This is a genomic window from Psychrobacter sp. AOP7-A1-24 (genome assembly GCF_052376235.1).
Taxonomy (GTDB): domain Bacteria; phylum Pseudomonadota; class Gammaproteobacteria; order Pseudomonadales; family Moraxellaceae; genus Psychrobacter.
The window spans coordinates 1-57,671 of the sequence record NZ_JBQSVM010000020.1; the positions used below are offsets into that span (position 1 = coordinate 1).

Consider the following 57,671-nt stretch of genomic DNA (forward strand, 5'->3'; position numbering starts at 1 on the left):
TTGTCTTAAAAACTGCCGTTAGGTATGAAAAATTATGTCTATGTTGACTATTTTAGGAACAGCTGATAACCAACGTTGTCATTGACCGTTGCACAGTCATAACCAATATCTAAAAGCGCGTCTTGTAGCTGACGAGAGTTGCCTTCAGAGGCTTGCAAACCAACCAGTACACGACCTTCGGCGGCACCATGGTTGCGGTAATGAAATAAAGTAATATTGAAATCATCGCCCAGTTTTTCTAAGAATGTTAGCAATGCACCTGGACGTTCTGGGAATACTACTTGTAGCAATTGTTCGTTTTCGACATGGGCATGACCACCAATTAGGTGGCGGATATGTGATTTGGCGATATCATCATCAGTCAGATCGTGAGCGGTATAGCCATCTTTTGACAATTGGTTGCTGATCGTCTGGCGCTCTTTTTCGCCTTCTTTTAAAGCAATGCCGACAAATATTGAGGCAGGTTCCATCGAGTCTGGTGATTTTTTGCTGTCAGCACGGTAATTAAATTCTGTGATATTACGACCGTGTAGACTGCGACAGAAGTTTAAGAACGCACCCGTTTGTTCAGGGATAGTCACCCCAAAGATGGCTTCTTTTTTCTCACCAATTTCGGTACGCTCAGCGATATAACGCAGGCGGTCAAAATTCATATTGGCACCGCAAATGATACCGACACAATTTTTGTCTTGGATATTATGGGCTTCGATATACTTTTTCATACCTGCGACAGATAGTGCGCCAGCAGGCTCAACGATGCTGCGGTTTTCTTCAAAGATGTCTTTGACAGCCGCACATACTTCGTCATTGGTACAGGTAATCACTTCAGGTTCAACGATAGGACCTGAGTTATCGCTTTTTTGCGTACGAATGACGTCAAAAGGCAATTCGCCAATTTGCGCCACTGCCACACCATCGACGAACAATCCTACTTGCTCAAGCTTGACGCGCTCACCTGTTTCAAGCGCCGCTTTTAAACAAGCTGACTGTTCGGCTTCCACCGCAATCACTTTTACATGTGGTGCCACTTCGCCTAAGAATGCGGCAACCCCTGAAACTAGGCCGCCACCACCAACGGCAACGAATACATAGTCCATGTTGCGCCACTGCTGAGTCAGCTCAAGACCAATGGTGCCTTGTCCTGCGATGACCAATTCATCATCATAAGGTGGAATAAAGGTCAGTCCTTCGCGTTCAGCGCGTTCAATCGCATAACGGTTCGCTTGATCGAAGCTATCACCATGTAGATCTACATTACCACCAAGTGCTCTTACCGCATCCACTTTGATGTCGGGAGTAGTGGTTGGCATAACGATGATATTATTTAGTGATAATTTACGCGCAGAGTACGCCACGCCTTGCGCATGGTTACCTGCTGAGGCACAAATGACGCCGCGCGCTTTTTTTTCATCACTCAACTGACTGATACGGTTATAGGCGCCGCGCAATTTGAAAGATTTGACTGGTTGTAAGTCTTCACGCTTAAAACGAATGTCATTGGCAAAACGTTGGGTCAGCTTGGGTGCCGTTTCAAGTGGTGTTTGAATAGCAACGTCATAGACGGTGGCTTGTAAGATGGCTCGTACCCAGTGTGACAACATAGTAATCCCTAAACAGAATGAATATAAAAAGTGTAGATGAATATAAAAACGAAATAGATTAGCCTATGCCGATTTTTAGTATCTTGCAAGACTCAATTACAGTTTTCTTAGGATTTTGAGTTCAAATGTAGATGAAGTACAGGTATTTGACGAAGTTAAGACTGATCCGAGCATGATAGAACTCATAAATTAGCGTCATGATGCGCTAACATCCATTAATATCATCGGTTATAATAGCCACGCATTTTACCTCTTTTAGCCTTTTACTTCTTTTAAGACCATACGTTTATTTTCCAAGGATTTATGATGAGTGATCAGCAAGCACAAAAGCAAGCCGCGGCCAAAGCTGCGCTAAGTTATATCGAAGACGATATGATACTTGGGGTAGGGACAGGTAGTACGGTCAACTGTTTGATTGAATTGTTGCCACAATTGAAGCTTGCTGGCGCCGTCGCTAGTTCACAGGTGACGGAAGACAAACTTCGTGCGCTTGGTATCGAAATAGTCGATTTGAACTTTGCTGGTACATTGGATGTTTATATTGATGGTGCAGATGAAGTTAATGAGCACTTGCAACTTATCAAAGGCGGCGGCGGTGCATTGACTCGCGAAAAGATTGTGGCAGCAGCTTCAAAAAAGTTCGTCTGTATGGTCGATGATAGTAAAAGCGTTGATATACTAGGTCGCGTGTTTCCAGTACCGATTGAAGTATTGCCACAAGCACGCTCGTATGTGGCTCGCCAATTAGCCAAATTAGGAGGTGAGCCAGTTTATCGTGAAGACTTTGTCACCGATTATGGCAATGTCATCTTAGACACCTATGATTTGGATGTAAGTAATCCAATCGCGCTTGAAAAAGAGCTGAACAATATCGTGGGCGTGGTCTGCAATGGTATCTTTGCGGCAAACCAAGCTGATGTATTGCTAAAAGCAGGGGCTAATGGGGTGACGACGTTAACGCGTTAATTCAACCTCAAGTCATTTGTACAAATAAGAAAGCCGTCCAGATTTGGACGGCTTTCTTATTTAGGAGTTTATTGGCAAATTATCTTACCATTTATTTTACTAGCTTTTTATAGAATAGCCTAAGACAATACAAGCTATGCAGGCAGCTTAATTTTGTCTTTGAGTAAAAACTCCATCAATGCTTTTTGTGCGTGTAAGCGGTTTTCGGCTTCATCCCAAACGACAGAACGTGGGTCGTTGAGCATATCATGAGAGATTTCCTCACCACGGTGAGCTGGCAAGCAGTGCATAAACACCACTTCAGGGTCGGCCTTGTCTAATAGAGACGGCGTCACTTGATAAGGGGCAAAACGACGTGCACGCGTATTTTGCTCAGACTCCTGACCCATACTCGCCCACACATCGGTGACAATTAGGTTAGAGTCTTTTGCGGCATCTTGTACGTTTTCTACCAGACTCACGCAGTGTGAGAAACGCTCCATAAGTTTCGGATCAGGCTCAAACCCGTAAGGTGCTGCCACGCGTAATTCAAAACCAAACTGATTGGCAGCTTGCATAAATGATGAGCACATGTTGTTGCCATCACCAACCCATGTGACGATTTTGTTTTCAATACTACCGCGATGCTCGTAATAGGTTTGCATATCAGCGAGCAATTGGCATGGATGATAGTCATCAGTCAATGCATTGATAATAGGCACACTTGAATATTCAGCAAAGGTTTCAACTTTTTCGTGTCCAAAGGTACGAATCATAATGATATCGACCATGCTAGAAATCACACGTGCTGAGTCTTCTAGTGGCTCACCGCGACCTAGCTGAGTATCATTTGGCGATAAAAATATGGCGCTGCCACCAAATTGACCCATACCCGTCTCAAATGAGATACGTGTACGCGTTGAAGATTTTTCAAATATCATGCCAAGCGTACGACCAACAAAAGGCTGATATATCTCGCCTGCGTGTTGCATCTTACGCAATTCGCTTGCGCGTTTGATCAAGTTTTCTAGTTCTTGTTTGGTTAAATCAGATAAGGTTAAAAAATGGCGCAAACTCATAGTAATCCTAGCAGTCGATCGCAGTCAGTGAAACGTTATCAATCTTCAATAGCATCGCGTCAGTGCGTATACTGGGGTGACAACAAACTTTTAGTATAGCGTATTTACTTTCAATGTAAACGTTCATTTTTATCAAGAGTAAATGGCTTGCCAAATAGACCAAAATCATATTAGCAAGCCATGATACCTTGTATGTTAATGACTGTGCCGCTAATGATTATGCCTGTGTACGGTTTGGACGTATGCTGAGGCGACATAATAGCTCATAGCTAATTGTCCCAGCATGACCTGCCACTTCATCGACACGCGGCGCATCACCCCAGAGCATGACCTTACTATCTATAGCAAGACTTTCAGGTGCGCCACTGATATCAATGACAATCATATCCATAGCCACGCGCCCAATCACAGGGCAACGATAGCCTTGATTATCGTTAGCATCTATAACAGTGACATAAGCATCATCAGTGACCACACGTGGGTAGCCATCACCATATCCAACGCTTACCAATGCGGTTCTGGTATCTTGCTTTACACGCCAGCGACTACCATAGCCAATCGCATCATTTGCGTTAACGGTTTGTAAGGCGATAATCTGAGCACTAAACTCCATCGCTGGCTGCAAGTCTAATTCTTGTGCGCTTTTATCAACGACAGGCGAGCTACCATATAAGATAATGCCTGGACGTACCCAATCATAATGGTACTCTGGGAAATTAACAATACCAGCAGAGTTGCATAATGAGCCTTGAATATCTGGGCTAACGGTGTCTTTTAAAGTTGCCAGTACACTTGAGAAACGCTCAATCTGCATTGCATTTAATGGATGATCGTGGTCATCAGCATTGGCAAAATGTGTGGTTAGTATCAGCTGGTAGCCCGCTTCATGTAGGCGTTTTGCTGCTGATAGCACACCCTCAGCATTGAAACCCAAACGGTTCATGCCTGTATTGTATTTCAGCCAAGCCACTTTAGTTGCACTGCCAGCTGGCGGGATATTTTGTAGTGCCCATTCTAGCTGTGGCCCGTGATGAATCACACAGCTAATCTCATGATCAATCGCTTGTTGCCACTCACCAGCGCTAAACGCACCTTCTACTAAGCCGATAGTTTTATCCCAACCTAACTGTCTGGCTTCTAACGCTTCAGTCAAAGTAGCGACACCGATACCATCTGCCTGCTGTAGTGCTGGCAAAACTGCCGCCACACCATGCCCGTAAGCGTTAGACTTGACCATAGCCAACACTTTAGACTGGGGTGCACGTTGTTTTACTTGATTTAGGTTATGAGTAAGAGCTTTTGGTTTTATAGTGATTGTGCGCATAATCGCCTTCTGTATGAGTAGAATTATGAAGTTATAAAGCCAGTACAGCATCGATTGAATTGATGCGATACTGGCTGTTGTATTAAAAACTGTTAATTGAAAATTACTTGCTGACTTATCATTAAACCTGATTTTGTATCGAACTTAAACGTTATAAAGTTGGTTACTCGTCATTTTCAAAACTCACGCCTTGGTAGTACTCTGGCGTTAGGTTAATGAAGCGGGTAAATTGACCTTCAAAGCCCAAACGAATAGTACCGATAGGGCCGTTACGCTGTTTGCCAATGATGACCTCAGCCACACCTTTGTGGTCTGAGTTTTCATTATAAACCTCGTCGCGATAGATGAAGGTAATCAAATCGGCATCCTGCTCAATCGCACCAGACTCACGTAGATCCGACATAATAGGACGCTTATTAGGACGGTTTTCCAGACTACGGTTAAGCTGTGATAGGGCAATCACTGGGCACTCAAGCTCACGTGCTAGTGCTTTTAGACTACGAGAAATCTCAGAAATCTCGCCAACACGGTTACCATCTAGACTTGGTACTTTCATCAACTGAAGATAATCGACGATGATAGCACCTAATTTGCCGTCATGGTTTTTAGCGATACGGCGACAGCGTGAGCGCATCTCAGATGGTGGTAGGGCAGTACTATCGTCAATATATAAATGCTTTGATTGTAAATGCTGAATGGCGTTCATCATTTTCGCCCATTCATCTTCGTTCATTTGCCCAGAGCGTAGGTGCGTCTGATTAATCGCACCCCATGAGGATAACAAACGCATCACGATAGACTCAGCAGGCATTTCCATCGAAAACACGACGACTGGCAAATCTTCATTAAACAAAATACCTTCTGCTAAGTTCATCGCAAAAGTGGTTTTACCCATCGAAGGACGCGCAGCAACAATAATCAAATCACCCGCTTGTAGGCCTTGTGTTTTGTTATTCAACTCGGCAAATGGTGTCTGTAAACCAATCATGCCATCGGGATTGGATTTGAGCTCTTGAATTTTATCGATAACATTGGTCAAGACAGAAGTTATACCGACAGGGCCACGCTGTTCCGCGCGTTTGTTATGTTGCTCATTGATACTAAATATTTTGCCCTCGACATTGTCTAGAATGTCACTAACGCTTTGGTCTTTTGGATTATAGGCAAGTGTCAACATATCATTACCAGTGGTAATCAGTTGGCGTAGGGTTGATAGCTCGCGTACGCGTTGGGCATAGGCAGTCAGGTTAAACAAGGTCGCAGGACTTTGGCTCAAAATATCCGCCAAATAACTGTCACCACCTGCGCCTTTAAGTAGCTTTTGCGCTTCTAGCCAGTCGTGTACCATGACCGTATCATAAGGCTCATTCACTGCCGCCAAATGGGCAATGGCATCAAAAATGTATTGATGTCGCCCAGCATAAAAGTCATCTTTAGTGACAATGTCGGCAATCTTGTCGTACGCCTCTTCGATACTCATCAAAGACGCGAGCAATGCCTTTTCAATATCAATATTGTGCGGCGGTGTCTGATTGAGTAGGTCGTCGGTTTTGTCGTTTTCTGCCATGAGTGCCTAATGAGTTAAAATGGGTATGAAAAAGGATGTCGATGATAGAGCAATACAAACATAGCGCGCCTCTACGATAGAAGTACTAAAACGTGGTCTCAGGTTTGTCTGTAAATGCTACAATCAGATGCGAAAGTTTAACACATAATGTGGTTTTTTAGACTTGTTAAAGAACTAAATCTGAAGTGTTTGTTTTTCATGAACTAAGAGACACCATAAAAAATATAAGCATAAAAACTTAAAATACGAATTATAAATACAATAAAATCAATTATTTAGATAAATAGGGCTATTGTTATGATAGAGAAAAAACGACCGCTATTAATCACCACAGGTGAGCCTGCGGGTATTGGAATGGATATAGTGCTAGGATTAGCAGTAGAGGGCAAGTTGCAAGATTTTGCTCGGCCAATTTGGGTGACTGCTGATGCTAAAGCGCTGCAAACTCGCGTAGATGAATTGGTCACGGCGGGCGTGCTTAAAAGTATACCTAGTTGGCATACTATCAATACAGATATAAATGCCGATAATTTCGATGTTAACTTAGTAGAGCAGATATCACAGCAAGATATAGGCGCTGATAGTGCTTTTATCCTATTGGATATTCCTTGTGCCGCACCCGTTGTCTGCGGGCAAATCAATATCGCTAACTCAGCGATGGTGGCTCAGCAGTTAGACGTTGCTCATAAACTGGCGATAAATAACACAGTCGCTGCCATCGTCACAGGTCCACTACAGAAATCAGCGTTGATAGATGCTGGTATTAAGCTATTAGATGGCACCATGTTTAGTGGTCATACTGAGTTTTTTATGCAGCAAAGCGGTTGTGAGAAAGTCGTTATGATGCTTGCCAATCAAGCAATGAAAGTAGCGCTTGTCACTACACATTTGCCATTGAAAGACATCCCAGCTGCGATTACTGCGGATAACGTGCGTCAAACGGTACAAATCGTCATTGATGATATGCGAGAGAAGTTTGGTCTCACGCAGCCTCGTATTTTAGTCTGTGGTCTTAATCCCCATGCAGGCGAGGGCGGGCACTTGGGAAGCGAGGAGATTGATATTATCAATCCAGTGTTGCGAGAGTTCATCGATGCAGGTGTCAATATATCTGAGGCGATGCCAGCCGATACATTATTTACGACCAGACATTTAGCCAATTGTGATGCGGTTATTGCCATGTATCATGACCAAGGGTTACCAGTATTGAAATCACATGGGTTTGGCGATACGGTCAATCTAACCTTGGGATTGCCCTATATTCGTACTTCTGTCGATCATGGTACAGCGTTAGATTTGGCAGGAAGCGGCGGGGCGAGTGCGACCAGCTTATACCAAGCATTAAATATGGCTAATGAAATGGCTGATAAATCACTGAGCCATTAGCCATGTGTAATTGATCACGATACTATTTTTAAAAACACAGCTGCTGAAAACACAGCCTAATTATGAGCTGTGGTATAATTTGTAATTATAAAGTCAGCATATTGCTGCCATTACATTATCATCGCCCATTTATCTTTTATACATTAAGACTCTTTTATGTCCAATTCTACATTTGATGCTCAAACTATTTCTAACAGCTTACGTGCTGCCAAACATCAGCCGCGTAAGCGCTTTGGTCAAAATTTCTTGCATGATACTAGCGTCATTCGTGAAATCGTCGAAAGTATCCGTCTAGAGCGCGATGACAATTTGATTGAGATTGGGCCGGGTATGGGCGCATTGACCGAGCCTTTGTTAGCAGAGGTTGATACGATGACCGTGGTGGAGCTGGATCGTGATTTGGCAGACAGCTTACGTATTCGTATTGGTGCCAACAGTCATCCAAACTTTGAAATTATCAAAGACAACGCGATGCATGTAGATTATCGTGAGCTTTATAGTGAAGAGCGCGGTAAGCTGCGAGTAGTGGGTAACCTGCCATATAACATCTCGACGCCTATCTTGTTTCATCTGCTTAGCTATGCCGATGTGATACAAGATATGCATTTTATGTTGCAAAAGGAAGTGGTCGAGCGTATCACGGCTGATGTGGGTAGCAAAACTTATGGTCGTTTATCAGTCATTATGCAGTACCACTGTGATACAGATTATTTGCTGACCGTTCCTCGTGGTGCTTTCAATCCACCACCAAAGGTGACTAGTGCCGTCTTCCGTCTGACGCCGCATATCCACAAACCAATCGTGGCAAATGATGAAGAGCATTTTGCCATTGTCGTACGTGAGACTTTTAACCATCGTCGCAAGACATTACGCGCTATCTTCAAAAAATCAACGTTACTGCCGACATTGAGCGAAGATGATTTTGTGGCTTGTGGTATCGATCCGCAGGCGCGACCTGAGACTTTAAGCGTCACAGACTTTGTGAACCTAAGCAATCATTCACAACAGCTAGACGTATAATATATCTTCGAGGAATAAAAGCATACTACTAACCGTCAATCATAATGGCGGTTTTTTATGCTTTATTTTTTGATTAGTGCTTAAGTGTTTATTTCTTATTGAACTGTCTTTAACTATCATATTTAGACCATTGAGGTGTTATGAGTTTTCGCCATCAGTATGTTATCGGTGACTTGCAAGGTTGCTATGCTGCATATCTACAACTACTAAAGATACTGGATTTTGATCCTGCCCAAGACAAGATATGGTTTGCTGGTGATCTGGTAGCACGCGGCGAGGATTCATTGAACACGCTGCGTCATGTCAAAGCGTTATGTGAGCAAGGCGCTGCGGCAACGGTATTGGGCAATCATGATCTTAATTTGATAGCAGTCTGGCGCGGTGCAGCCAAACTCAAAAATAAAGATAAAACCGCACCAATTTTTGCTGCGGATGACTGTGATGAGTTGCTTGAATGGTTACGACATCAGCCTATATTGGCTTATCCTGATGAACATACGGTGCTGGTACATGCGGGTATTCCACCGCACTGGAGTATTGAAGCCGCCGCAGAGTACGCACAGCAGCTAGAATCTCAGTTGCAAAGCAATCTAGAGCAGCTCGACCAATTGCTGCCGAATCTATATAGCAAAGAAGCGGATAAATGGCATGCAGGTATCGAAGGATTCACTAAATTGAGGGCGATTGCTAATTACTTTACGCGTATGCGCTTGTGTAAGCAGGATGGGGCGCTTGAGTTTAGCTTTTCAGCAGGCTTAGATGAGCCTATGCCAACCGACTTTTTACCTTGGTTTGAGTGGCAAGTACCGCGCACTCGTAAGGTATTATTTGGTCATTGGGCTGCGCTAAAAGGCGAGATTGATTTGCCACATGCGCGTTCACTCGACGGTGGCTGCGTGTGGGGCAATTATCTATTGTCTTATAGATTGGGTGACGGCAAGGTAATAACTTCAAGCGAGCAGTGCCCGAGTTCATAGTGAGGGTTGTAAGCGTCGTGATATACAAAGGTTGAACAAATAGTCTGTTATAAGTGGTTCCATTATACCAGTCTGTTTTGGTGGTTCCCTTGGGGTATGCTTAAAACAGAAAGAGGGCAATGAACTTCATCGCCCTCTTTTTTAATATTGATTACTGCATACAATAGAGTTCTACATAATATGGAACGTCGCTTCTGTTTGCATATTATCGTTAAGCGCTTGCACTATAGTGAAGTCCACTGCTGTTGATGGCTCAGAGGCGCCACTAGATACTGACGTAGTAGCAGTCTCATTAGCTATATTTGCATCCACTTTATCAGCGCCTTCAAACACTAATTCATCATTATTTACATCAAGTAAGTCAACAATGCTAGGCAGCTCGGTCAGTTTTGAGTCTGTAAGAGAGCCTATATCGTTGAAGGCTGGAATAGTATTTTCATTACTATATAGAGCGGTCTCATCATCTACTGAACTCAAACTAATAGAGTCTTCACTGATGCTATAGCTATCATCCTGCGATATACCATCACTCTCAAAGTTATGGAGTGTCAACTCACTAGGCTCTGGAGATGTTGCATCTGAGGTAATATTGATCCCATAGTGACTCGCTTGCTTAGTATCTAAATCAATGACTTTGATATAAAAATCTTCTGCAAGCTCTGACTCATCCAAGCCAAGTTCGGTACGGTCAGATTGATACGTATAATCACCATTTGGCTTTACAGTTAGCTGACCATTCTCAGTGTTCACTGTCAATGATTCCGCTGACGGGCTGCCTGCTTGGATCGTAATCGTCTGCCCAGCTATCTGAATATCATAGTTGTTAGGGACGTTGACATTGTCATCTGCAAAGATATTGCCTGTAATGTCTTGATAACCAGTAAACTCAGTATATTCAACATCTTTAAACTCAGTAACATTAAAATCAATTAATGATCCTGATGAATATACATACAAGTCTAGAGTATATTTACCTGGTGACAGAGTATTTTTGCTCAGCTCAATCAAAGAGTTATTCGAGCCTACTGATGAAATTGAACCGCTGGATGAAGAAGACATCCCTGGTCCTTGAAACGTATAGTTATAGCTGCCTCGAATGATATTAGAACCATTAGTTAGCTCCAGCTGAGGCATCCCATTTTGACCAGTGACTTCAAACTCTATAACTTCATTTATATAAGAGGATGCCTGCTTTTCTACTACCGTCTGCTGCTCACTGACAACGCTAGTTTCAAAGACTTCTTGCAACTCAATATTAGATTCTTGAGTAAGCGAATCGACAGTAATCGTAGCAGTTTGGGTAATCACGCCACCCTGACCGTCATCAATGGTATAAGTGAAGCTGTCTTCACCATTGAAGTCGGCGTTTGGTGTGTAGGTGTAGCTGCCATCTGCATTAACAATAACACTGCCATTTGTAGTTTCTTCATCTAAAGCATAAGTGAGGGTATCACTATCCACATCAGTGGCTTCAGCTAGCATACCTGTATCGATGATATTCTCCGCAACACCAATAACACTATCTTCTGAGACTGGCGCATCATTTACGGCAGCGATAGTGATTGTTGCGGTTTGAGTGATCACGCCACCCTGACCATCAGTCACAGTATAGGTAAAGCTGTCTTCGCCATTGAAGTCGGCGTTTGGTGCGTAGCTATAGCTGCCATCAGCGTTAACGGTAACTTTGCCATTAGCAGCATTGTCTTTTAATGCATAGGTTAAATCATCACCATCCGCATCGGTAGCCGCTTCTAGTTGACCAGTCGCGACCGTGTCTTCGGTCGCTTCGATAGCAGTATCTGTTGAAACAGGTAGATCATTGACTGAAGCGACGGTAATAGTTGCCGTTTTAGTAATGGTCTCTGTACCATCAGTCACAGTATAGGTAAAGCTATCTTCACCATGGAAGTTAGCATTTGGCGTGTAGCTGTAGCTGCCATCTGCATTAACAATAACACTGCCATTTGTAGTTTCTTCATCTAAAGCATAAGTGAGGGTGTCACCATCCACATCAGTGGTTGTCGCTAACTGACCTTCAGCTACGGTGTCTTCTGTAGCAGCAATAACACTATCTTCTGAGACTGGCGCATCATTTACGGCAGCGATAGTGATCGTTGCGGTCTGGGTGATCACGCCGCCTTGACCATCATCAATGGTATAGGTAAAGCTGTCTTCGCCATTGAAGTCAGCGTTTGGTGTGTAGCTGTAGCTGCCATCGGCGTTGACAGTGACAGTACCATTGGCAGCATTGTCTTTTAATGCATAGGTTAAGTCATCACCATCGACATCGGTAGCCGCTTCTAATTGACCAGTCGCGACGGTGTCTTCTGTGGCGGTGATAATTGAGTCTTTAGAGACAGGCAGTTCGTTAGCAGGTGGTTTTGATGAACTATCGCTTGAACTGCTGCTTATAGCTGCTACTCCTAAGGCGGCAGCGCCAATTGAGCCCAATAAGGCACCATTGCTGATACCGCCAATTAATGAAGCATCACCTAGCATCTCCGATACAAGCGTTGTATAGGAGGTTTCTGAAGCTACTTGTGTCGTTGCGCCTGTTTCAGCACTCAGATAATCAAACTCAACAAAACCGACATCACTAACTGTGCCGAGTGCAACATTATCAGTTAGGTAATAATCCTCAATAGTGAGCAATGCCTCATCATTTTCATCTGCAATCAGTAGATCATCCGCCACTTTCTTAGCTTGTAATTTTTTAGCGGGTTGGCCTGTCTTAGCATCTACTAAAGTAATCTGCATGTCTTCTTCAGCAGTTATTTTAATAGGTTGGTTGCTATTTAATACTTGATTAACTAGGTCAATATTATTTTTTTGCAAGATGATTTGAGTTGCTTGTGCCATTAGATATCCTTATTAAAACTTCTTATAAGTTAAGAAGTTTTTCTATTTAGAGTGGTTTCTGTGTTAAATAGGTAACACTAACTAACAGTAACTATACTAACCTACATAAGTTTAATTTAATAGTGGACAAAAATATAATTCTTGGTTTCCTAATTTGTTACACAAAAAGTGAATGATAAAGTCAGTATGAATGCCACATAGTATGAGAAACTACTAATAGTTCGACTAATCAGTGCTTGACAACATCGATACAATGCTAATACTGTTGATATTCTTCATATAGCTATATCAGTACTAAATAGTCATTGACATAAAGAAATACTCATGTTTTGTGAATAAAACATGAGTATAGCGACTTCATTAAGTAGAGATGTTTTGATTGTGTGGGACGAGATGTTCTATCAGAAACAGACTATTGTTTTATAAAAATGGCTAAATTAGTGATTTTTGAAAATTTAGGCGGCAATTGTCAAGGATTTATTGAAAGAATATTGTCGATAACTTTATTAACAACGTCATCAACAGTCGATCAAACCTAAAGCCACCGCAACTACCTATTTAATTAGGTAACTTTGGTGGCTTTTTAGGTTTTGGTAAAGGTGTTTTTGCGTCACCATTCTGTTTGTCATCAGAGTCGGTATGGTGATCGGATTCATCATTAGCAAAGTCGCTATCAATCTCATTTATCGTTTTGGTAGCTTTGTCGTATTGGATATCATCAGTATAAGGAACGCTATTTAGCTCTTCATCGACCAAACCATCGTCCAAATCCATCACCTTATCAGGAGAGTTGTACGGCTGCGTGTGCTCATCTGTTGGCTGCTTTTCATAGTTTATGTCTGTGTTTGTCTTTGAGCTTTGCGCATCAGCATGCTTAGACTCAGGTAGTATTCTGACATCAGACAGACGCCTTACTACATAATTAGTGGGTATAGACTTCCCATTTTTCTGTGCTGACGTATCATCGAATATCATATGACCTTGGCTATCGATACGCGCATAGTCCATTGGTTTGTCACGAGGCCAGAAAAAGTCAGACGGATGGCTAATGATATGACCAAACACCAATCTTGTGAGACGACTCCATTCAAAGAAGCGAACTTCTTTGGAACGCAGGGCAACAAACAGTGCCAGCGAAAAGCTAACGATTAAGTTAACCAGACCAATAAGTGCCACACCAAGTATAGAAATCAGAATGAGGCTCCAACTTATATCATCCGCAGATATATTGAACAATCCATGCGCCAAGTTTGCTGAGGCAAAAGCAATATGACGAATATCAATTGGTAAGCCAAAGATATAGCCAATAGTCGCGGTACTACCCAAGAAAACCCCGAATAAGAAATTTCCCATGATAGCGCCCAAGTTGGCCTCTATAAAGCCGCCTAAGCGCTGAAGCCACGAGCTAGGCAATATATATTTTAGCAATTTGTGACGTTGTATACGCGCACCTACGTTATTATAAACTGCTAAGTTGTCGTAGTAGCCTGCAATCAAACCAGATAAGAACAGGTAAACCCCAGCAATGGCAGCGTGGGGAAGTGCTAATGAGTTGAATGGGTCAAGATCATGTAGTAAGTGTCCTGCCTTTTCGGTATCAATCATTGGCGCACCAGTATATTGCAGCCAAGCAAAGGATATAATCAAAGCGACTGGTACAGCGAGCATGACGTTACCCATGATAGCGATAAACTGGGTACGTAATATATCGACGACCAGTTCTGATAGCTTAGTCAACTGATGCGATTTTTTACCAGAACCTTCAGATATGGTAGAGGCAATGGCAGCAGCAGTCATGGCGGGCTGCTTGGTCGCTACTGTACCGCGAATGACATGAATGAATACAAAGCCCAAGCCATAGATCATACTGTTGATGAACGCGCGACCCATAGGGGCGAGCGCTAAGTGATAAGCCAGTATTTTTATGGTTGCCATAAATGCAATGAAAAAGCCACCAATAGAGGCTTTTTTGAACATTTTTTGGTAGCCCGATTTATCGGTGCTGATATAATGTTCGCCGACGCGACTGGCATTTTCCGTGACTTTACGAGAGAGTAGTTTGGTATTGTTATCAATCAAATAACCGATACTATAGCGACGATTGGCAGTAGTAATGAGCGCTTGTATCAGCTCGATAACGGCACGATCGCGCCGTTGGTTGTCATCTGTGACCAGCTCAGTCAAAATCCGCATACGCTGCAAACTTTGATCTAGACGCAGCATCATATTGGTTAAACGAATAGAAATACCTGTCTTATAAATTCGCTTACGTACAGTCGCAACGATATCCTCACACTGTTCAAGCATCACCAATAGTGGCGCCGGATCGACTGCTTGCTCTGGAGTAATATCTGTCAATGTATCAAGCTCATGCGCTTGACGATATTGATTAACGAATAGCACGGCTTCTTGATTTTGTGCCACAAAAGACGCTGAGTAGTTCAGCATTTGTGGATACGATTCCATCAAATCAGGATGTAAGCCGATACCACTGATGCGATAAGATAGAATGATAATCGCGTTTAAAATACTATTCTTCGCGGTAGCGACGAGATTTAAATGTTTCTCTTCTACGCGAACCAATTCAACCAACTTATCCCATTTCTCTGTTTCAATATTGGCCAGCCAGCGTTCATCAGAGCGTTTATTAAACAGATATCCTATTAGTTCAACGACAGAGTCATCTTGTGGCAATAATGGTAAAAATCGGTGCCCAATCAAACGGCGTAAACTGTTAAAAAATCCTTGATCGGACATGATGCCAGTATCGGTATACAGGGCAATTTGTCGATATTGAATAATCAGTTTTAGCACAAAACTAGATAGACCGTCCCCATATTCTGGATGCTGATGGATGATATCAATGAGGGCTTGAATTTTTTCATTGGCCAAAGCAGGTTCTTTATCACTGACTCGTAGTTCATCAATCAAGCGTTTGAGTACCGCAGGATCTGGCACGTCGCTCAAGGCGGTAATCTGTTGTAAAATGCGTTTCAATTCTGACACGTCGCACCCTTTATTATTGTTGTTTCAATCGTTTTTATTATTTAAGTCGGTATAAGTGGTTACCATAGAAATAGTTGCCAATCGTTCAATTGTAGTCGAGCGACATCTTGTATTATTTTAATCGGAACTGCCGATTGATATTGAATTATTTTGTTAGCAGTTATTTTGACAAAAAAAAGGACAGTAACATGACTGTCCTTTTAATCAAGATATTTTAGGTTAGCTTTGCCATGAGCTTAGCTCGCAGGAACGTCGAAATAAGCAAGGTCAAAGTTCATCATTGGGTCACTACCAGCTTTAACCATCTGTGCATGAGCATCAATACGCGGTAGGACACGGCCGACGAAATAATCTGCAAGTTTGGCTTTATTGGTATAAAACTCACCATCTTTACCATTAGCAGCTTCTACCATCAATGCAAACATGTAAGAGTAGGCGAGGTAGCCAAAAGCATGCATGTAGTCAACAGCACAGCCATTGATTTCGTTTTTGCGTTCGCCGATATTGTTAAGCACAGTGGTAGTTAGCTCTTCAATAGTATCTGCTGCATTCAAAGTAGCTTGCTTGATAGCATGGTCTGCTTGCATGTTGCTGACAAAGTCACGAATCTCACCTAAGAAGTGGGTGACGTATTTGCCATTATTGCGAGCAACTTTACGGCCTAGTAAGTCAAGTGCCTGAATGCCATTGGTACCTTCATAAATTTGCGCAATACGCGTATCACGAACGATCTGCTCCATACCCCATTCGCGGATATAGCCGTGACCACCAAAGACTTGTTGGCAATCAACCGTTGCTTCTAATGCTTTGTCAGTCAAGAATGCTTTTGCAACTGGCGTCAGTAGGGCGACACGAGCCGCAGCCGCTTTAGCTGACTCAGGGTCGGTACTAAATTTCTCTTCATCAAGATTTTTGGCAACGTACATAGCAAAGCAGCGAGACGCTTCAGTATTTACTTTGGCGTTCAATAGCATACGACGGACATCAGCATGATGAATGATGGCGTCAGCAGGCTTTTCTGGGCTTTGCAATTGCGTATCACTACGGCCTTGACCACGGTCATTGGCATATAAAGCTGCATTCTGATAGGCCAGCTCAGAACCACCAAGGCCTTGCAAGCCCATCGTGACGCGCTCATAGTTCATCATAATAAACATTGATGATAGACCAGTGTTTTCCGCGCCAACCATCCAGCCTTTAGCATCGTCAAAGTTCATGACACAAGTCGCAGAGGCTTTGATACCCATCTTGTGTTCGATAGAACCTACAGCTAATGTATTACGCTCGCCTAAACTACCATCTGCATTAACCAAGAATTTTGGTACGACAAACAGCGAGATGCCTTTTGAGCCTTCTGGTGCATTTGGCGTTTTGGCTAGTACCAAATGAATGATGTTGTCTGTAAGGTCATGCTCACCACCAGTGATGAAGATTTTGGTGCCAGAAATGCCATAGCTACCATCATCATTAGGCACGGCTTTGGTTTTGATGATACCCAAATCAGTACCAGCATGCGGCTCTGTCAAGCACATGGTGCCAGCCCATTCGCCGTTGTACATTTTTTCTAGATAGGTTTGCTTTTGTTCTTCAGAACCAGCTGCATTTAGACAGAGCGTCGCACCAACGGTTAGGTTTGGATACAGGGCAAATGATTGGTTGGCAGTGAAAACCATCTCTTCGGTGAGCATGGTCACCATTTTAGGGAAGCCTTGGCCACCGTATTCAGCGTTACCGCTTAAGCCAACCCAACCTGATTCAGCAAACTGTTTGTAAGCTTCTTTAAATCCTGTTGGCGTAGTAACGACACCATCACCTTCAAAAGTTGCGCCTTCTTCATCACCGCTACGGTTAATAGGCAATAGAACGTTTTTTGACAGTTTTCCCATTTCTTCTAAAATCATATCGACAGTTTCTGTGTCGACATGAGCCAAGTTTTCATTGTTTTGCCAAAACTCTGGCGCCTTAAATACATCATTTAAGATAAAGCGCATATCATTAAGAGGGGCATTATAAACAGCCATAAACATTCCTTTGGTTCAAATAATTAAAATTGAAGTTGTTAAGATTATCAACTGTTCTCTTGGTATAACCTTAGCGATTAATAAGCAAAGTTTAACAAATAAGCTTGTGAGCGAGTGTATTTCTTCGTGAATTGTGCGTACACCAAAAGTTAGCAGCGGCTATTGAAGTGCTTATAGACACCTTATCGATAACTATAATGCGAGAAGGTAAGTAGGTCGGTGCGTGTATACAATTGCTACTATTAAAAATATTGTTATAGTCATCATTAGGGCGTGTCTTTATCTCATTTCTGACCCATTTAAATGACCCTTGAGTGAATTGAAAACACGCTCTAATATACATAAAAAACGGCAACACACCGAAGTATGTTGCCGCTTAAAATTATATGTTTACGAACTTCAGCGCTTTAATTAAAAGGCAAACTGATCAACATCCATGCTCATGTACGGCTCTACACCAGTGCTGATACGCTGTACGTGCGTAGTAGTACGTGGTAATAGTTTAGCGAAGTAGAACTGAGCCGTCTTAACTTTAGCGTCATAGAATGCTTTTTCGCCAGTACCGTTTGCGATAGCAGTTTGAGCAACCAGTGCCATGCGCGCCCATAAGTAGGCTAGGGTGACATAACCACTGAAATACATGTAGTCTACCGCCGCGCCGCCGACAGCTTCTGGGGTTTCAGTTGCTTGCATACCGATACGTGCAGTCAAATCGCCCCATTCTTTAAGATGCTTGGCAAGTGGGCGAATGAACTGACCCATCTCGTCATTTTCTTTGTTTTCTTCACAGAATTCTTGAATAACATTTACAAAGTTGGCAAGCAGCTTACCTTGTGAACCTAGGACTTTACGGCCTAGTAAGTCAAGCGCCTGAATCTCTGTAGTACCTTCGTATAAGCAAGAAATGCGCGTATCACGTACGTTCTGCTCCATACCCCATTCGCTAACGAAACCATGACCACCATAAACCTGTACGCCGTGGTTAGCAGCTTCTAGACCTGTTTCAGTCAAGAATGCTTTAGCAATTGGGGTCAATAGTGACAACATCTGGTCAGCAAACTTCAGTGCTTCACCTTCGCCTTTTGCAACGGTATCTGCAAAATGTGAGAGATAATAGACTAGCGCACGACCACCTTCCGCAAAGGCTTTTTCAGTCAATAGCATGTTACGAACGGCTGGATGTACAATGATAGGGTCAGCCACTTTTTCTGGTGCTTTTGTACCTGAAAGCGCGCGCATTGCTAAGCGGTCTTTTGCATAAGTTAATGAACCTTGGAATGCATACTCTGCTGCAGTCAAACCTTGCACGGCAGTACCGATACGTGCCACGTTCATGAAAGTGAACATGCACTGTAGGCCGCGGTTTTCAGGTCCAATCAAGTAACCTGTTGCGCCATCGAAGTTCATGACACAAGTTGCAGAGGCTTTGATACCCATTTTATGCTCGATAGAACCACAAACGACATTGTTGCTTTCGCCAACGCTACCATCTTCGTTGACCGTCATTTTAGGAACGATAAACAATGAGATACCTTTGGTGCCAGCAGGTGCGCCTGGTAGACGAGCCAAAACGATATGAATGATGTTGCTGGTTAGGTCATGCTCACCTGCAGAGATAAAAATCTTTTGCCCCGTGATGCTATAGCTACCATCTTCTTTAGGCTCAGCTTTAGTACGGATAATACCCAAATCAGAACCCGCATGTGCTTCCGTAAGACACATCGTACCTGACCATTCGCCAGTGACCATTTTTTCTAGATAAGTTTCTTTTTGCTCATCAGTACCATGATGCTCGATGGTTTGGATAGCACCGTGTGATAGGCCTGGGTACATAGAGAATGACCAGTTAGCTGTACCGACCATTTCATTGATGACAGAAGACAATGAAAAAGGCATGTTTTGACCACCAAAATCTTCTTCAGCAGACAAGGCTGGGAAGCCAAGCTCACAATACGCATCATAAGCTTCTTTGAAGCCTTTTGGCGTGGTAACTTTACCGTTATCAAACTTACAGCCTTCAGCATCACCGCTTTGGTTCAATGGTGACAGTTCGTTTTCAGCAAAGCTTGCAGCCATCTCAAACAGGCTGTCCATTAGCTCACGGTCAGCTTCTTGGAACGCAGGCAAAGTTTTGTAATGGCTTTCGCTATCGAGTAGTTCATGCATAACGAATTGGATATCACGTAAGGGCGCTTTGTATTGCATAACTTCCTGTCCTTTTTGGAATGTAATCGATCATAGCCAATAATGAGCATATGGTCGCACTATCCTCTAGTGCGTTATTCTTACCTAGCCAATCTGAAAATCTAAATAAATGATAAACAGTAAAGCAGGTCAGCCATGCCATCGATTACATAAAATAGTGTTGAAAAGAGTGGTGATCGTCAGAGCCAATAAGAGATTAAATGTACTCTAACAAATTCACTATAAAAGATAGGCTTTCACAGGTGATTATACAAGTTTGGTGACAGGACTGATAAGTCATGAACCTATCTTGCATCGGTTATGCAATCAACGTTAGGCGCTAGAAGACAGCAGCATTAAGCTTATGAAAAATTTAATGATACTAAGATGGGTAGTTCTTTATATAACCAGTATTAACATGAAAAAATGACAGCCAAAAAAATAGCGTTCGCCAGAATGACAAACGCACCAGTCTAAATGATAACGCTATTTGGTAGAACCTAGCATGTATGCAGGTAATGTCACATATATAAAGGTAATAAACGTCAAACAGGCTTCTATTCTATGAGTCTTAACATAGTAGCTTATAATTAGCAGCTTAGCGTTTACTCAGAAGTGTTCTGCTTAATCAGCATCTCAGTGGCAACGTCAGCCGCCACGGGTTTACTAAACCAATAACCTTGACCATTTTTACAACCCATATCTAGTAACACATCACGCTGCTGCTCAGTTTCGATACCTTCAGCAACGACTTGCATGTCTAAAGCGGATGCTAAGTCTAAAATAGCTTTTACAATCGCGTGCTGGGTACAATCAGTTTCAATATTGGAGATAAAACTTTTATCGATTTTGATAAAATCAAAGGGGTATTCTTGTAAGTAGCTCAATGATGCATAACCAGTACCGAAATCATCTAGCGCTAGACGTACGCCAAGTTCTCTAAGTGAATTGAGCTGTTTTTTTACATTGTCATGACGCTGAATCAAAGACGATTCGGTCACTTCAATATGCAACTGCTGTGCAGCAACGCCGTTCTCTGTCAGCAGTGTGCTCACCATATCAAAGAAATTAGGGTGGCTAAATTCAGCCGCATCAGCATTGATACAGACGTGTTGATGAAACCCTTGCCGTTGCCAAACGGATAGTTGTTTAACAATTTTGATGGCCAGTTGTGAAAACAAATCAAAGGATAGCTTGTACGCGATAATAGCATTGATAAAATGGACGGGTTTAAGCAATCCACGAGTAGGATGTTGCCAACGTACCAATGCTTCAAAGCCTGTAATAGCACCAGTCTCTAATGAAAATTTCGGCTGGTAATAAGGAATAAATTGGCCTTCTGTAGTAGCAACTCTAAGCTCAGATTCTAATTCTAAGCTACCAGCGGTAGCATTTTCGATAGTTTCATCGTACCAGCGAATATCATCGCCACCATGCTGTTTGACATAGTCCAGTGCTTTTTCTGCTTTGGTCAATAAACCGGTTACTTCGTTATCGTCTTTTGGAAAACAGCTCACACCTACAGAGATATGGTAGTAAATATTTGCATCTGTTGCATGATTTTTATCAGTAAAGAAAGGTCGTTCACACATTTGCATAAGCGTGTCTAGTTGGTGACGCACCATATTGGCATCTTTAACTTCAAATAATAGCGCAAAATCATCACCACCAAAGTGAGAAAAAGAGCGTAAGTTATGTAATTTGAGAGTCTCTACTTCTTTCACAAAGTTTTTTATCAAATCATTAGCACCATCAGGCCCTAGTAGGCTGGCAAGATTGCGATAACGGTCAATATTTAAGCGTACGAGGACGATCTCTTGGTAACTATCTAATAGCGTGTCACTCGTCTGACTCAAAAACACTTTGCGGTTGGGAAGGCCTGTGATTTGGTCGTAGTTGAGTAAATGTGCGACCTGTTTTTGGTCTTTGATGACGGACGACATGTCTCGTAACATACCAACATGATAAGCCGTCTGCTCGACATAAATCTTGCGATAAGTAACATGGCAGTCAATCGGTTCGCCATAACGATTGACCATTGAAAAATCAAGCTCGTAAAAGCCATGACTGTCTAAGTTATTGCTGATATCTTTTAAGATCAGCTGCTCTGCTTCTGATAGAAACTCGGCAGCATAAATACCAAGTGGTCGACCGACTAAGAACTCTTCTTTATAGCCAATCATAAGCTCATAACTAGCATTGACTGCTAAATAACGTAAGTTATCATCCAATACAAATATGGCGTCCTCAAGCTGTTCACAAAGTGTGCTCATCAACTGCTGCTTGATTGATACTGAAATAGTGTCACGATTGCTCATAATAGCGGCTCACAAAAGATAAGGACTTATAAAAATAAGAACTGTATTGTCAATTTACTGATATTGAGTTGGCATCGCGTTTTACTATGCACGATGAAGAACAAACGTTGTTTTTGACTATAAGCATAAAAGACAAAGACTACGATTGTCATACTAGTATTTATCAGTTTTCACTAAGTGCTCAAAGCATGTAAAGTAGCTAACGCTACCACTGGTGCGGTTTCGGTACGTAAGACTCTTGTGCCGATCTGCCAAGGCTCAAAGCCAATACTCTCTGCTTGCTTACACTCGTCACTACTTAAACCACCTTCAGGTCCGATCAAGAGTTTGATATAAGGGGTTTGTTGTTTGAGAATATCGTATAAAGCGTTAGGCATGGCAGGTTGTCCTGCTGCTGGTACGCTCATTTGCATACACAGATCTGCAGTATTTTCTAACACTTGATAGTAAGAGTCACGACTAAGCGTAGAGACGACAGAGCTGACAGCTATCTCCGTTTTCGCATTGCTTAGCCATTCTTTGATAGATTGTGGCGCAAGAATAAGGGGTGGACGATTAAGACCGCATTGTTCACAAGCGGCAATTGCCACTTGTTGCCAATGCGCCAGTTTCTTTTCCACTTGGGCAGGTTTTAATGTGACTTCGCCATGATGGCTGCTGAGTAATTGGATGGCAGTCACGCCAAGCTCAGTCGCCTTTTGAATAGCATAATCCATACGCTCACCGCGGCTCATGACTAAGCCAATTTGGGTGATAGTAGGTGCTGTACGATCGTCGCTTATATGTGCAAGTAAGGTAGCAATGGCGTTTTTCTTACTGATTGTCTGTAGCTCTACCTTATATTCACCGCCAAATCCATCAAACAGTATACCCTGATCACCGATGTTTGCCCGTAATACACGGCACCAATGATGGGCGATACTGCCTGTCAATTCGATATTACTACCTAGCGATAATTCACCCAATTTAGGTAATAGTGAGGTATCAGCGTTGTTGTTATCAACGGCATAAAAAAAACGTCGCACGTGGTCTTATTCCTATTATTAGTTTGAGTATAGTTATTATTAACTCTATAGAATATCACTTGAAACGATTAATGACATTTGTTTTATGAGAATTTTTCTTAATAAAGATAATAACGCTATGAGCAGCATTGTTACACAGTAAAGAGATTTTAAAAAATCGAATAGGATAAAGTGTATGGGTAAAACGGTGAAGGGTCACTAATCAAAATTTTGACAATAAAAAACTGGCGCTCCTAAAAGCGCCAGTCATTAACAATATATTTGAGAGTATTCAAGAGTTACCCGAGAATGCTTAGAGGTTTAAACGATTAAACCCAATGCTTCTACCAAGCGTTTATTTGGTTCGACTTTATTCATGCTATAAAAATGCATGGCGGGTACACCTTCATTGATCAAGCGTTCACACAAGCGATAAACTACATCAAAGCCAAACTCACGAATCGCCTTACGATCATCGCCAAAATCCGTCAACTGCTTGCGTACATAGCGCGGAATATCGGCGCCACAGCTATCTGCAAAGCGTAATAGATTGCTTGAATTGGTAATTGGCATAATACCAGCAACCAAAGGCTGAGCGACCGTGTCAATACCGCGCTTCTCAAGCTTATCACGCAAGTACAGATAGCTGTCAGCGTTGTAGAAAAACTGGGTGATCGACGCATTGGCACCAGCTTGGTACTTATTTACCAAGTTGTCGATATCAAATTCAAAGCTACGTGCTTGTGGGTGCATTTCAGGGTAGGAGGCCACTTCGATATGGAAATGATCACCTGAGTGCTCACGAATGTATCTAACCAAATCAACAGCGAATGGTAGTTCACCCATGCCCACCTGACCTGATGGCAAGTCGCCACGTAGCGCTACCAAGCGTCTAATACCTAAAGTCTTATAGTACTCGAGCAATTCAGCGATTTCAGCTTTATCATCACCAATACAAGACATATGCGGCGCGATTTCAGTGGTACCACGCGCACTTAATGCTTGTACGATATCTAAAGTGCGGCTACGAGTTGAACCGCCCGCACCATAAGTTACCGAAAAATAAGCTGGTGACAGTTTATTCAACTCATCATAAGTGCTGAGAAGCTTTTCGTGACCTTGCTCGGTCTTTGCAGGAAAGAACTCAAAGGAGAAAGCAGGCTTACTCACAGTTAGGCTCCTCTTAGTATTTATAAGCGTCAGGCTTGAATGGACCTTCAACTGGTACACCTAAATACTCAGCTTGCTTTTGGGTCAGCTTGGTCAAGGTGCCGTTGAAGCCTGCAACCATCGCAGCGGCCACTTCTTCGTCTAACTTCTTAGGTAATACTTTTACGTATAAGTTGTCAGTACGCTCGTCAACTGGCAAGTCAGCGAATTTTTCTTCGAACAGATACATTTGAGCCAATACTTGGTTGGCAAATGAGCCGTCCATCACGCGTGATGGGTGACCAGTCGCGTTACCTAGATTCACTAGGCGACCTTCAGCAAGCAAGATTAAATAATCGTTTTCGTCGTCTGAACGGAAGATTTGATGAACTTGTGGTTTGATCTCAACCCAACGCCAGTTGTCACGCATAAACTGAGTATCAATTTCAGTATCAAAGTGACCGATGTTACATACAACAGCGCCAGGTTTAAGTGCTGCTAGCATATGTTTGTCACAAACATGATAATTACCAGTAGTGGTAACAATCAAGTCAGTATCTTCAAGCAAACGGGTGTTAATGTTGTCTGCACCGCCAGTATTGTCACCATCGATGTATGGCGATAATACTTCAAAGCCGTCCATACATGCCTGCATAGCACAGATTGGATCAACTTCTGAGACACGTACGATCATACCTTCTTGGCGTAAGCTTTGCGTAGAGCCTTTACCTACATCGCCATAACCGACAACCAAAGCGCGGCGACCAGCAAGGAACATATCAGTAGCGCGTTTAATCGCATCGTTTAAGCTATGACGGCAACCGTATTTGTTGTCATTTTTAGATTTGGTCACTGCGTCGTTGACGTTGATGGCTGGTACCTTAAGTGTCCCTTTACCAAGCATTTCAACCAGACGGTGAACGCCAGTGGTGGTTTCTTCTGAGATACCATGGATATTGTCAAGAAGCTCAGCATAGTCGTCATGGATAAGAGCGGTTAAATCACCACCATCATCCAAGATTAAGTTTGCGTCCCAAAGTTGGCCTGATGCTTCGCCGCCAACGTGTACTTGCTGACGTAGGCACCATTCATACTCTTCTTCGGTTTCGCCTTTCCAAGCGTAAACAGAGATACCAGCAGCGGCAATCGCAGCAGCAGCATGGTCTTGAGTTGAGAAGATGTTACATGAGGTCCAGCGTACTTCAGCACCTAGCGCGACTAATGTCTCGATAAGTACAGCAGTCTGAATAGTCATGTGGATACAGCCAGCGATTTTCGCGCCTTTAAGTGGCTGGTCTGCTTCGTAGCGACGACGCAAGCCCATTAGAGCAGGCATTTCAGCTTCAGCAAGCGTAATTTCACGGCGGCCGTAATCAGCAAGGCTGATGTCAGCGACTTTATAGTCAGTGAAAGAGGGATCGATCGTATGGGCAGATGGTGTAGTAGACACTGCGTCCATAATATGCTCCTATCAGTGGTTAACGAATGATAAAAAGAATAAAAACGCAGGTGCCGTTGTTTGCGCTGTGAGCGACCAAAAATAGGGACTCTCGACAGTTAACCGAGCCTAACATAACCTGTGATTGCATAACTTTAGAATGTTAATGCAGTAAATCACCATTATGGCGCAACACCTCTCGGAGGTCGTTATTGTAATAGATGAGTGGTTGATTGTCACCTATTGACTGAGATAAATGATAAGCAGTCATGGCATAAGTACTTGTATGCTTTTCGTAGGCACAAAAAAAGGCCACCTGTAGATGACCTTTTATATTTAGATAAACGCTAGGTTTTTAACTGCTAAGTGAGCTTAGTACCAGTTGTAAGTGAGAGAAGTAAAGTAGTTAATACCATCAGTATCATAACCAGGTAGCGTGATGTATTTCTCATTGGTAATGTTATCCAAACGAGCAGTCATAGTGAGATTATCAGTTAACTGATAGTTACCGCTAATATTGAACAAACCATAATGATCGACAAACTGCGACTCTGCATTAGCAGTATTACTATAGTAATCGCCTACGTATTCATACTCGGCACGAATATCAAAGCTTGATAGGCGATAGCCTGCATAAATCAGACCTTTGTGCTCAGGACGAATGGCAAGGAAATTACCATCATTGCTACCGCCACTGCTGTCTTTTGCTTGCTGGTAGTCATAACTCGCGCCAAATAAGTAGTCATCGATTATCCAATCTGATGTTAGCGTGAGTCCTTTGATTTTGGCTTCATTGACGTTTTCGCTAGCGCCTGCATATGGGTTGCTAGGAGTGGGGTTTGATACGTAGCTGATTAGGTCATCAACTTTATTATGGTAGCCAGTCAAGCGGGTAGATTGAATAGGCGTGTCATATTCAATAAATGCTTCATAGTTATCGCTGGTTTCTGGTGTTAGTTCAGCATTGCCGCCGAAAGGTGAGTATAAATCATTGAAGCTAGGTGCACGGAAACCTTTAGCATAACTAGCACCGACACGTAGATTAGGATTGATGTGTAGCGCACCACCTAGGTTGTACGTAGTTTCATCACCATACTGTGAGTTATCATCATAACGTAGGTTTGCTTGTGCATCGAACTTATTATTAGCTAGCACATAACCCAAAAAAGCACTGGTGACGTCGCGATCATCAACATCATAGTCAGTGGTATCGATACTTTGGTTTAAGTATTCTGCTCCGTAGACACCTGTACCGATAGGTAGTGAGTGCTGACCTACTAAGCTGACTTGATCTTGTTCGGTGTCATAGTTGCTGGCATAGGTTTCGGTATCTATATTATCAATAGAGTGACCATATTGCAGCTTTACTGAAGCGCCTGGCTGATAGCGCCAATTGACAAAGGCTTGAGCTGCGCCTGTTTCTTGATCAGAATAGACATTCTGCGCCGCACCATTATCAAAATAAGTCGTTGATTCACTATACAGCGCACTAGCACCTGCCGACCATTGATCATTAATACGCTGATTTAAAGCAATGCTCGCATTATCACTCTCAAAACCGTCATCATCTTTGTTATAAGAAAAAGCGTTTGAAGATGTGGTTGCGTTAATACCATCTGTTTCATTGTGACTAGCTGATAGACTAAGGGCTGTGCCAGTATCATTAGCAAACTGTGCACTCGCGCCATATAGGTACTGATCATTCGAACCGATACCTGCAGTTACAGAATAGTTAGTCTTTTCGACATTGCTGCCTTTGGTAAATACTTGAATGACGCCGCCCATTGCATCTGCACCATATATACTAGAGCCTGATGCGCCATATAGTATTTCGATACGATCGATCTGGTCTGCTGGTAGTAAATTTAAGGCACTAGTACCTGTACTTAATGAGCTATAGCGAATACCATCGATCAGTACTAAGATTTGTTTACCATCGTAGCCGCGCATATAAAGGTTTGAAACCGTGCCCATGCCACCGTTTGTATAATGGTTGATACCAGGTTGGCGCTTTAGTACCTCTAATGCTGTTTGACCTTGATATCGTTTGAGCTCTTTACTATTCACAACACGTGTTTGCGCAATTACATTACTGACTTTAGTAGGTGTGCGATTCGCTGTTACTACGATTTCATCAAGCTCAACTTGTGGTAGGTTACTATCGTTGTTGGAAGTGTTTCCAGAAGTGGCTGCCATAGCAGTATTAACTGCAAGTAAGCCAAGCGCGCTTAAAATACTTAAACGAAGATAGGTACGTGAAGATGCACGTGATACAGACATAGTCGATTCCAAAGTAATCAAATTAAAAATGCAGAAATGAGGGGTAACTATCGTGACGTAAAAGTAGTCAAAAGTTACAAAAAATAGTATATAAGCAAAACTGTGCTCATTATCTACAAATTAGCCTGCTTTATAAACTATTTTGAGCTAATATTTATTCAAGATAGGATGAATATTATTCATGTTGGTTTATGGAGTAGTTAAGCCAAAAATCATTTTATTTGAGTATTTTACGACAACTTCTTCAATTCTGTTCATAATATCTATTCTTTAAAGGTACCTACTATGGGGAGCGCTCACATAATAAGAGACCAACTAATGAGACAGTTAGCTACAAAATTGTGCAATCAAAAGTACTGCTGTTATAAATAATTGTTACTATAGTATAGATATTATTCGTTATTTTTCATGTCGTTTCTAAACTAAGAGGTTTGTTTTGTCTATCAAGCATAATCTGACCCCCAATACTTTGCATAATTCATTCTACTCTATAGCTACAATGCCATTTATAGTCATAACGTTGTTGCTTGCTATGCTATTGAGTGTTGCTTTGCCAAACAACGCTTATGCTGCTGAATCTGGTGCACTTGGTGTAAGTGAAAGTAGTAGTGAAGAGTCAGCAGAGTCACCGCGACCGGATTCATTTGGACGAGACACACCGCGCCATACAGTACAGGGGTTCATCAGTGCATTAAGCGAAAATGATTACTTGTTGGCAAGTAACTATTTGAATGTACCGAAGTCTGACAACCCAACCACTATTGTACGGCAATTTAAGCAAGCGCTAGATGCAGGTGGCCGTTTTCAGCCGGACTTGCAGATTAGTAATGAGTCTGAGGGCAATCTGACCGATCAGCTACCATCCCAGCAAGAAAACGTAGGTGTTATTAGCATTGGTGAAAAAGATGTGTCGCTGATACTCGAAAGAGTGGTATCTGATAGAGGTGAAAAGTATTGGCAGTTTTCAAGCGATACGCTCAGCTCGATACCTGAAGTAATAGAGAACACTGAACCAACTTTGGTGTCTCGCTATACTATTGATTCGTTAGAAGGTAAAAAGCTTTTCGGTTATCAGCTCGCCGACTTAGTCGCTGCACTGACCATGGTTGTTAGTAGCTTTATATTGACCTATATAGGAGTATGGTTGCTATATCATTTATTGAGGATTGTATATCCTCGTTTACGTGGTACGCCATTGCCATTGCCAAACAAAGTTATATTACCTCTATCTGTTGTAGTCATGGCACTGATACTATCTGAAGTCATGGTCTATGCAGGGGTATCGGTAACACTACGTGAGCCGGTTAATCGTTTTACTGATATTGCGTCTTGGGTAGCGCTGACATGGCTATTGCTGCGAGTGATTGATGCCATATTTACTCGTGCGGTCAATCTGAGTTATAAAAAGAACTATACTGAGCGAGTCTCGATTTTGGGATTGCTTCGTAAAGTTGTTAAAGCCCTGCTATTGATATTTGCAGTGATTGTCATATTTGGCAATTTAGGTTTTGATTTAACGACTGGTATCGCAGCACTGGGTGTGGGTGGTTTAGCGTTAGCACTTGGTGCACAAAAGACCATCGAAAACTTAGTGGGTAGTGTTGTTGTTGTTGCAGATTCGCCTGTGCGAATAGGTGACTATTGTAAGTTTGGTACATATGAAGGTACGGTGATTGATATTGGTATTCGCTCATCGCGTGTACGTACGCTATCGCGCACCATCGTAACAGTACCCAACGGTGACTTCTCATCCATGCAAATTGAAAATTTCACTTCTCGTGATATGTTCCGTTTCTGTCATCTGCTGTATCTAAAACGCACCGCCGACCTTAATGTAGTTTTCAAAATGGTCAATGACTTGGATAAGTTTATAAAAGAGCATGATTTGACCAATCAAGAGTGGAATCAGGTCAATATTTTAGAGTTACGTCAAGATTGCTATGTTGTTCAGTTGCAGGCTTATGTTAATGCAGTTGGTATCATTGAATTCTACGATAAACAAAATACTTTATTTATCGATGTATTAAAGAAGGTTTCAGAGTATAAAGTCGAGCATGCATTACCTACGCAGCAGCTGATTGTCAATCAAACTGAGCTTGATCATCATATGGAAAATAGCACTGCTGAAACAGAGGAAGATGGCTCAGACCATAACAGCAGTACTAATAACGATGAAGCAAATATCAGTATAGAAAATGATAATAATCATAACAATATTGATATGACTAAAAATGAGGACGAGAAAGATAGCGACAAATCTGATGATAAGCCAAGTCAACATGGTTTTCCTCTTGCAACAGTAAGCCGGAGAGGGGCGCTTAAAGCACTAAAACATAAAAGCCATATGTTAAGAAAAAGTAAATTTAAACATGCTAAAAGCAAATTTGGTTTCTCTATATGGAATCAGCCTTAAAAGAGATTTTTTCCTCAAAAGTGGTGATAAATAACGCTAACGATGTTTTCTGTAAGAGTTACATAGTTAGCTACAAAGGTACTGCGGTTTTATCACGCAATGAGCCGTAATACGACCAAAGTAATAGGCTGGCAGCGCTGCGATAAGGTGACCAGTGCTGGGTTAAATCTTTAAGTTTTTTGGGTGTTGGTCGCTCTGCTAGACCTAATAGTTCCATGGCTGCGACTTTAATGGCTAAATCATCGACTGCTAGTATGTCGGCACGTTTTAGTGAAAATAATAAATACATCTCAGCTGTCCAGCGTCCAATACCTGTCACAGCTGTCAAGGTTGCGACGACTTCTTCATTGGGTAAGGCTTCCAACGTTGCAAAGTCTATATCATGGTCAACTAAAGAGCGTACATAACGAGTTTTTTGCTTAGAAAGCCCTTGTGCTTTCAAGGTATCGTCTGTTGCTTCATGTATTGCTTGCGGTGTGATCAATTCTGCATCAACCAACCGTTTCCAAATACTGGCAGCAGCAGCTACTGATAATTGCTGACCAACCATCGCTCTCATTAACTGTTCAAACCCGCCCTCGTTATGTCTAAGGCTAGGTGTGCCGACTTGCTTATGAACAGGAGCAAACCTTGGTTCAATAGCAATTAGCGCAGCAATCTGTTGTTCTAGCTCGTTAGTGTTTTCCATGGTCTGTATGTTCATAGTTATTTCGCTTTGCTAGTCAAAAGGTGTCTAAACCATTAGTAAGTGATAAAAAAAGGACTGCAAATAGGCAGTCCTCTTTATGTAGTACGTCATTGCTGATAGTAAAACCTATTCACCATCGGTTTTAGATTTTTTGAGTAGTACCAGCACAGCACCATTACCACCATCTTTTGGTGGGGCGGAGCAAAACGCTAGTACTTCTGGCAATTGACGCAACCAACCATTGATGCAGGTTTTTAAAATCGCTTCGCTGCCTTTGCCATGGACGATTTTTACCATGGTTTCGTTTTTCTGCTTGGCTTGGCTCAATAGTTGAGTCATCGCTTCTCGTGCTTCTTCTATTGTACAGCCATGGATATCTACCGCATCATACCAACGTAGCTTACCTTTTTTGAGCTGATCAAAGATTTTATTTTGCAGTGTTGGCTGCTTATAAGATAAATAAGCTTCAGCAGCGACAGGGTTTAGTAATGCTTGCATATCTGACAAGCCAGCCCCTAAATCACTGGCTTCGCTACCTTGAGCTGCAGCACGTTTTGATAGTGTCGCTGCATCAGGCTTACCTGCTTTGGTTGCGCTGGCGGGTGATCGAACGTTTTTGTCTTCTAGCTGATTAACACCATGCATGGCTTGCATAAATAGGACTTTATCATCATCGATATGTTCACTATCTAGCTGCTTGACTGTTTTTTTGACTTGCTTTTGAGTCGGTAGCGACACCGGCTCAGTTGGCTTTTGGTTCTCACCTTCAGGTGAATTGGTATCACGGCCTTTGCTCAGTTGGCCTTTGAGTTCTTTGAGCTGGTCTTGCATTTCTTTTGAAAACAGAGAGTTTGACATAAAAGTTAACGTATCGTTGATTGATGAATGGTTGATTGCACAATGTATATAGCACGCATATTGTTCAATCTATCTAGTATTTATTGACGCTTAAATTATGGAGTTACTTTACCCGTCTGCTGCGACGCCCGCAAGTAATGATTGTAACGCTTGCCCTGGGTGATCAGTTTTCATGAATTGCTCACCGATCAAAAAGTGCTGAATCTCATTGTTTAGCATGAGGCGAATATCATCACCACTATGAATACCACTTTCGGTCACGATAAGTGGTTGTTGCTCAGCGCTATCAGCAGCAAGTGCGTCGTTTAAAATATCTTTCAGATCAAGTGTGGTTTGCAGGTCAACATCAAAGGTATTTAAATCACGATTATTGATACCGTAAATATTATGCGTTGAACGAGGTAATTTAAGCGCTCGCTCAAGCTCAGACTGGGTATGAACTTCTATCAATACGTCCATACCAAGATCAATACTCAGTGCATGCAGTTCTTGTACTTGGGAATCATCTAGGCAAGCCATAATGAGTAGAATACAGTCAGCGCCCATTAGGTAGGATTGATATATTTGATAGACATCAATCATAAAGTCTTTACGTAATATCGGTAAGCTTGAAGTATTAGCCGCCTGAATAAGATAGCTATCGTCGCCCTGAAAATAATCACGGTCGGTCAATACAGACAGACAGCTAGCACCTGCTTGCTCATACTGCTGAGCAAATAGAGCAGGGGTAAAGTTATGATTGATAATACCTTTAGACGGTGAGGCTTTCTTAATCTCAGCAATGATACCAATACCATCTTCTTTAATGCCAGCAGCACGTAACGCCGCAGCAAAACCTCGACGCGGTTTATCGTCAGCTGCGACCTTTGCTTGCAACGCTTCCAGAGATAATGCTTCGCGAGCGGCTTTTACTTCTTCTACTTTGGTTGCGACAATGCGCTTTAGCACTGAAGGTATGTCTGAATGGGTTGTGGTCATACTGGTATCCGAATATCGTTAAATGTAAATAAACAGTGTTGGCAGGGATCGCATTATATGAATACTTATAAATTAATCTTGAGCCACTAGCTGCTGGGTGTAGTTGGCTAAAGACTTAAGTTTGAGTAAAGCATCGCCATTTTGAATCACCTTTTGTGCCCGGCTAACACCGTTAGGGTAGTTGCTGGCAAGTCCTGCGGTGTATATCGCGGCACCTGCATTTAGAGCAATCATGTCCCGAGCCTTGAGAACCGCACGGTCATGAGTATCGGTTCCAGATAGCGCAGCACGAATCAGCTCAAGACTTTGTGCTGGAGAGTCTACATCGAGACCCATAAGAGTTTGAGACTCAATACCAGCATCTTCTGGCATCAGCTCATAAACTGATATCTCGCCATCTTTTAGTTCAGCAACCGTGGTCGAAGTGGCAAGACTGATTTCATCTAGACCATCTTTTGCGCCCACAACCATGACATGACGCGCGCCTAGATTTTTCATGACCTTGGCAATCGGCTCACATAATTGTGCAGTAAACACACCGATGACTAGGTTTGGCGTGCCAGCAGGGTTGGTCAATGGGCCCAAAATATTAAAAATGGTACGCGCTTTTAGCTCACGGCGTACAGGGTTGGCATAACGCATGGCGCTATGGTGATTAGGCGCGAACAAGAATCCAATGCTTTGATTTTCGACACAGTCTTTTGCTTGCTCTGGTGTAAGTGCGAGACTGATACCTGCCTGCTCAAGTAAGTCTGAGCTACCAGATTTGGTCGAGACGCCACGATTGCCGTGCTTAGCAACCTGTGCACCAGCAGCAGCAACAACCAACGCTGATGCAGTCGAAACATTGAACAAATTAGCACCATCGCCGCCAGTACCAACGATATCTACCAAGTAATCGCAGTTTTGCGGTTCAATATTGGCGGCTAGTGCACGCATGGCGCTGGCAGATGCAGTAATCTCGTCAATGGATTCGCCTTTCATGCGTAGTCCTGTCAAGATAGCACCCATCATAGCATCGCTACATCTACCTTGCATGATGATCAGCATCACTTGATACATCTCATCAAAAGTTAAATCGATGTGTTGAAATATTCTACCCAAAGCTGTGGTTAGCAATCGATGTGTTTGCTCGTCAGACAATTTTGCAATACTCTCTGGCGTGTGCGTTTCTTCTATTTTTGTCGTACTCATTATAGTCTCGCTTACTATTATTTTTTATATGAATCTGTGTGAAATTTGGCATAATTCTATGAAAGCCGTCTTTCTGCCAACATACTTTTAATCGAGTCTAACCAACTTGTGGAAGCTCATCGGACGTCAGCGTAGCCAAGCCGTGAGTCTGTAAAAAGTTATTGAGCAATTGGTAACCTGCTTCGCTCAATATCGATTCAGGATGGAACTGAACGCCTTCTACAGCAAACTCTTTATGGCGAATACCCATGATTTCCTCAATACTACCATCGGCATTTTGTGTCCATGCGGTGAGCTCAAGGCAGTCTGGTAGGCTTGTCTTATCGATGACAAGCGAATGATAACGCGTCACCTGTGACGGGTTAGGTAAGCCAGCAAACACACCTTGCTCGTTGTGATAAATAGCTGATAAGCGGCCATGCATGACTTCGCCAGCTTTGACCACTTGAGCGCCAAAGGCTTGACCGATAGCTTGATGACCCAAGCAAATACCCAATATAGGAATAATCCCTTTAAACGTTTCAATGGTTTGCAGTGAAATACCCGCACGGTCAGGATCACACGGACCTGGGCCAATCACAATGGCGTCAGGTGCGAGGGTTTTAATCTGCTCAATGCTGACCTGATCATTACGCCAAACAGTGATGTCCTGCTGTAGCTCACCGAAGTACTGTACGATATTGTACGTAAAGCTATCGTAATTATCGATCATCAAAATCATTAAGGATTCAACTTATCAGTTTTATTATATTTTTAATATGAAATTTTTTCTCACTGTTATCGAGGCACTTAATTGTCAAAAACAAGCAGCTACGATGATAGCAGAGGGCAGTCTTGCGCGCGGTTATCTTACCACTATTTTGTTTTCTATCAAATGTAGGGTGTAGGCTATCTAAGTAAGCACCAAGTAAAAATACATTTTTTATTATTGCATTGATAACAAGGATAGTTTGATAAGGGATAATGTTATAAATTTAACTATCGGCATTGCACCAAAAAATAGCATTAAAACCATAGGTGTGTTTATATTTGCACCAATTAAGTGCTAAAAGTTCACAGTTAGTGCTTTAATTAAGTGCTGTTTTAAAACTCAATTTAACGACAATTAATTAATATTCAACGTTGCATATAATGTAAATTGCTGTAATTATTAATGATTGTATCAATACTTAACTACACCTATGATTAAGTGGTTAATACATTGGCATAAGCCTTGCAGTATCGCTGCTATGATTATTTTTAAAGACAGAAAGCTGGTCTAAAAATAATTATTAACAGGAGCCTTAGAGTTCAGTATTATGAGTTGTATATTGCTAGAATGTCGTTAGGAGTGAATTGGCGTATGTTAGACCATATGCATAAATATTGGTCTGATTGAGTAAACGCTTTAGATGAGCATCTTGACTAATACGTAAAATAGTGCTGATAATAAGCATAATATCGAATGCGCTATTTTAGTATTGAGAGCACATCTGACATTCTGGAACATGAACACCATATTAATAATTTTAAATCGCAATTACGTGATCAACACAACGGAGACTATTCATGTCGAATAAACTATTAGATCTTATTCAATCCTCTAATGCTAAATGGGTTGATTTTCGCTTTACTGATACACGCGGCAAAGAGCAGCATATCAGCTTCCCAGCGCATACCGTTGATGAAGATGTTATGGAAGATGGTAAAATGTTTGATGGCTCATCAATCGCCGGTTGGAAGGGTATCGAAGCGTCAGATATGATCTTACGTCCTGATCCAGAAACTGCTTTTGTTGATCCGTTCTATGACGCGGTGACTGTGGTAGTGACTTGCGATATCATCGAGCCATCAACGCTACAAGGTTATGACCGTGACCCACGCTCTATCGCCCGTCGCGCTGAAGAGTATTTGAAATCTACTGGTATCGGTGATACTGCTTACTTCGGTCCTGAGCCTGAATTCTTTGTATTTGATGATGTTAAATGGTCAGTCGATATGTCTGGCGTTAGTCATAAAATCACGGCGGAAGAAGCAGCATGGTCGACTAACGAGACTTACGAGTGGGGCAACATGGCTCACCGCCCACGTGTAAAAGGCGGTTATTTCCCAGTACCACCAATCGACAGCTCACATGATATGCGTGCTGTTATGTGTGAACGCATCGAAGAAATCGTTGGTGAAGGTTCAGTTGAAGTTCATCACCACGAAGTTGCTTCTTGCCAGTCTGAGATCGGTGTTGCATTCAACACGATGGTACGTAAAGCGGATGAAGTTCAACAATTGAAGTATGTTGTGCATAATGTTGCGCATCAGTTTGGTAAAACAGCTACCTTTATGCCTAAGCCAATCGTTGGTGATAACGGTTCAGGTATGCACGTACATATGTCAATCGCAAAAGATGGCGTAAACACGTTCTCTGGTGATGAATATGCTGGCCTATCTGAAACAGCATTGTACTTCATTGGCGGTATCATCAAGCACGCTCGTGCATTGAATGCAATTACCAACCCATCAACGAACAGTTACAAACGCTTAGTGCCACATTACGAAGCACCTATCAAGCTTGCTTATTCAGCGTCTAACCGTTCAGCGTCTATCCGTATTCCACACGTAAGTAGCCCGAAAGCGGTCCGTGTTGAAGCACGTTTCCCTGATCCAACAGCTAACCCATACTTAGCGTTTGCTGCATTGTTGATGGCTGGCCTTGACGGTATCCAAAACAAAATGCATCCAGGTGAAGCTGCTGATAAGAACTTGTATGACTTGCCACCAGAAGAAGAAGCACAAATCCCAACAGTGGCAGAAAGCTTAGATGTTGCATTGCAAGCATTGAAAGATGATCATGACTTCTTGTTAAAAGGTGATGTGTTCACTGAAGACATGCTAGAAGCATTTATCGCTTTGAAAGAAGAAGAAGTACAACGTCTGAATGTGACTGTACATCCAGTTGAGTTTGATATGTACTACAGCTGCTAATTAGCCGCTAAAACACTCAGTTATTTTGGGCCAACTTTGAGTCAACAAAACCAGCTAAGTTATTCTTAGCTGGTTTTTTTATGCTTACTAATAAAGTATATCAATGTGATTGATGAATTTTCTTTGAAATCACTACTGATTTCATGTCAAAACTCACGCATAATAGTTTTATAAAATTATATTAATAGTAGACACTATCTAGGCTGAGGGATTATGACGTTATTAGCAAAATCGAGTTTCTTAAAAGGTAAGATGCAAGTTGGGTTATGGACGGTGGTTACTACCGTTAGCCTTTATGCATCTCTCACCAATGCCGCACCTATTTATAAAATAGTCGATGAGCAAACCGGTCAAGTCACCTTTACCGACCGTCCGCAGGATTATGAGCAGCAAGCTGGCAAACAAGTCAGTCAAATGGCTATTACGACAGGTAATAAGACGAGCAGATCAACTAGTCTGAATACGACAACCGATTCTAATACAAGTCGCCAATCATCAAGTGCGTCGCAGACAGCGACTACTACTGGGTCGCCTACAATAAATACTAGGGTTACCACACCAGTAAACTATCAGTTAGCCATTATTGAACCTAGTGAAGAGAGAGCTTATCGTCGTCCAGTACAGAATATCGATGTCAATGTACAGGTTAAGCCTGCGTTACAGGCAGGTGATAGTGTCAGCATTTACTTTGATGATGAAGAGGTTGCACAAGGCTTGAGCGCGTCTATTGCTACTGTTGATGTTTTACCAGGCGCTCATACAATCAATGTGGTTGTACAAAGCGAAACTGGCCAAACACTTGAGCAAATTATATGTACTGTATACGTGATTCAAAATACAACCACATTGCAGGACAATAAAAGAAAAGCAGAGCAGCTATTGGCTTATCAAAAGCTAGCTTGGTATCAAAAACTGATGCTAAAACTGCGTCAACAGGAAGTTGCTAAGTCTCAGTAATGGTCTCAATAATGATTGAATGTTATGAATAGATATCGCTAGCAAAATAAAAAGGCAAGCACCATTAAGTATGCTTACCTTTTTTAATGTAAATCGCTTATTTAAGTATAAATTATTTTATTTAGTTAACTCGATGGTGCCGTTGGCAGTTACTGAGATAGTGCTGTTACCAGACTCAAAGCTTTGGCTTGGTACAGAAGATTCAAGCGAGTCTGCTTTCATGCTCATAGCGCTGTACATCGGACGTGGATAGTTGCTACCTGTGTTTAGGTTGACATTGACGACACGGTAGCCACGAGCATCCCAAGCGCGGGTAAGACTCTTAGCTTGCTGCTGAAAAGCACGCGAGGCTTCGGTCATTAACTTTTGCTCTAAAGCATCCTTTTTAGTATCTGATACACCAAAATTAAGGTTGTTCATCACTAAGGTTTCTTGTAAGTCAGCAATGAGCTGGCTAGTCGCTGAAAAGTCTGTACTCTTTAAGTCTATGTTTGCCTGACCTGTCCAGCCAATGATTTTATTATTTTTGTCGTAGCGTGGATAGGTGCGCTGCTGTCCTGTGCTCACGGTTACGCTAGGGTAGCGCTTGGCAATTTTCATGGCATTATTGATTGAGGTATTGAGCATTGTAGATAAAGTCTTAGAATCAGTGGCTTGTGCTTTCTTGTACAAACTGGCTTGTACTTCATCGTTCTGAATATCTTCTTTTATCTCTGTCTGAAACGTCAGTTGGTCGTAGCCTGTTGGTTCTGCATGAGCGCTACCCATCATCGCTGTCATGAGGCAAACCGTACCAGAAGCGAGTGCTGCTTTATTCAACAAAGTGTTTTTCATTTTTATCTCCTAAGTTAGTTCTAAAAATATATAAACGATAATTCTCATAGTCCATTTATACACGGAAAATTGTCCCTATTACTCCCTAAACATCAATATGGGTACAATTTCATTCACTAAAGTAGCAAAATTTATATAAGTTGCTGTGAGAATTTTGTGACCTAAGTTACTGACATCATTCGTGCTCAGACGCTGATAATATGAGCTGATGAACTAAATTGAAGAACTATTTGAGGCCTAAAACAATCAGTTTTAAAATAGGGGTTGTAAAATTAAAAATTTCTTGTATAATTTGCGACTGGTGGCTCCATTGGTAGCCTCGCAACATTGTTCTATGAATCCCGCCAGGACCGGAAGGTAGCAACGGTAATAGTCACAATGTGTGCCGAGGATGTGCTTTTGGAGTCGCTTTTTTTTGCCTGAAATTTGATATTTATTTTAATAAAATACAAAAGATCTATTTGTGATGTATTAAGCCCTTCATTGTAAAGGGCTTTTTTTTGGACAATATTTTGTCTGATGCTTATCTAATTACTCATTTGGTTTTAGAATGAATTTTTTATTCGATTTCCTTTCTAGTTCCGAGGTTTTATTAATTAATATGAGTTAAAATACAATGTATTAACTTTTTATTAACATTCTAGACACCTTGGAGTTCAGTTATGAAGATGTTTGTTTGGCTATTCATTGTATTTGTGGTGTTGGTCTTTGTGTTTGGGGTATCCATTTTCAATAGATTGGTACGAGCACGTAACCAAGCAAAAAACGGCTTTGCTCAAATAGATGTGCAACTGAAGCGTCGTCATGATCTGATTCCAAATTTGGTCGAGACCGCCAAGCGTTATTTGAGTCATGAAGAAGAAACGCTAACACGAGTCATTAGTGCGCGTAATCATGCCCAAGATTTACAAGATTCTAATAAGCATCAGCCAGACTCACTAGAGCACATGGCACTATTTGCAAAAGCAGAAGGTATGTTATCCAAGGCGTTGAGTCAGTTTTCTGCTGTCGTCGAAGCATATCCAGAGCTAAAAGCCGATAGTATGATCAAGGAGCTTATGGATGAGCTAACCAATACAGAGAATCGCATCGGGTTCGCGCGTCAGCATTATAATGACAGCGTGATGTTTTATAATAATGATCGCGAAGTCTTCCCCAATAACCTCGTTAGTACAACTTTTAGCTTTCGTCCACTCAGTCAGTTGGTATTCGAAGATAGAGAAGCGATTGCTCAGGCACCGATTGTCGATATGGGCTAAGGTTTAGATAATTTTGGCGAACTCTAGGCAGCCTAATCTGATGGATTTTTTTGGTGAACAGCGGATACGTACGCGTCGCAGTCTCTTACTATATGGACTGTTTTTTCTGATTGTACTTGCTCATATAGTGGTAGGACTGGCTGTTATGTCTATACTGCTAACTGTGTTTACAGGCGGTATATATCACTGGGTATTGGTTCTGGTCATTGTTTTGACGTTAGGTAGTTTCGTTGGTGGTAGTTTTTTAGAGTATCGACGCCTGAGAGCAGGTGGTCGTGCTATTGCTCGGCGAGTAGGAGCAGTTAGGCTGTTCATCGATAACAGTCAAGCGCCATGGGAGCACAGCCAAGGACTCGCTCATCAACACGAAGCTGAAAAAAAGGTTCGCTATAGTTCACGTCATATAGCCGTGCGTGATGAGCGTGATTTTCCGCCCGTTTATCGTCGCTATTATGAAGTTGCCCAGCAGTTAGCGATTGCAGCAGGTTTGCGCACACCGATTTTGTACGTGCTACCTGATGAGCAGGGTATCAATGGTTTCGTCGCTGGTCGCCATAGCCAAGATATGGTGCTCGTCGTTACCCAAGGCGCGCTAGATAAATTGTCTGATGAAGCGTTATACGGACTTATTGGCCACGAATATGGTCATATACTGCACGGTGACGCAACGTTCAATCTACAGCTAATGGTGGTATTGGCAGGCTTGCAGATACTATATGACTGGAGTGACCCAATATCTAATCATCGTTATTTTGATAGCGATAATATCTCCCAAAAGCCTCTACCACAGAGACAGGTTGATACGCTGGCACGTAACACAGAGGCGCAAACCGCCAATTTCACCACGCATAGTGAATGGGTCGCCTACTGGCAGCAGCAATCACAACAACAGCAGTCCTCAGCCAAGCGGCAGTCTAAGTGGATACAAACACCACCTATAATAGATCGTCAAACCCCGCGTAGTATCTGGACATTGCTACTACATGGCTTGAGCTTCTCTAGTATGGCAAGCGCGCAGTTGATTAAGCACAGTTTTAATCGTGAGCGTGAGCTACTCGCTGATGCGACCAGTGTGCAATTGACACGTATACCTGCGATTATCGAAACCTTACAAGCTATTCATCAAGACTCGCTCGGCTCACGTTTGTCTGGCATTGCTGATATCAATGGACTCAGCCATTTTTTCTTCGCTAGTAGTGGGGCGGACCTAGGTGATGTGTCGTGGTTTGCCACTCATCCAAGCTTGACTGAGCGTATGAGCGCGATTAATGCGGATGCTTATCATAAGTTCGCGGTACAAATTGCCAAAGAAAAGCGAATAAATCAGCAAAAGGTCAAAGAAATATATAGGCAACGCCGCTTAGGTGATTGGGGAGCAACAAAAGAAAATAGCTTAAGTGAAGATTTCCCAGAAAAAAACGTGCAGCATTCGTCAGTATTTGAGATTCAAACGGCTGCAACGATTAATACAGGCGACACTAAACAGAAAAGTGACAGGAAAACTCCTGTTGAGTCTACAAGCGACAATCGTAAAGATAGTGGTCAATCAGAAGTTGATGATGGTTTAGAGTTTGCCGTAGAAACTGATGTAGTAATTGATGGGTGGCTTCAAGTACAGGCCGAAGACGTTGGTACTCATCAGCTGTTAAAACCGTGGCAGTCTAAACCTGACGCTGACCTACCAGAAAACACACTAATTGAAGCTAGCGATATTCCAAAGGTATCGCTACCTCAATATATACTCAATCATAGTCACCATCCTTTAGGTGCGCTAGCATTAATCGAAGCTGTTTTACTTTGTCATCAGTATCAACCTTTATCAACGATTGCCACTTATAATTTGAATGATATTTGGAATGAAGGCTTGTATATTAAGACTGACACTATTAATCATGAGCAAATATTACCGCATACGATAGATACTAAGCTGATGACAGTAGTCGCCAGTTTGGATAGGCGTCTGGATAGTGCTTTGATTGAGATCGCTTTAAACCAATTACGTCAACAGGATGTATCTGAACTATTTATCGAAGATTTAAAGCTCAAAAGTAAAGACGATCATAGTCACGACAGTCATCAGCACTATAAAAAACAAGAAAAATGCCGTACGATGTTGTTGCGCTATCAGCAGGGCATATTTGAGTTATTTAACCAACATCTGACATCTGACTTAACCAAAAGCTTGACCCATGATTCGTCAGATCAAAACATACCTAGTGATGACGCTCATTCAGTCGCAATTGCTCTGAATAATTCGTCAGCGTTAGCACATCAAAAATCACCAATATTGTCACTATGGCAAGCGCTACATTTGCAGCAGTTGCTACCGATATTGTTCGAAGTTTTACAAGATACCGATGCGCAGGATCTATGGCCGCAGATGCTGAAGACTGGTATGGAAGATGTAAGAGCGCAATTAGATCCTTCAGGTCAAGTATTTACAAGTCTGAATACATCAGACGTGTCGGTTATCGTTTTATTGGCTTATCGACTATCAAAAGATGTAAAAGGCCAGATGATCTCATTGCATGACCGATCTTTATTGAGTGAAGGTAACGACAGTGTGGCACATTATATTGTAGATTTAAGACGTCATGCGCGCTTGATTGATATTGATCTCATGACAGTAAGCGATCTCAATTTACAGTGGCTATTGTTGACCGCACAGCACTTAAATAGCATTCAGTTATTGGCGATTGTATCTGCGGTTCCTGTCTCTGCTAAGCACTCTGCCACACGCTTGGTAGATGCACAGAATGTTGATAATTATCGAGAGAAGCAACAGGATGGTAGCCAAATAGATTATAATGAAAGTGAGATGAACCAGCCGACTCATAATGAGTATCGACAATGGCTAAGTACATTGCATACAATGATGTTACACGATACGATAATCAGCCAAGATGAATACGATTGTTTGCTGGCAATATCAGAGCGTTGCCTTGGTATTCGGCAGCTGTTTTGATGGGTATGGATCTAATATTTGATTAATAGTGTGATGCATACTCAGTGAGAGCTGCCAAAACCATAAAAACATCTATAAATGATATAAACAAAACGAGTAGGATAGTAGAGTCGAATGAGTGATACCCAAGACCCGCTAACTGTATTACAGCGCCGTGTGCAGCAACGCCAAATTCTAGCGATGATGGGTATCAATCAGTGGGTACAGCCTGAGTCAGAAACCATCAATATGGCTGATATTACGACAGCTTCGGCTAAGCCATTAAATGCTGACTCTACTGATATTGAGTCTAATAACAACGAAGTAGTGAGCGCTAAAGCTGTAGGCACAGTTGATCAACCGTCTGACGGTTATGATATCAATGATTACAATGTTAGTGACTATGTTGCAGATGAGCATGATACCGGTTCGCTAGCTACCATTGAACAGATGGCTAGTGAACAAAGCCCTGTTACTTATAGCTTTGATACTGTTGATTCGAGTACGGTTAGTTCAAGTGCTGTGTCCAACCAAACTGATGTTACTTCAACGAATGCACCTATTGAGCAACCTCAATTTGCGCAGAGTAATTTTCCGCAAAGTAATAGTGATGACCGTGTAAATGACGAGAGCTTAAAAAAAGTAGTGCCATTTGACCTGCAGGGTGGCCGCTATGGTGACTGGGTAATATTGGTTGATATCAAAGCACTGAATAGTGACAGTCAGAAATTATGGAAAAATATCACTGAAGCGCTATCAATCACTTGCGAGATGACATCATTTCCAATTTGTGATGGTATGGATACTGCTGAGCTTGCCAATGCCAGTCTTGCAGGATATATCTTTCGACTTGGCCGAAGTGAAGAGATACAAGTTGCTGCACTGACCGCGCTACCTGACGGCCTCCAACATCCCAATCTGATCACTGTACCGACATTAGAAGAAATGCTCGCAGACAGTAATACTAAACGTCAGCTGTGGGAGCAGATATCTCGTTGAGTTATATGAAAACTAACATCGACACCAATGCCTTTACCAACAAACTGAAATAAAAACATCCTTTTATTTCATCATACCTAGGACTGTGATTATGCCTACAACCCCAACGTCTACAGCAACTGCCACACCGCATCGCCTGCCGAATTTTTGCGCTGGCCCTGCTACCATGCCAACATCCGTATTAGAGCGCGCGCAGAGTGAACTGCTTGATTGGCAAGGTCGCGGCCTATCGGTCATGGAAGTGAGTCACCGTAGCAAAGAGTATATGGCCATTACTGACAAAGCGGAAGCTAAGCTGCGCTCGCTGATGGAAATACCAGATAACTATAAAGTGCTGTTTTTGCAAGGCGGCGCTAGCTTACAGTTTTCGGCGATTCCATTGAACCTGCTAAACGGTGGACGTGGTGACTATTTGACGACAGGCGCATGGTCAGGCAAAGCGATCAAAGAAGCCAAGCGCTATGAGGCGCTAGGTCTAGGCGAGATTAACTTAGTTGCAACTGGTAAAGAGAGTCACTTTACTGATGTACCAGCGCAAAGCGATTGGAATATCAGTGAAGACGCCGCTTATTTTCACTACTGTGCCAATGAAACGATTCATGGCCTACAGATATTTGAGCCACCACAAGTAGATGCGCCAATCATTGCTGATATGTCATCTTGTATCTTGTCACAGCCGATAGATGTATCTAAATTTGGCATGATCTACGCGGGCGCACAAAAAAATATCGGTCCTGCAGGATTGGTTATTGTCATTATTCGTGATGACTTGATGGGGCAGGCCAGCGAATGGTGTCCTATGCTGCTGAACTATGAGCACCAAGCTGACAAAGAGTCTATGTCTAACACGCCAGCGACGTACTCTTGGTACTTAGCAGGGCTAGTGTTTGATTGGTTGGAAGAGCAGGGCGGTGTGGCTGCTATCGGTAAAATCAATCAGCAAAAAGCCGACTTACTTTATAAAACGATTGATGAGAGCAGTTTTTATAATAACCCAGTAGATCCTAAGCATCGTTCTATTATGAACGTACCGTTTACCTTAGCAGACAGCAGCCTCGATAAAGTATTTTTAGAAGAGTCAGAAGAAGCTGGTTTGTTAAATCTAAAGGGTCATCGTGACGTAGGCGGTATGCGAGCCAGTATCTATAATGCCGTACCACTTGAGTGGGTACAGCAGCTGGTTGACTTTATGATTGCCTTTGAAAAAAAGCACGCGTAAGCAAGATGGTAACTGCTAGCGTATAAAGTCTTCATATATAAAACATACATCAAGAAGGGCGCAACCGATCATGGTTGCGCCTTTTTTATACTTATAAACAGACAGTTTGGTCAAACTAGTATGTAGCGATAATAATGACATGTGATAACCATTAAGTGATATCCGCGGCAAACCATTAGGTGAAAAAACCTAAGTTTGTTATGATAAAATTTTGCTATCACGCTGTTTTGCTGTCAGGCTTTACGTTTTGATATTTATATTGGTTAGCATAGAGGTTTGTTGTAACGTCATGATAATGAAAAATACCTTATTAAAAACCATGTTGCTAACCATTACTGTCAGCTGGATACCGAGCAGTATCGCTGCACCTATTACGACGAAAGCGCTTGGTCATAATAGCCCCACTGAGTACATCAATGCACCTTACTTACCTTATGCTAATCCAAAAGCGCCATCAGGAGGCACGCTTTCTCTAGATGCTCGCGGTACGTTTAATAGCGCCAACAAATGGATGACTACAGGCGTCGCGATGATCGGCACAGACTATCTGTATGATACTTTAATGACTGGTTCGTTGAATGAAGCTTTTACCATGTATCCGCAGCTGGCAAGCAAAGTGACATATGATCCGGACGATACGAGCTGGATTATCTATCATCTCAATCCTGATGCTCGTTTTTGGGATGGGTCTGCTGTGACCAGTCGCGATGTAAAAGCGACCTTTGAGGCGATATTGAATAAAGGTCCCATGTATATTCGCAGTTATCTGAGCGATATCAAAGACATTCAAATTATTAATGATCAACAAGTAAAGTTTGTCTTTGCATCTGCTGAAAACAAAGAAATTCTACTAACCGTTGGGCAGTTTCCTGTTTTTGCCAAATCTTCTATAGATACCGATTTCGAAAAAATCAGTCTAACGCCATTGATGGGTAGTGGTCCTTATAAATTGGGACGCGTCGATGCGGGACGTTCGGTAAGTTATATACGTGATCCCAATTACTGGGGTCGTGATTTGATGGTCAATCGCGGTCGCTACAATTTTGATATGATCAAGTTTGTTTATTATCAAAGTGATGAAATTGCTTTTGAAGGTTTTAAATCTGGTCAATATCGTTTCCGTCCTGAAAATAAAGCGTCGAACTGGGTAACTGGGTATAATTTCCCCGCAGTAAAAGCAGGTCTTATTCAAAAAGAGACGATAACCAGCCAAAATCCAGTGCCGATGCAAGCATTGGTCATGAATATGCGTCGCCCAATCTTTCAAGATATTAAAGTTCGCCAAGCTCTGACGGCCGTTTATGATTTTGAATGGATGAATAAAACTCTATTTCATGGGCAGTATGAGCGCTTGCAAAGCTTTTTTCATGGCTCGGAGCTTGCCGCAACGGGTACGCCATCTGACGCAGAAATGCAGGTATTGACGCCTTTATTGTCTGAACTCGAACCGATGCAACGTAAAGCAACGTTAGCTGAGTGGCAGTTGCCTACCAGTGATGGTAATGGCTTCAATCGTCAAGGGTTGTTAGAAGCACGCAAGCTATTGTTAGAAGCTGGGTTTTATTATGAGGATATGAAACTATATCAGCCTAATGGATCGCTTGCTCAGATTGAGGTTTTGATGACAGGTGAGACTATGGGCCGCGTGTTGTTGCCTTATATCCGCAATCTAAAACGTTTAGGGTTTGATGCTACTTTGCGCCAAGTCGATGGTCCGCAATATTATGAGCGTATGCGCCGTTTCGATTATGATATGGTCGTGGACGTCTTTGCCCAAAGTCTATCTCCTGGTGCTGAGCAAGCAGCATATTGGGGTAGCACTGCTGCTGATGAGCCTGGTAACCATAATAGTGCTGGTATCAAAAATGCAGCTATCGATCAGGTGGTTGCTGCCCTTGGTAATGCTAAAAACCGTGATGAGATTGTATTATATACGCAGGTGCTAGATCGGTTATTACGCGCAGGACATTATGTCGTACCGCTATACGGCAAGTCTGGTACCAATGTCGCCTATTGGGATCAGTATCGTCATACCAAAAAGCTACCGACCAATGCAGTGGGTATCGATTACTGGTGGGTCGATAAAGAGGCAGAAGGGCGTATCAATAGATATTTAAAACAATAGATAGTATGTACGATAAGATCTGACCCTGTAACAACGGATAGCTAAGTATATATGTTGTTTTTGTCAAATATATGCTGTTGTTCTCGAATAAAAACTAGATTAGATAGTTCAAAATAACGATTAACAAAAATAACTACTGGTAAGGATTTAACATGAGTATTCGCATTCACCCAATCAAAGCATTTAATGATAACTATATTTGGACGTTGATTAATGAAAATAATAAGCAGGCGATTGTCATTGACCCAGGTCAAGCCCAGCCAGTCATTGATTATCTAGAAATGCACGAGTTAGAACTAACATCGATTTGGACCACTCATCATCATCACGACCATATCGGCGGCGTAGCAGAGTTACAGGAGTCATATCCGATGACTCATTTGGTTGCGCATAGTGAGCATGGCGTCGATGAAGATCAAACCATTAAAGATGGTAGCACAGTGAGCGCATGGGGCTGCTCTGCGCAAGTTTGGGATGTATCAGGGCACACCGCTAGCCATATGGCCTATATCTTGGATATTGATGGACAAAAGCACTGTTTCTGCGGTGATACTCTGTTTAGTGCAGGTTGTGGGCGTGTCTTTACTGGTACGATTGAGCAACTGCATGAGAGTCTTAAGCGCTTGAACGGGTTGTCTCATGAGACGCTACTATATCCTGCACATGAGTATACGGCCAACAACCTGCGCTTTGGTCTGTCCATTGAACCTGATAATGAAGCGATGCAGCAAGCATTAGCACGAGCAGAGGCGCAAACTGAGCAAGGCATGGCAACGCTACCAGTGACACTAGAGCACGAGCGCGCGATAAATGTTTTTTTACGTACACAAGAGCCGAGTGTAATCGCAGGAGTGAAATCCAAAATGCCTATCGATGATGAGAAGTCATTGACGATATTTGCAGCGTTACGTGAGCTGAAAAACAACTTTTAAAGCAAGTTTTTAACAAATAGTTTGCTTTTAAGCACCTATTTAACACACCGCAATTCGCTGCTGAACATCATTGCCCTCTCTCTTTATTTAGGAAGTCGTCATTATGGGTCGTTATATCTTAAAAAGACTACTACTGATATTACCGACACTATTTTTGATATTACTGGCCAACTTTGTAATCGTACAAGCGGCTCCAGGAGGACCTGTTGAGCAGCAGCTAGCGCTTATTGAGCAGGGCGCAAAAGACAACGCGCTTGGCAGTAATATCGGCGCGGGCAGTGCAGGTGGTAACGACAGTACTTATCAAGGAACGCGTGGTCTCTCTGAGGAGATGGTCGCCGCGATTAATGCCCAGTACGGCTTTGACAAATCCGCTCCTGAGCGATTCTGGCTCATGCTAAAGAACTATGCTCAGCTAGATTTTGGTGAGTCGTTTTTTAAAGGGCAGTCGGTGACCGATCTTATTGTAGAGAAGCTGCCAGTTTCGATATCGCTCGGACTGTGGAGTACGCTGCTCCTCTATATGATAGCCATTCCGCTAGGCGTCTATAAAGCGATGCATCATGGCTCAAGCATTGATAAAGCCACCGCCATGCTACTGGCGATTGGACATGCGATACCAGTATTTGTCTTTGCAGTGATTTTACTGGTGTTCTTTGCAGGTGGCAGCTATTGGAATATTTTTCCACTGCAAGGACTGACGTCCGAAAATTTCGATCAGCTAAGCGCGCTTGGTAAAGTAAAAGATTATTTTTGGCATTTGGCGTTACCGCTGCTGGCAAGTACGGTAGGCGGTTTTGCAGGTTTGACTTATTTGACTAAATTTAGCTTTTTAGAGGAGCTGGGCAAGCAATATGTACTGACCGCTCGTGCTAAAGGATTGGGTGAGCGTCAAGTGCTATATGGCCATGTATTTCGCAATGCGATGCTAATTATTATTGCAGGTATTCCAGCTGCTATCGTTGGTATTTTCTTTGCGGGTAACTTTTTGATTGAGATTATATTTAAACTTGATGGTTTGGGGTTGCTGGGTTTTGAAGCCATTCAACAACGCGACTATCCAGTGATATTTGGTACGCTATTTATCTTTACCTTGGTTGGGCTACTATTGCAGTTAATTAGTGATTTAAGTTATCACTTAATCGATCCTCGTATTGATTTTGAGGGCCGCTAATGTCAAATAATCAATCTTCATCAAAGAATAGTAGTATTAATAGCGAAGCAGATAAATCGCTAATGCTTGAGCAGCTATCTACCACAAAAAAGCAACGCTTGAACCCTATATGGCAAGCGCGCCTAGACCGCTTTCGCCAAAATCGTCTTGGGGTGATATCGTTGTTTGTTTTTGCGGTAATATTTGTCATCTGCATGGCGGCTAATGTCATTGCCAATGACAAGCCATTACTAGTGCAGTATCAAAGCGACTACTACTTTCCAGTATTAAAAGCCTATCCCGAAACAACATTTGGCGGTGTGTTTGAGACCGAAACCAATTATAAAGACCCTGCAGTGCAGTCGCTGATTGATGAGCAAGGGTTTTACATAATGCCGCCTATTCCGTTTGCTGATCAGACACCGAATGTCGAGCTTGGCTTGCCTTATCCAGCGGCACCCAATGCTCAGAACTGGCTTGGTACTGATGATATGGGACGCGACGTGCTGGCACGGATACTTTACGGTATGCGAGTGTCGTTATTGTTTGGTCTGGCCCTAACGCTTGCGGGCGCACTGATTGGGATTATCGTTGGTGCGGTACAAGGCTATTATGGCGGCTGGGTAGATCTGGCAGGGCAGCGATTTATGGAAGTATGGGGCGGTATGCCTCAGCTGTTTATGATTATTATTTTGGTCAGTCTGTTTAGTCCCAGCATTATTATGCTGTTCGCCATGATGTTACTATTTGGCTGGATGGGACTGGTCGGTTTGGTACGGGCAGAGTTTTTGCGAGCCCGCAACTTTGACTATGTGCGAGCTGCGCGCAATTTAGGCGTTTCGGACAGCCAGATTATGCTTAGACATATCTTACCTAATGCACTAGCTTCTAGTTTGTCGCAGTTGCCGTTTATCTTAACGGCCAATATTATCGCTTTGACTGCGCTGGATTTCTTAGGATATGGATTGCCACCTGGCTCGCCGTCTCTTGGTGAGCTAATGGTACAAGGGAAAAACAACCTTGATGCACCTTGGCTTGCTTTGTCAGGGTTCTTTAGCTTGACCTTTATTTTATCACTGCTCATCTTCGTCGGCGAAGCATTGCGTGATGCATTTGATCCGAGGCGTTCTTAATATGACTGAAAATATCATCGCCACCGAGCAGAACAACGCGCAAGATGAACGTCTCAATCATGCAGAAAACAAGCTTATGCTAACCGTAGACAAGCTTACTATCACGACGACTACAGGTATCCAGATAGTTGATGCGTTGTCTTATGAGCTAAGACAAGGCAAAACCTTAGCTATTGTTGGTGAGTCAGGCTCTGGGAAGTCTATTGCCAGTCTTGCGCTACTAGGTTTATTACCAGACAGTTTGACCATTACTGGTGAGGCTCAGTTAGCAAGTACGGCTGGCATGTCTACATTGCCCATCGTCAATGATAAAGCACGTAATACTGCGTTACGGTCTATTCGTGGACAGCGAATTGGTGTGGTGTTTCAAGAACCGATGACTGCATTAAATCCGTTACATACGGTCGCTAAACAAATTGCTGAGTCGTTGCGACTAAGCGGTGTACCAAAGAAACAATGGCGAGAAACCAGCATCGCTTTGCTAAATGATGTCAATATTGCTGATCCTGCTGACAAGTTGCACCGTTATCCACATGAGCTATCAGGTGGTCAGCGTCAACGAGTAATGATTGCCATGGCATTGGCTCAGCAGCCTGATATTCTAATTGCTGATGAACCGACGACTGCACTCGATGTCACTTTGCAGCATGAGGTGTTGGCGCTATTAGACAATCTTAAACGCCAGCACAATATGGCGATGATATTGATCAGTCATGATCTCAATTTGGTCAGGCGCTATAGTGATGAGGTCATCGTTATGCGCCAAGGTCAAACGATTGAACAAGGTCAAACGTCTACGGTATTTGATCAGCCTAAAGCCGACTATACTCGTACGCTCATTCAGCAAGACTTTGGGCAAGCGTTAGTTATAGCAGACGATAACGCAGATAAACAATCAAGCGTACTAGAAGTGAGTAATCTTAACGTACAGTTTCCAATTGAAAAAGGTCTGTTTGGTGGTACCAAGCGCTGGTTCGATGCGGTCAAGGATGTCGATATGACGCTACAAAAAGGTCAGGCATTGGGTATCGTTGGAGAGTCCGGCTCTGGCAAAACCACCATTGCGCTGGCGCTTAGCCAACTATTGAGCAACCAAGCATGTGTGAATGGGCAGATAGTGATCAATGATCAAGATATCTCGACATTGTCTAAAAAAGCGCTACGTACATTCCGCTCGCAGATACAAATGGTATTTCAAGATCCATTTGCCAGTATTAATCCGCGTATGACGGTCATGCAAATTGTCGAAGAGGGATTGCTGGTACAAGGCGTGGATAAAGTCACCCGTCAGCAAGCAGTACTAGATAGTCTTGCTACGGTACATCTGCCTTTAGCATTTGCTCAGCGTTATCCGCATGAGCTGTCGGGTGGTCAGCGTCAACGCGTGGCACTGGCGCGCGCGCTCATTATGAAACCCAGTTTACTTATATTGGATGAGCCTACCTCTGCGCTCGACAGTACCACACAGGTAGCAGTTGTCAGTTTACTGCGAGAAATCCAAGAAAGACTGCAAATAAGCTATGTTTTTATCAGCCATGATCTCAAAGTAGTACGTGCTCTATGTCAGCATATTATGGTATTAAAAGAAGGCTTTTGCGTAGAGTCTGGACGTACCGAGGATCTTTTTAATCATCCACAACATGCTTATACTCAGCAATTGTTAAAGGCAAGTACTGACTAGTTTGAACGACTTAATGTAGCCACTTATAACCACTTAGATTGATCAATCAAATTAAGCGGCTAAATTAAGCGATCTGGTATAAAACCGACACATCGCAGTTCATAATAATAGCGACATACTGAAAAAAGCAGTGGTACAATGATTTTGGAAGGTCGCCTGTTTTACAATACTGTGATACGAATCTTTATGCACTTTGACGCTCATAAATTAGTAATATTTAACTGACTCAGCAAAACGGTCTTTATTACAGTTAAAACCATCATTAAAAAGGATTTTGTGCTCATGAAAACACAAAACAGTATTACTAAATTGGTAACGAACAACAGTTTGCAGCATGCTGGTTATTTGGCCGTTGCTAAGACTCGGGCAAAAGTATTAAAAGCAGTGTCTTACGTGATACCTATTAGAAGACCAATGCTGTTTGTCGGTGAGACTGCCTGTGATGAGTTATGCGATATGCTTATCAATGAAGGTAATACCAATGTGTTTATTGTCACGGATACGGTGCTCAATAATCTGAGCATACCAGCAAAAGTTACCGATTATCTAGAGGCAAAAAATATCAGTTATCACGTCTATGATGGTATTACGCCAGACCCTACTTTCAAGGTAGTTGAAGAAGGGCTACGTCAATCAGTAAAAGCCAATTGTGACTCTATCGTAGCCATTGGTGGCGGCTCAGTGATCGATGCGGCCAAAATGATAGCGATGTCTCAAGGTAACAAATGCAAACCAAAACAGCTAATTGGTATTCTCAAAGCAAGAAAGCCTGCGACGCCTTTATACTGTGTACCAACGACGGCTGGTACAGGATCAGAGGCGACACTCGGTGCAGTCGTGTCTGATGACAAAACGCATCAAAAAGCATTGTCTATCGACCCAAGAATGGTACCGCTCGCCGCAGCGATTGACCCAGTTATCATGAAAGGCATGCCAGCGCATATCACAGCAGATACAGGCATCGATGTATTGACTCATGCATTAGAAGCATGGATGAGCGCTAATGCTAATGTAGAGACAGATTACTATGCAGCCTCTGCTGTAAAATCTGTTATGCATTATCTACCACTAGCTTATAAAGACGGTGGCAATCTAAAAGCAAGAGAAGAGATGGGTATCGCCGCTCATTACGGCGGAATTGCCTTTAACAAAGCAGGTCTGGGCTATGTGCATGCTATCGCACATCAGTTAGGTGCTTACTATAGTATTCCTCATGGTCGTGCTAACGCGATCGTGTTGCCTTATGTACTTGACGTCAATCGCAAAGCGAGTAGAAAAAGACTGGCTGCATTGGCTAAAAGAACTGGTATGGTACAGAATGGTCAAGCAGCCAATAGTGATAGTGAGATAGCGGATCACCTTATCACGCAAGTTAGAGACTTGATTGCAAATTTAAATATCGATCCGACAGTTGAGGGTATGCAAACCAGCGACTTTGATAATATTGCAAAGGCAGCTGCAAAAGAAGTCAGTGATACTTATGCAGTACCAACTTATCTATCAGCTGCTGAAATCAAAGAAATTCTAATGAAGATTAAGCTGGCTAGTGACGAACGTGCTGATAATAATAAAGCAGCGTCATAATCCTATGTTTGCATTGATAGCTTTGCGATAAATAAAAGCCCGTCACTCTTTTGAGAATGGGCTTTTTTAATGCATTTGAGATAATAAAGCTTTAGTCTTATTTCTATAGTTAACTCATACTAAAATATATAACCGTTATCAATGAATCCTTTAATTTATCTTGTGATTACACTCAGTTGATAAAAAATATCTTAATAAACTGTAAATATATAACAATATAGGAATGTTGCAGTGACACAAAATCGTTAAGATATTCAGAGGACATTACGCTTAGGAGATTTTTATGAACCGCATATTACCGTCTAAAATTATAGGGTTAGTTATCATAGCGAGCAGCGCGATTTACGCAGGCTGCGCATCAACTGAAAGTAGCTCTACTGTAAAAAATACAACTGCCGCTAATCCCTATGCACCGACTACACCAGGGTTGGCAGTAGCCACGGTAGCGGGTGGGTGTTTTTGGTGTGTTGAAGCAGGTTACGAGAAAATTCCTGGTGTGGTGGAAGTCGTGTCTGGCTATACGGGCGGCACCGCCGAAAATCCAACCTACAAGCAGGTGTCAGCAGGTGGGACCGGTCATACAGAAGCGGCGCAGGTATATTATGATCCTAAGAAAATTACTTATAATGGCATAGTACAGGCTTTATGGAGAATCGCAGATCCTACTGATGATAAAGGTCAGTTTGTCGACCGCGGCACACAGTACCGTCCTGCTATTTTTTATGATAACGCGCAAGAAAAGAAAATTGCAGAAGCTGCTAAGCAATCACTGCAAGACTCTGGGGTATACGAAAAACCAGTAGTGATTGAGATTGTTCCTACTAGTACTTTTTATCCCGCTGAAGAGTACCATCAGGATTATTATAAAAAGAATCCGATACGCTACAAAGCTTATACTTTCAATTCGGGTCGTTATCAGTTCATAGAAAGTGTCTATGGTAAAAACTATGAGCTTGATTTTAGCAAGTTTACGCCTACAGCAGATAGCACACAGCAAGTGACGATGAACGTCACGTCGGATAGCAAAGTAAGCAAAGGTTTTAACCCAGATACATTCGCAAAACCCTCACAAGATGCGCTAAAAAAATCGCTCAATGATATTCAGTATAAGGTCACTCAAAAAGAAGGGACCGAGCGCGCCTTTGATAATGAATATTGGGATAATAAAGAGCCTGGATTGTATGTAGATGTCGTATCTGGTGAGCCACTGTACTCTTCTCGTGATAAATACAAGTCCGGTACGGGCTGGCCGAGTTTTACTCGTCCATTAAATACTAGCTTAGTGGTAGAAAAGCCGGATCCAGGCATATTTGGAACCCGTACTGAAATCCGTAGTCGTTACGCGGACTCGCACGTAGGTCATGTGTTTGATGATGGTCCAGCACCAACAGGTAAGCGCTATTGCATGAATTCAGCAGCACTACGCTTTATTCCGCTTGCAGATATGGAAGCTGAAGGTTACGGCGACTGGATTGATGATGTGAAATCAGTTAGCTAGTATTGTTTTTCTACCGTTTACCCAAATAAAAAGGACGCTGATGCGTCCTTTTTATTTGGGTATTGTTCAGAGTAGAATAAACAATTAACAGCAATTTAAAACGCTGGTTGACGCTTAGGAACAGCACCCAAAAACTCATTACGTGCTTGATTATTGTGTTGGTATTCGCCAAGCATAGCGGTGCTACGTGTGGTTGAATGCTGTTTGCTAACACCGCGCATCATCATACACATATGTGATGCATCCATGACAACTGCCACACCGCGGCAGCCAGTAACATCCATAATGGTTTGTGCAATCTGCTCACTTAAGTTTTCTTGTATTTGTAAACGACGAGCATACATGTCGACGATACGGGCGAACTTTGACAGTCCCAAGACTTGTCCATCAGGTAAGTAGCCGATATGAGCGATACCATGGAACGGTAGCATATGATGCTCACACAATGAATAAAACTCAATGTTCTGTACCAGCACCAGCTCACGATTGGCTGATGGGAAGACAGCATCATTGACTACTTCTTCTATGTTTTGATGATAGCCTTGGGTTAGATGTGCAAATGCCTTTGCAGCACGTACAGGCGTATCTAACAAACCCGGGCGATCTAAGTCTTCGCCAGTTGAAGCAATCAGTTGGCGATAAGATTCGGTACTTTCTTTATAATCTGGGGTTATGATGGGGGTGTTACTCATAAGTTTGGCAGCCATCCAAAATGTGGGTGTAGCTTAACGTTGAATCCTATCATGTGAGGATTCTTATAAAAATTGTGCAAGCTGGGAAGGGCTGTGATTATACTCGAAATCTGCTGAACTTCATACTGCTGTGGTCAGCAGTTAAGGCTTTAATAAATAAAGGGGGAGTCTAATACTTATTCGAAACGGTTATAGTATTAATATTTGAAATACTGTTTTCATCATGAAGTCAGTAAAATGTTATAGTCTGTGCGTTTTGTTTCGAAGCGTTAATGCTAAAATATATTCTAATAACTCGCAAAAAGCGCTCATTGTCGACATTACTTGAAGCGATAAGCTGCTGTTAGAGTTTTCATTTTATTGGTTGATGGTATTTACGAATCCAATAACAAGAACCAAATACAGTTTACGACTGTTTACTTAAATTAATTCGTGTATAATAACTCATCTTTTCATTTGTACTATTTAGTAGTCTCAATCTTCTAATTACTCTAAATAAATTCTTATTCTAAATCATCTTGATTGATTCAAAAGGAAATCTTATGCTACTGCAAGGACAACGATTTGTCGTAACTGGCATCGCAAGTAAACTCTCTATCGCTTGGGCTATCGCAGAAGCGTTGCACCGCGAAGGGGCATCAATAATTCTGACTTACCCGAACGATAAAATTAAAAAACGCGTCGACATGGCCGCTGAAAAATTTGAAGCAGATTTGGTTCTAGAGTGTGATGTCGCCTCTGATGAGTCGATTGCTGCTTGTTTTGAACAAGTAACTGCTCATTGGGGTGATGGTATTGATGGTGTGGTTCATGCCATTGGATTTGCGCCGATGGATCAGCTTGATGGAGATTTTGTTAGCGCAACGACTCGTGAAGGAAGCCACATTGCACATGACATCTCTAGTTATAGCTTTGTTGCATTGGCTAAAGCAGCTCGTGAATTATTAGCGATGCGTCACGGCTCTATGTTGACGTTGACTTATGAAGGTAGTATTTCAGTATTGCCAAACTATAACGTCATGGGTATGGCAAAAGCCAGTCTAGAAGCCAGCGTTCGTTATTTAGCAACGTCTATGGGCGGCGAAGGTATTCGTGTTAATGCGATATCTGCAGGCCCTATCCGCACGCTAGCCGCTAGTGGTATCAAGTCTTTCCGCAAAATGCTTGATATTAGCGAAAAGATTGCGCCACTACAACGCAATATCACACAGACAGAAGTAGGTAATGCAGCATTGTTTCTATTATCTCCTTGGGCGTCTGGTATCACAGGTGAGATTATGTTTGTTGATGCAGGCTTCAATACGGTTGCTATCAGTGAGCAATTAATGACGCTTGATGAGCCAGCGAAGTAATAATTGTCATCAATGATATGTTTGATAATAGAAAAGACAGCCAATAGGCTGTCTTTTCTGGT

39 protein-coding genes and 1 other RNA gene are annotated in these 57,671 nt (G+C 42.4%); 20 read left to right on the forward strand and 20 right to left on the reverse strand.

What is annotated here, in order from left to right; all coding sequences use genetic code 11:
* Positions 1-47 precede the first annotated feature (47 nt).
* The gene (gene ilvA, locus ACT3QQ_RS08385; RefSeq protein ID WP_444527643.1) at positions 48-1,601 is read right to left on the reverse strand and encodes a threonine ammonia-lyase, biosynthetic; all 1,554 of its coding nucleotides are present in this window, start codon (positions 1,599-1,601) and stop codon (positions 48-50) included.
* 306 nt (positions 1,602-1,907) lie between these two features.
* Here ilvA and rpiA point away from each other — a divergent pair, with 306 nt between their 5' ends.
* Positions 1,908-2,567 (forward strand): ribose-5-phosphate isomerase RpiA, encoded by a 660-nt coding sequence (gene rpiA, locus ACT3QQ_RS08390; RefSeq protein WP_444527644.1) that lies wholly within the window; start codon positions 1,908-1,910, stop codon positions 2,565-2,567.
* Between the two features lie 134 nt (positions 2,568-2,701).
* Here the strand turns inward: rpiA and argF are convergent, their stop codons facing one another.
* The 3 genes from argF to dnaB all read right to left on the reverse strand — a co-directional run bounded on the left by argF (position 2,702) and on the right by dnaB (position 6,516).
* Positions 2,702-3,625 (reverse strand): ornithine carbamoyltransferase, encoded by a 924-nt coding sequence (gene argF / locus ACT3QQ_RS08395; RefSeq protein ID WP_444520944.1) that lies wholly within the window; start codon positions 3,623-3,625, stop codon positions 2,702-2,704.
* 217 nt (positions 3,626-3,842) lie between these two features.
* Positions 3,843-4,949, reverse strand: coding sequence for an alanine racemase (gene alr, locus ACT3QQ_RS08400; RefSeq protein WP_444527645.1), 1,107 nt, complete (start codon positions 4,947-4,949; stop codon positions 3,843-3,845).
* A gap of 163 nt (positions 4,950-5,112) precedes the next feature.
* Positions 5,113-6,516, reverse strand: coding sequence for a replicative DNA helicase (gene dnaB / locus ACT3QQ_RS08405; protein ID WP_444522730.1), 1,404 nt, complete (start codon positions 6,514-6,516; stop codon positions 5,113-5,115).
* 297 nt (positions 6,517-6,813) lie between these two features.
* Here dnaB and pdxA point away from each other — a divergent pair, with 297 nt between their 5' ends.
* The 3 genes from pdxA (at position 6,814) to ACT3QQ_RS08420 (ending at position 9,899) form a co-directional block, all read left to right on the forward strand.
* Positions 6,814-7,902 (forward strand): 4-hydroxythreonine-4-phosphate dehydrogenase PdxA, encoded by a 1,089-nt coding sequence (gene pdxA, locus ACT3QQ_RS08410; protein ID WP_444527646.1) that lies wholly within the window; start codon positions 6,814-6,816, stop codon positions 7,900-7,902.
* A 156-nt stretch (positions 7,903-8,058) separates the two neighbouring features.
* Positions 8,059-8,922 carry a 16S rRNA (adenine(1518)-N(6)/adenine(1519)-N(6))-dimethyltransferase RsmA gene (gene rsmA / locus ACT3QQ_RS08415; RefSeq protein ID WP_444527647.1) on the forward strand — a complete coding sequence of 288 codons (864 nt, stop codon included), beginning with the start codon at positions 8,059-8,061 and terminating at the stop codon, positions 8,920-8,922.
* Between the two features lie 140 nt (positions 8,923-9,062).
* Positions 9,063-9,899, forward strand: coding sequence for a symmetrical bis(5'-nucleosyl)-tetraphosphatase (locus ACT3QQ_RS08420; protein ID WP_444527648.1), 837 nt, complete (start codon positions 9,063-9,065; stop codon positions 9,897-9,899).
* A 171-nt stretch (positions 9,900-10,070) separates the two neighbouring features.
* Here ACT3QQ_RS08420 and ACT3QQ_RS08425 read toward each other — a convergent pair whose 3' ends face one another.
* The 9 genes from ACT3QQ_RS08425 to ACT3QQ_RS08465 all read right to left on the reverse strand — a co-directional run bounded on the left by ACT3QQ_RS08425 (position 10,071) and on the right by ACT3QQ_RS08465 (position 28,158).
* The gene (locus ACT3QQ_RS08425; RefSeq protein WP_444527649.1) at positions 10,071-12,758 is read right to left on the reverse strand and encodes a tandem-95 repeat protein; all 2,688 of its coding nucleotides are present in this window, start codon (positions 12,756-12,758) and stop codon (positions 10,071-10,073) included.
* Between the two features lie 558 nt (positions 12,759-13,316).
* Complete coding sequence (locus ACT3QQ_RS08430; protein ID WP_444520739.1) at positions 13,317-15,764, reverse strand: site-specific recombinase; 2,448 nt, start codon at positions 15,762-15,764, stop codon at positions 13,317-13,319.
* 236 nt (positions 15,765-16,000) lie between these two features.
* Complete coding sequence (locus ACT3QQ_RS08435) at positions 16,001-17,785, reverse strand: acyl-CoA dehydrogenase C-terminal domain-containing protein (protein WP_444522736.1); 1,785 nt, start codon at positions 17,783-17,785, stop codon at positions 16,001-16,003.
* A 411-nt stretch (positions 17,786-18,196) separates the two neighbouring features.
* On the reverse strand, positions 18,197-19,990 hold the full coding sequence (locus ACT3QQ_RS08440) for an acyl-CoA dehydrogenase C-terminal domain-containing protein (protein ID WP_444520741.1): 1,794 nt from the start codon (positions 19,988-19,990) through the stop codon (positions 18,197-18,199).
* A 584-nt stretch (positions 19,991-20,574) separates the two neighbouring features.
* Positions 20,575-22,287 (reverse strand): putative bifunctional diguanylate cyclase/phosphodiesterase, encoded by a 1,713-nt coding sequence (locus ACT3QQ_RS08445; RefSeq protein WP_444527650.1) that lies wholly within the window; start codon positions 22,285-22,287, stop codon positions 20,575-20,577.
* A gap of 173 nt (positions 22,288-22,460) precedes the next feature.
* Positions 22,461-23,312, reverse strand: a complete 852-nt coding sequence (locus ACT3QQ_RS08450) for a 16S rRNA (uracil(1498)-N(3))-methyltransferase (protein WP_444527651.1) — start codon at positions 23,310-23,312, stop codon at positions 22,461-22,463.
* Positions 23,313-23,612: 300 nt separating this feature from the next.
* Positions 23,613-24,461, reverse strand: coding sequence for a methylenetetrahydrofolate reductase [NAD(P)H] (gene metF, locus ACT3QQ_RS08455; RefSeq protein ID WP_444527652.1), 849 nt, complete (start codon positions 24,459-24,461; stop codon positions 23,613-23,615).
* A 13-nt stretch (positions 24,462-24,474) separates the two neighbouring features.
* Complete coding sequence (gene ahcY, locus ACT3QQ_RS08460) at positions 24,475-25,899, reverse strand: adenosylhomocysteinase (RefSeq protein WP_444522740.1); 1,425 nt, start codon at positions 25,897-25,899, stop codon at positions 24,475-24,477.
* 351 nt (positions 25,900-26,250) lie between these two features.
* Positions 26,251-28,158 carry a TonB-dependent receptor plug domain-containing protein gene (locus tag ACT3QQ_RS08465; protein ID WP_444522741.1) on the reverse strand — a complete coding sequence of 636 codons (1,908 nt, stop codon included), beginning with the start codon at positions 28,156-28,158 and terminating at the stop codon, positions 26,251-26,253.
* A gap of 499 nt (positions 28,159-28,657) precedes the next feature.
* Between ACT3QQ_RS08465 and ACT3QQ_RS08470 the strand changes: the two genes are divergently transcribed.
* Positions 28,658-30,571, forward strand: a complete 1,914-nt coding sequence (locus tag ACT3QQ_RS08470) for a mechanosensitive ion channel family protein (RefSeq protein ID WP_444527653.1) — start codon at positions 28,658-28,660, stop codon at positions 30,569-30,571.
* Positions 30,572-30,641: 70 nt separating this feature from the next.
* Here ACT3QQ_RS08470 and ACT3QQ_RS08475 read toward each other — a convergent pair whose 3' ends face one another.
* The 5 genes from ACT3QQ_RS08475 to ACT3QQ_RS08495 form a co-directional block, all read right to left on the reverse strand.
* Positions 30,642-31,274: a DNA-3-methyladenine glycosylase family protein gene (locus tag ACT3QQ_RS08475; RefSeq protein ID WP_444527654.1), complete on the reverse strand. Its 633-nt coding sequence runs from the start codon at positions 31,272-31,274 to the stop codon at positions 30,642-30,644.
* 111 nt (positions 31,275-31,385) lie between these two features.
* On the reverse strand, positions 31,386-32,117 hold the full coding sequence (locus ACT3QQ_RS08480; protein WP_444527655.1) for a Smr/MutS family protein: 732 nt from the start codon (positions 32,115-32,117) through the stop codon (positions 31,386-31,388).
* 108 nt (positions 32,118-32,225) lie between these two features.
* Positions 32,226-33,095 carry an indole-3-glycerol phosphate synthase TrpC gene (trpC, locus tag ACT3QQ_RS08485; protein WP_444527656.1) on the reverse strand — a complete coding sequence of 290 codons (870 nt, stop codon included), beginning with the start codon at positions 33,093-33,095 and terminating at the stop codon, positions 32,226-32,228.
* 72 nt (positions 33,096-33,167) lie between these two features.
* Positions 33,168-34,289 (reverse strand): anthranilate phosphoribosyltransferase, encoded by a 1,122-nt coding sequence (trpD, locus tag ACT3QQ_RS08490; RefSeq protein ID WP_444527657.1) that lies wholly within the window; start codon positions 34,287-34,289, stop codon positions 33,168-33,170.
* A gap of 97 nt (positions 34,290-34,386) precedes the next feature.
* Positions 34,387-35,010, reverse strand: a complete 624-nt coding sequence (locus ACT3QQ_RS08495) for an anthranilate synthase component II (protein WP_444527658.1) — start codon at positions 35,008-35,010, stop codon at positions 34,387-34,389.
* 827 nt (positions 35,011-35,837) lie between these two features.
* On the opposite strand from ACT3QQ_RS08495, the gene glnA reads away from it, so the two are divergent.
* Together glnA and ACT3QQ_RS08505 are read left to right on the forward strand one after the other, a co-directional pair.
* Positions 35,838-37,247: a type I glutamate--ammonia ligase gene (gene glnA / locus ACT3QQ_RS08500; RefSeq protein ID WP_444520753.1), complete on the forward strand. Its 1,410-nt coding sequence runs from the start codon at positions 35,838-35,840 to the stop codon at positions 37,245-37,247.
* Between the two features lie 213 nt (positions 37,248-37,460).
* The gene (locus ACT3QQ_RS08505) at positions 37,461-38,204 is read left to right on the forward strand and encodes a DUF4124 domain-containing protein (RefSeq protein ID WP_444527659.1); all 744 of its coding nucleotides are present in this window, start codon (positions 37,461-37,463) and stop codon (positions 38,202-38,204) included.
* A 117-nt stretch (positions 38,205-38,321) separates the two neighbouring features.
* Here ACT3QQ_RS08505 and ACT3QQ_RS08510 read toward each other — a convergent pair whose 3' ends face one another.
* Entirely contained in the window at positions 38,322-39,038 is a 717-nt protein-coding gene (locus ACT3QQ_RS08510; RefSeq protein ID WP_444527660.1) for an SIMPL domain-containing protein, read from the reverse strand.
* 308 nt (positions 39,039-39,346) lie between these two features.
* Here ACT3QQ_RS08510 and ffs point away from each other — a divergent pair.
* The 12 genes from ffs (at position 39,347) to msrB (ending at position 55,565) form a co-directional block, all read left to right on the forward strand.
* An RNA gene (gene ffs, locus ACT3QQ_RS08515) (signal recognition particle sRNA small type) lies at positions 39,347-39,443 on the forward strand.
* Between the two features lie 257 nt (positions 39,444-39,700).
* Positions 39,701-40,297 (forward strand): LemA family protein, encoded by a 597-nt coding sequence (locus tag ACT3QQ_RS08520; RefSeq protein ID WP_444527661.1) that lies wholly within the window; start codon positions 39,701-39,703, stop codon positions 40,295-40,297.
* A 145-nt stretch (positions 40,298-40,442) separates the two neighbouring features.
* Complete coding sequence (locus ACT3QQ_RS08525) at positions 40,443-43,262, forward strand: M48 family metalloprotease (protein WP_444527662.1); 2,820 nt, start codon at positions 40,443-40,445, stop codon at positions 43,260-43,262.
* Between the two features lie 114 nt (positions 43,263-43,376).
* On the forward strand, positions 43,377-44,240 hold the full coding sequence (locus ACT3QQ_RS08530; RefSeq protein ID WP_444527663.1) for a DNA polymerase III subunit psi: 864 nt from the start codon (positions 43,377-43,379) through the stop codon (positions 44,238-44,240).
* Between the two features lie 91 nt (positions 44,241-44,331).
* On the forward strand, positions 44,332-45,459 hold the full coding sequence (serC, locus tag ACT3QQ_RS08535) for a 3-phosphoserine/phosphohydroxythreonine transaminase (protein WP_444527664.1): 1,128 nt from the start codon (positions 44,332-44,334) through the stop codon (positions 45,457-45,459).
* Positions 45,460-45,751: 292 nt separating this feature from the next.
* Positions 45,752-47,584, forward strand: a complete 1,833-nt coding sequence (locus ACT3QQ_RS08540) for an extracellular solute-binding protein (protein WP_444527675.1) — start codon at positions 45,752-45,754, stop codon at positions 47,582-47,584.
* A gap of 152 nt (positions 47,585-47,736) precedes the next feature.
* Complete coding sequence (gene gloB, locus ACT3QQ_RS08545; RefSeq protein WP_444527665.1) at positions 47,737-48,516, forward strand: hydroxyacylglutathione hydrolase; 780 nt, start codon at positions 47,737-47,739, stop codon at positions 48,514-48,516.
* A gap of 103 nt (positions 48,517-48,619) precedes the next feature.
* Entirely contained in the window at positions 48,620-49,690 is a 1,071-nt protein-coding gene (gene yejB, locus ACT3QQ_RS08550) for a microcin C ABC transporter permease YejB (RefSeq protein ID WP_444527666.1), read from the forward strand.
* Between the two features lie 62 nt (positions 49,691-49,752).
* Entirely contained in the window at positions 49,753-50,802 is a 1,050-nt protein-coding gene (locus ACT3QQ_RS08555) for an ABC transporter permease (RefSeq protein ID WP_444527676.1), read from the forward strand.
* 1 nt (position 50,803) lies between these two features.
* Positions 50,804-52,483, forward strand: coding sequence for an ABC transporter ATP-binding protein (locus ACT3QQ_RS08560; protein ID WP_444527667.1), 1,680 nt, complete (start codon positions 50,804-50,806; stop codon positions 52,481-52,483).
* A 282-nt stretch (positions 52,484-52,765) separates the two neighbouring features.
* Positions 52,766-54,067 (forward strand): iron-containing alcohol dehydrogenase, encoded by a 1,302-nt coding sequence (locus ACT3QQ_RS08565; protein WP_444527668.1) that lies wholly within the window; start codon positions 52,766-52,768, stop codon positions 54,065-54,067.
* A gap of 283 nt (positions 54,068-54,350) precedes the next feature.
* Positions 54,351-55,565, forward strand: coding sequence for a peptide-methionine (R)-S-oxide reductase MsrB (msrB, locus tag ACT3QQ_RS08570; RefSeq protein ID WP_444527669.1), 1,215 nt, complete (start codon positions 54,351-54,353; stop codon positions 55,563-55,565).
* A gap of 95 nt (positions 55,566-55,660) precedes the next feature.
* Here msrB and folE read toward each other — a convergent pair whose 3' ends face one another.
* Positions 55,661-56,257 carry a GTP cyclohydrolase I FolE gene (gene folE / locus ACT3QQ_RS08575; RefSeq protein ID WP_444527670.1) on the reverse strand — a complete coding sequence of 199 codons (597 nt, stop codon included), beginning with the start codon at positions 56,255-56,257 and terminating at the stop codon, positions 55,661-55,663.
* Positions 56,258-56,799: 542 nt separating this feature from the next.
* Between folE and ACT3QQ_RS08580 the strand changes: the two genes are divergently transcribed.
* The gene (locus ACT3QQ_RS08580; RefSeq protein ID WP_444527671.1) at positions 56,800-57,609 is read left to right on the forward strand and encodes an enoyl-ACP reductase FabI; all 810 of its coding nucleotides are present in this window, start codon (positions 56,800-56,802) and stop codon (positions 57,607-57,609) included.
* The last annotated feature ends 62 nt before the right edge of the window (positions 57,610-57,671 follow it).

Coding starts and splice junctions, on each gene's coding strand:
- ACT3QQ_RS08580 (WP_444527671.1), top strand. CDS start 56,800: ATGCTACTGCAAGGACAACGATTTGTCGTAACTGGCATCGCAAGTAAA.
- ACT3QQ_RS08440 (WP_444520741.1), bottom strand. CDS start 19,990: ATGCAATACAAAGCGCCCTTACGTGATATCCAATTCGTTATGCATGAA.
- msrB (WP_444527669.1), top strand. CDS start 54,351: ATGAACCGCATATTACCGTCTAAAATTATAGGGTTAGTTATCATAGCG.
- ACT3QQ_RS08435 (WP_444522736.1), bottom strand. CDS start 17,785: ATGGCTGTTTATAATGCCCCTCTTAATGATATGCGCTTTATCTTAAAT.
- ACT3QQ_RS08445 (WP_444527650.1), bottom strand. CDS start 22,287: ATGAGCAATCGTGACACTATTTCAGTATCAATCAAGCAGCAGTTGATG.
- ACT3QQ_RS08555 (WP_444527676.1), top strand. CDS start 49,753: ATGCTTGAGCAGCTATCTACCACAAAAAAGCAACGCTTGAACCCTATA.
- ACT3QQ_RS08425 (WP_444527649.1), bottom strand. CDS start 12,758: ATGGCACAAGCAACTCAAATCATCTTGCAAAAAAATAATATTGACCTA.
- yejB (WP_444527666.1), top strand. CDS start 48,620: ATGGGTCGTTATATCTTAAAAAGACTACTACTGATATTACCGACACTA.
- ilvA (WP_444527643.1), bottom strand. CDS start 1,601: ATGTTGTCACACTGGGTACGAGCCATCTTACAAGCCACCGTCTATGAC.
- pdxA (WP_444527646.1), top strand. CDS start 6,814: ATGATAGAGAAAAAACGACCGCTATTAATCACCACAGGTGAGCCTGCG.
- dnaB (WP_444522730.1), bottom strand. CDS start 6,516: ATGGCAGAAAACGACAAAACCGACGACCTACTCAATCAGACACCGCCG.
- ACT3QQ_RS08530 (WP_444527663.1), top strand. CDS start 43,377: ATGAGTGATACCCAAGACCCGCTAACTGTATTACAGCGCCGTGTGCAG.
- rpiA (WP_444527644.1), top strand. CDS start 1,908: ATGAGTGATCAGCAAGCACAAAAGCAAGCCGCGGCCAAAGCTGCGCTA.
- ACT3QQ_RS08470 (WP_444527653.1), top strand. CDS start 28,658: ATGCCATTTATAGTCATAACGTTGTTGCTTGCTATGCTATTGAGTGTT.
- alr (WP_444527645.1), bottom strand. CDS start 4,949: ATGCGCACAATCACTATAAAACCAAAAGCTCTTACTCATAACCTAAAT.
- glnA (WP_444520753.1), top strand. CDS start 35,838: ATGTCGAATAAACTATTAGATCTTATTCAATCCTCTAATGCTAAATGG.
- trpC (WP_444527656.1), bottom strand. CDS start 33,095: ATGACCACAACCCATTCAGACATACCTTCAGTGCTAAAGCGCATTGTC.
- argF (WP_444520944.1), bottom strand. CDS start 3,625: ATGAGTTTGCGCCATTTTTTAACCTTATCTGATTTAACCAAACAAGAA.
- ACT3QQ_RS08480 (WP_444527655.1), bottom strand. CDS start 32,117: ATGTCAAACTCTCTGTTTTCAAAAGAAATGCAAGACCAGCTCAAAGAA.
- gloB (WP_444527665.1), top strand. CDS start 47,737: ATGAGTATTCGCATTCACCCAATCAAAGCATTTAATGATAACTATATT.
- ACT3QQ_RS08525 (WP_444527662.1), top strand. CDS start 40,443: ATGTCTATACTGCTAACTGTGTTTACAGGCGGTATATATCACTGGGTA.
- ACT3QQ_RS08510 (WP_444527660.1), bottom strand. CDS start 39,038: ATGAAAAACACTTTGTTGAATAAAGCAGCACTCGCTTCTGGTACGGTT.
- folE (WP_444527670.1), bottom strand. CDS start 56,257: ATGAGTAACACCCCCATCATAACCCCAGATTATAAAGAAAGTACCGAA.
- ACT3QQ_RS08560 (WP_444527667.1), top strand. CDS start 50,804: ATGACTGAAAATATCATCGCCACCGAGCAGAACAACGCGCAAGATGAA.
- ACT3QQ_RS08565 (WP_444527668.1), top strand. CDS start 52,766: ATGAAAACACAAAACAGTATTACTAAATTGGTAACGAACAACAGTTTG.
- ACT3QQ_RS08475 (WP_444527654.1), bottom strand. CDS start 31,274: ATGAACATACAGACCATGGAAAACACTAACGAGCTAGAACAACAGATT.
- ACT3QQ_RS08505 (WP_444527659.1), top strand. CDS start 37,461: ATGACGTTATTAGCAAAATCGAGTTTCTTAAAAGGTAAGATGCAAGTT.
- ACT3QQ_RS08420 (WP_444527648.1), top strand. CDS start 9,063: ATGAGTTTTCGCCATCAGTATGTTATCGGTGACTTGCAAGGTTGCTAT.
- serC (WP_444527664.1), top strand. CDS start 44,332: ATGCCTACAACCCCAACGTCTACAGCAACTGCCACACCGCATCGCCTG.
- rsmA (WP_444527647.1), top strand. CDS start 8,059: ATGTCCAATTCTACATTTGATGCTCAAACTATTTCTAACAGCTTACGT.
- ACT3QQ_RS08465 (WP_444522741.1), bottom strand. CDS start 28,158: ATGTCTGTATCACGTGCATCTTCACGTACCTATCTTCGTTTAAGTATT.
- ACT3QQ_RS08495 (WP_444527658.1), bottom strand. CDS start 35,010: ATGATTTTGATGATCGATAATTACGATAGCTTTACGTACAATATCGTA.
- ahcY (WP_444522740.1), bottom strand. CDS start 25,899: ATGGACGCAGTGTCTACTACACCATCTGCCCATACGATCGATCCCTCT.
- trpD (WP_444527657.1), bottom strand. CDS start 34,289: ATGAGTACGACAAAAATAGAAGAAACGCACACGCCAGAGAGTATTGCA.
- ACT3QQ_RS08520 (WP_444527661.1), top strand. CDS start 39,701: ATGAAGATGTTTGTTTGGCTATTCATTGTATTTGTGGTGTTGGTCTTT.